This window comes from Methylosoma difficile (genome assembly GCF_054657615.1).
This window is the reverse complement of record NZ_BAAHYJ010000003.1, coordinates 57,672-115,342: the sequence shown is the minus strand read 5'-3', so window position 1 is coordinate 115,342 and position 57,671 is coordinate 57,672. Positions and strand designations below refer to the sequence as shown.

Annotated in this window: 52 protein-coding genes and 1 CRISPR repeat array (2 of these 53 cut by a window edge); of the genes, 30 read left to right on the top strand and 22 right to left on the bottom strand. The window is 49.9% G+C overall.

Annotated features, from left to right (window positions below; all coding sequences use genetic code 11):
- The 8 genes from cas3 to cas2e all read left to right on the top strand — a co-directional run.
- Positions 1-2,504: the 3' portion of a CRISPR-associated helicase Cas3' gene (gene cas3, locus ACYQ1O_RS10120; RefSeq protein WP_459991562.1), read on the top strand. It extends 58 nt beyond the left edge of the window; the window shows 2,504 of its 2,562 coding nt (coding positions 59-2,562); the start codon falls outside the window, past its left edge; its stop codon occupies positions 2,502-2,504.
- Positions 2,505-2,534: 30 nt separating this feature from the next.
- Positions 2,535-4,031 (top strand): type I-E CRISPR-associated protein Cse1/CasA, encoded by a 1,497-nt coding sequence (gene casA, locus ACYQ1O_RS10115; RefSeq protein ID WP_459991561.1) that lies wholly within the window; start codon positions 2,535-2,537, stop codon positions 4,029-4,031.
- Entirely contained in the window at positions 4,028-4,678 is a 651-nt protein-coding gene (gene casB, locus ACYQ1O_RS10110) for a type I-E CRISPR-associated protein Cse2/CasB (protein WP_459991560.1), read from the top strand. Before casA ends, casB begins: the two co-directional genes overlap by 4 nt.
- The gene (gene cas6e, locus ACYQ1O_RS10105) at positions 4,675-5,352 is read left to right on the top strand and encodes a type I-E CRISPR-associated protein Cas6/Cse3/CasE (protein WP_459991559.1); all 678 of its coding nucleotides are present in this window, start codon (positions 4,675-4,677) and stop codon (positions 5,350-5,352) included. Before casB ends, cas6e begins: the two co-directional genes overlap by 4 nt.
- A 123-nt stretch (positions 5,353-5,475) precedes the next feature.
- Positions 5,476-6,666, top strand: coding sequence for a type I-E CRISPR-associated protein Cas7/Cse4/CasC (gene cas7e, locus ACYQ1O_RS10100; RefSeq protein WP_459991558.1), 1,191 nt, complete (start codon positions 5,476-5,478; stop codon positions 6,664-6,666).
- Between the two features lie 2 nt (positions 6,667-6,668).
- Positions 6,669-7,388, top strand: coding sequence for a type I-E CRISPR-associated protein Cas5/CasD (gene cas5e, locus ACYQ1O_RS10095; protein WP_459991557.1), 720 nt, complete (start codon positions 6,669-6,671; stop codon positions 7,386-7,388).
- Between the two features lie 212 nt (positions 7,389-7,600).
- A complete protein-coding gene (gene cas1e / locus ACYQ1O_RS10090) occupies positions 7,601-8,491 on the top strand; it encodes a type I-E CRISPR-associated endonuclease Cas1e (protein WP_459991556.1) in 891 nt (296 codons plus the stop codon).
- Positions 8,469-8,834, top strand: a complete 366-nt coding sequence (gene cas2e / locus ACYQ1O_RS10085) for a type I-E CRISPR-associated endoribonuclease Cas2e (protein ID WP_459991555.1) — start codon at positions 8,469-8,471, stop codon at positions 8,832-8,834. The genes cas1e and cas2e overlap by 23 nt, the downstream gene beginning before the upstream one ends.
- Positions 8,835-8,909: 75 nt before the next feature.
- Positions 8,910-10,464: a CRISPR direct-repeat array (repeat unit 29 nt; unit sequence GTCTTCCCCACGCCCGTGGGGGTGTTTCT).
- Between the two features lie 614 nt (positions 10,465-11,078).
- Here cas2e and ACYQ1O_RS10080 read toward each other — a convergent pair.
- Positions 11,079-13,763, bottom strand: coding sequence for an ImpA family metalloprotease (locus tag ACYQ1O_RS10080; protein WP_459991554.1), 2,685 nt, complete (start codon positions 13,761-13,763; stop codon positions 11,079-11,081).
- A 346-nt stretch (positions 13,764-14,109) separates the two neighbouring features.
- On the opposite strand from ACYQ1O_RS10080, the gene dusA reads away from it, so the two are divergent.
- From dusA to ACYQ1O_RS10050, 6 genes are all read left to right on the top strand, one after another.
- The gene (gene dusA, locus ACYQ1O_RS10075) at positions 14,110-15,087 is read left to right on the top strand and encodes a tRNA dihydrouridine(20/20a) synthase DusA (RefSeq protein ID WP_459991553.1); all 978 of its coding nucleotides are present in this window, start codon (positions 14,110-14,112) and stop codon (positions 15,085-15,087) included.
- A 43-nt stretch (positions 15,088-15,130) separates the two neighbouring features.
- The gene (gene folE / locus ACYQ1O_RS10070; RefSeq protein ID WP_459991552.1) at positions 15,131-15,679 is read left to right on the top strand and encodes a GTP cyclohydrolase I FolE; all 549 of its coding nucleotides are present in this window, start codon (positions 15,131-15,133) and stop codon (positions 15,677-15,679) included.
- Positions 15,679-16,647: a ferrochelatase gene (hemH, locus tag ACYQ1O_RS10065; RefSeq protein WP_459991550.1), complete on the top strand. Its 969-nt coding sequence runs from the start codon at positions 15,679-15,681 to the stop codon at positions 16,645-16,647. The genes folE and hemH overlap by 1 nt, the downstream gene beginning before the upstream one ends.
- 59 nt (positions 16,648-16,706) lie before the next feature.
- Positions 16,707-18,290, top strand: a complete 1,584-nt coding sequence (locus ACYQ1O_RS10060) for a MutS-related protein (RefSeq protein WP_459991549.1) — start codon at positions 16,707-16,709, stop codon at positions 18,288-18,290.
- Positions 18,290-19,492, top strand: coding sequence for a formate-dependent phosphoribosylglycinamide formyltransferase (gene purT, locus ACYQ1O_RS10055; RefSeq protein WP_459991548.1), 1,203 nt, complete (start codon positions 18,290-18,292; stop codon positions 19,490-19,492). The genes ACYQ1O_RS10060 and purT overlap by 1 nt, the downstream gene beginning before the upstream one ends.
- Before the next feature lie 146 nt (positions 19,493-19,638).
- A complete protein-coding gene (locus ACYQ1O_RS10050; RefSeq protein ID WP_459991851.1) occupies positions 19,639-20,259 on the top strand; it encodes a lytic transglycosylase domain-containing protein in 621 nt (206 codons plus the stop codon).
- A 435-nt stretch (positions 20,260-20,694) separates the two neighbouring features.
- On the opposite strand, the gene ACYQ1O_RS10045 is transcribed toward ACYQ1O_RS10050, so the two are convergent.
- On the bottom strand, positions 20,695-22,194 hold the full coding sequence (locus tag ACYQ1O_RS10045) for an OprO/OprP family phosphate-selective porin (protein ID WP_459991547.1): 1,500 nt from the start codon (positions 22,192-22,194) through the stop codon (positions 20,695-20,697).
- A gap of 285 nt (positions 22,195-22,479) precedes the next feature.
- On the opposite strand from ACYQ1O_RS10045, the gene modA reads away from it, so the two are divergent.
- From modA to ACYQ1O_RS10025, 4 genes are read left to right on the top strand one after another with little or no spacing between them, the layout of a single operon-like run.
- Entirely contained in the window at positions 22,480-23,235 is a 756-nt protein-coding gene (gene modA / locus ACYQ1O_RS10040) for a molybdate ABC transporter substrate-binding protein (protein ID WP_459991546.1), read from the top strand.
- 8 nt (positions 23,236-23,243) lie between these two features.
- A complete protein-coding gene (gene modB, locus ACYQ1O_RS10035) occupies positions 23,244-23,936 on the top strand; it encodes a molybdate ABC transporter permease subunit (protein ID WP_459991545.1) in 693 nt (230 codons plus the stop codon).
- Between the two features lie 5 nt (positions 23,937-23,941).
- Positions 23,942-24,613, top strand: a complete 672-nt coding sequence (gene modC, locus ACYQ1O_RS10030; RefSeq protein ID WP_459991544.1) for a molybdenum ABC transporter ATP-binding protein — start codon at positions 23,942-23,944, stop codon at positions 24,611-24,613.
- Positions 24,613-25,434, top strand: a complete 822-nt coding sequence (locus ACYQ1O_RS10025) for a TOBE domain-containing protein (protein ID WP_459991543.1) — start codon at positions 24,613-24,615, stop codon at positions 25,432-25,434. The genes modC and ACYQ1O_RS10025 overlap by 1 nt, the downstream gene beginning before the upstream one ends.
- A 40-nt stretch (positions 25,435-25,474) precedes the next feature.
- Here ACYQ1O_RS10025 and ACYQ1O_RS10020 read toward each other — a convergent pair whose 3' ends face one another.
- From ACYQ1O_RS10020 to ACYQ1O_RS09990, 7 genes are all read right to left on the bottom strand, one after another.
- Entirely contained in the window at positions 25,475-26,293 is an 819-nt protein-coding gene (locus tag ACYQ1O_RS10020) for a sulfite exporter TauE/SafE family protein (protein WP_459991542.1), read from the bottom strand.
- 200 nt (positions 26,294-26,493) lie between these two features.
- Positions 26,494-27,567 carry a sulfate/molybdate ABC transporter ATP-binding protein gene (locus ACYQ1O_RS10015; protein ID WP_459991541.1) on the bottom strand — a complete coding sequence of 358 codons (1,074 nt, stop codon included), beginning with the start codon at positions 27,565-27,567 and terminating at the stop codon, positions 26,494-26,496.
- Positions 27,568-27,577: 10 nt separating this feature from the next.
- Positions 27,578-28,450, bottom strand: a complete 873-nt coding sequence (gene cysW / locus ACYQ1O_RS10010; protein WP_459991540.1) for a sulfate ABC transporter permease subunit CysW — start codon at positions 28,448-28,450, stop codon at positions 27,578-27,580.
- Positions 28,451-28,459: 9 nt separating this feature from the next.
- Entirely contained in the window at positions 28,460-29,314 is an 855-nt protein-coding gene (gene cysT / locus ACYQ1O_RS10005; RefSeq protein WP_459991539.1) for a sulfate ABC transporter permease subunit CysT, read from the bottom strand.
- 80 nt (positions 29,315-29,394) lie between these two features.
- Positions 29,395-30,393 (bottom strand): sulfate ABC transporter substrate-binding protein, encoded by a 999-nt coding sequence (locus ACYQ1O_RS10000; RefSeq protein WP_459991538.1) that lies wholly within the window; start codon positions 30,391-30,393, stop codon positions 29,395-29,397.
- A 21-nt stretch (positions 30,394-30,414) separates the two neighbouring features.
- Complete coding sequence (locus ACYQ1O_RS09995; protein WP_459991537.1) at positions 30,415-31,905, bottom strand: OprO/OprP family phosphate-selective porin; 1,491 nt, start codon at positions 31,903-31,905, stop codon at positions 30,415-30,417.
- Between the two features lie 129 nt (positions 31,906-32,034).
- Positions 32,035-32,211 carry a YezD family protein gene (locus ACYQ1O_RS09990; RefSeq protein WP_459991536.1) on the bottom strand — a complete coding sequence of 59 codons (177 nt, stop codon included), beginning with the start codon at positions 32,209-32,211 and terminating at the stop codon, positions 32,035-32,037.
- A 149-nt stretch (positions 32,212-32,360) separates the two neighbouring features.
- Between ACYQ1O_RS09990 and ACYQ1O_RS09985 the strand changes: the two genes are divergently transcribed.
- On the top strand, positions 32,361-33,314 hold the full coding sequence (locus ACYQ1O_RS09985; RefSeq protein WP_459991535.1) for a CysB family HTH-type transcriptional regulator: 954 nt from the start codon (positions 32,361-32,363) through the stop codon (positions 33,312-33,314).
- Here ACYQ1O_RS09985 and ACYQ1O_RS09980 read toward each other — a convergent pair.
- Genes ACYQ1O_RS09980 through trxB form a run of 3 tightly spaced genes read right to left on the bottom strand, consistent with a single transcriptional unit; the run spans position 33,311 to position 35,699 of the window.
- Entirely contained in the window at positions 33,311-34,012 is a 702-nt protein-coding gene (locus ACYQ1O_RS09980; RefSeq protein ID WP_459991534.1) for an arginyltransferase, read from the bottom strand. The genes ACYQ1O_RS09985 and ACYQ1O_RS09980 overlap by 4 nt on opposite strands.
- On the bottom strand, positions 33,997-34,692 hold the full coding sequence (gene aat / locus ACYQ1O_RS09975; RefSeq protein ID WP_459991533.1) for a leucyl/phenylalanyl-tRNA--protein transferase: 696 nt from the start codon (positions 34,690-34,692) through the stop codon (positions 33,997-33,999). The genes ACYQ1O_RS09980 and aat overlap by 16 nt, the downstream gene beginning before the upstream one ends.
- A gap of 50 nt (positions 34,693-34,742) precedes the next feature.
- The gene (trxB, locus tag ACYQ1O_RS09970; RefSeq protein WP_459991532.1) at positions 34,743-35,699 is read right to left on the bottom strand and encodes a thioredoxin-disulfide reductase; all 957 of its coding nucleotides are present in this window, start codon (positions 35,697-35,699) and stop codon (positions 34,743-34,745) included.
- 199 nt (positions 35,700-35,898) lie between these two features.
- Between trxB and ACYQ1O_RS09965 the strand changes: the two genes are divergently transcribed.
- Positions 35,899-38,196 carry a DNA translocase FtsK gene (locus tag ACYQ1O_RS09965; protein WP_459991531.1) on the top strand — a complete coding sequence of 766 codons (2,298 nt, stop codon included), beginning with the start codon at positions 35,899-35,901 and terminating at the stop codon, positions 38,194-38,196.
- Between the two features lie 227 nt (positions 38,197-38,423).
- Here the strand turns inward: ACYQ1O_RS09965 and ACYQ1O_RS09960 are convergent, their stop codons facing one another.
- On the bottom strand, positions 38,424-38,567 hold the full coding sequence (locus tag ACYQ1O_RS09960; RefSeq protein ID WP_459991530.1) for a hypothetical protein: 144 nt from the start codon (positions 38,565-38,567) through the stop codon (positions 38,424-38,426).
- A gap of 304 nt (positions 38,568-38,871) precedes the next feature.
- Here ACYQ1O_RS09960 and nadA point away from each other — a divergent pair, with 304 nt between their 5' ends.
- The 3 genes from nadA to ACYQ1O_RS09945 all read left to right on the top strand — a co-directional run bounded on the left by nadA (position 38,872) and on the right by ACYQ1O_RS09945 (position 41,736).
- Positions 38,872-39,960 (top strand): quinolinate synthase NadA, encoded by a 1,089-nt coding sequence (gene nadA / locus ACYQ1O_RS09955; RefSeq protein ID WP_459991529.1) that lies wholly within the window; start codon positions 38,872-38,874, stop codon positions 39,958-39,960.
- A 345-nt stretch (positions 39,961-40,305) separates the two neighbouring features.
- The gene (locus ACYQ1O_RS09950; RefSeq protein WP_459991528.1) at positions 40,306-40,866 is read left to right on the top strand and encodes a hypothetical protein; all 561 of its coding nucleotides are present in this window, start codon (positions 40,306-40,308) and stop codon (positions 40,864-40,866) included.
- 39 nt (positions 40,867-40,905) lie between these two features.
- On the top strand, positions 40,906-41,736 hold the full coding sequence (locus ACYQ1O_RS09945; protein WP_459991527.1) for a quinoprotein dehydrogenase-associated SoxYZ-like carrier: 831 nt from the start codon (positions 40,906-40,908) through the stop codon (positions 41,734-41,736).
- Positions 41,737-41,770: 34 nt separating this feature from the next.
- Here the strand turns inward: ACYQ1O_RS09945 and ACYQ1O_RS09940 are convergent, their stop codons facing one another.
- The 7 genes from ACYQ1O_RS09940 to ACYQ1O_RS09910 form a co-directional block, all read right to left on the bottom strand.
- Positions 41,771-42,262: a M48 metallopeptidase family protein gene (locus ACYQ1O_RS09940; protein WP_459991526.1), complete on the bottom strand. Its 492-nt coding sequence runs from the start codon at positions 42,260-42,262 to the stop codon at positions 41,771-41,773.
- Positions 42,263-42,268: 6 nt separating this feature from the next.
- Positions 42,269-42,538 carry a DUF5710 domain-containing protein gene (locus ACYQ1O_RS09935; RefSeq protein WP_459991525.1) on the bottom strand — a complete coding sequence of 90 codons (270 nt, stop codon included), beginning with the start codon at positions 42,536-42,538 and terminating at the stop codon, positions 42,269-42,271.
- Between the two features lie 36 nt (positions 42,539-42,574).
- Positions 42,575-43,348, bottom strand: a complete 774-nt coding sequence (gene lpxA / locus ACYQ1O_RS09930; protein WP_459991524.1) for an acyl-ACP--UDP-N-acetylglucosamine O-acyltransferase — start codon at positions 43,346-43,348, stop codon at positions 42,575-42,577.
- A gap of 2 nt (positions 43,349-43,350) precedes the next feature.
- Entirely contained in the window at positions 43,351-44,235 is an 885-nt protein-coding gene (gene xerD, locus ACYQ1O_RS09925; protein WP_459991523.1) for a site-specific tyrosine recombinase XerD, read from the bottom strand.
- Positions 44,232-44,726, bottom strand: coding sequence for a methylated-DNA--[protein]-cysteine S-methyltransferase (locus ACYQ1O_RS09920; protein WP_459991522.1), 495 nt, complete (start codon positions 44,724-44,726; stop codon positions 44,232-44,234). Before ACYQ1O_RS09920 ends, xerD begins: the two co-directional genes overlap by 4 nt.
- Before the next feature lie 62 nt (positions 44,727-44,788).
- Entirely contained in the window at positions 44,789-45,100 is a 312-nt protein-coding gene (locus ACYQ1O_RS09915; protein ID WP_459991521.1) for a hypothetical protein, read from the bottom strand.
- 97 nt (positions 45,101-45,197) lie between these two features.
- Positions 45,198-46,517 carry a UDP-glucose dehydrogenase family protein gene (locus ACYQ1O_RS09910; protein WP_459991520.1) on the bottom strand — a complete coding sequence of 440 codons (1,320 nt, stop codon included), beginning with the start codon at positions 46,515-46,517 and terminating at the stop codon, positions 45,198-45,200.
- A gap of 296 nt (positions 46,518-46,813) precedes the next feature.
- On the opposite strand from ACYQ1O_RS09910, the gene ACYQ1O_RS09905 reads away from it, so the two are divergent.
- On the top strand, positions 46,814-47,710 hold the full coding sequence (locus tag ACYQ1O_RS09905) for a carbon-nitrogen hydrolase (protein ID WP_459991519.1): 897 nt from the start codon (positions 46,814-46,816) through the stop codon (positions 47,708-47,710).
- A gap of 255 nt (positions 47,711-47,965) precedes the next feature.
- Here ACYQ1O_RS09905 and ACYQ1O_RS09900 read toward each other — a convergent pair whose 3' ends face one another.
- On the bottom strand, positions 47,966-48,295 hold the full coding sequence (locus ACYQ1O_RS09900; protein WP_459991518.1) for an H-NS histone family protein: 330 nt from the start codon (positions 48,293-48,295) through the stop codon (positions 47,966-47,968).
- Positions 48,296-48,701: 406 nt separating this feature from the next.
- On the opposite strand from ACYQ1O_RS09900, the gene ACYQ1O_RS09895 reads away from it, so the two are divergent.
- The 4 genes from ACYQ1O_RS09895 to ACYQ1O_RS09880 all read left to right on the top strand — a co-directional run bounded on the left by ACYQ1O_RS09895 (position 48,702) and on the right by ACYQ1O_RS09880 (position 51,096).
- Positions 48,702-49,133, top strand: a complete 432-nt coding sequence (locus tag ACYQ1O_RS09895) for a pilin (RefSeq protein WP_459991517.1) — start codon at positions 48,702-48,704, stop codon at positions 49,131-49,133.
- 195 nt (positions 49,134-49,328) lie between these two features.
- Positions 49,329-49,763: a pilin gene (locus tag ACYQ1O_RS09890; RefSeq protein WP_459991516.1), complete on the top strand. Its 435-nt coding sequence runs from the start codon at positions 49,329-49,331 to the stop codon at positions 49,761-49,763.
- Between the two features lie 94 nt (positions 49,764-49,857).
- The gene (locus ACYQ1O_RS09885) at positions 49,858-50,601 is read left to right on the top strand and encodes a hypothetical protein (RefSeq protein WP_459991515.1); all 744 of its coding nucleotides are present in this window, start codon (positions 49,858-49,860) and stop codon (positions 50,599-50,601) included.
- Between the two features lie 135 nt (positions 50,602-50,736).
- Entirely contained in the window at positions 50,737-51,096 is a 360-nt protein-coding gene (locus tag ACYQ1O_RS09880; protein ID WP_459991514.1) for a VanZ family protein, read from the top strand.
- A 191-nt stretch (positions 51,097-51,287) separates the two neighbouring features.
- On the opposite strand, the gene ACYQ1O_RS09875 is transcribed toward ACYQ1O_RS09880, so the two are convergent.
- A complete protein-coding gene (locus ACYQ1O_RS09875; RefSeq protein ID WP_459991513.1) occupies positions 51,288-53,108 on the bottom strand; it encodes a coiled-coil domain-containing protein in 1,821 nt (606 codons plus the stop codon).
- A 584-nt stretch (positions 53,109-53,692) separates the two neighbouring features.
- On the opposite strand from ACYQ1O_RS09875, the gene ACYQ1O_RS09870 reads away from it, so the two are divergent.
- Positions 53,693-56,890: a phosphorylase b kinase regulatory subunit alpha/beta gene (locus ACYQ1O_RS09870; protein WP_459991512.1), complete on the top strand. Its 3,198-nt coding sequence runs from the start codon at positions 53,693-53,695 to the stop codon at positions 56,888-56,890.
- Between the two features lie 26 nt (positions 56,891-56,916).
- Positions 56,917-57,671: the 5' portion of a glucokinase gene (gene glk, locus ACYQ1O_RS09865; protein ID WP_459991511.1), read on the top strand. The gene runs 217 nt beyond the window's last position; only the first 755 of its 972 coding nucleotides appear in the window; its start codon is at positions 56,917-56,919; its stop codon lies off the right edge, out of view.

Sequence of the window (57,671 nt, the reverse complement as noted above, 5' to 3'; positions counted from 1 at the left end):
TTGACGAGTGCTTAGCCAAGTCCTACGGACAAAAACAACCCGGCAGAAAAATCTTGAACCACTGCCATATTGTTGGCGAGGTGGCAAAAGCATTGCTTTATAGAATGCCTAACTGGTTAATATTAGAGCTTTTTCCGTCTGGTTCGGAGCTGATCGCCGCTTGCCATGATCTTGGCAAAGTCAGCCCCACGTTCCAAGAAAAAATTTACCGTGGCACCGAGCATTATCAAAATAATTCAAAGCCAGAATTATCGAATGCCAATCCTGAAATTGAAAAATTATGGGGAGGCCATGCGGGGGTCAGCCAAGCGACTGCCCAAGCATTAAACGCAGGGCGGTATATTCCCGAAATTTTGGGCCAGCACCACGGCTATTCACCCGATTTAGGCATACGGAAAGCCGATTATGACGAGTTTGGCGGCAAAGCCTGGCAAGAGCGGCGCAGTGAATTGCTGGCTGGGCTTAAACACCTGCTTAATTGCGACTTCCCCATTGTCAGCAGCGAACTGCAAGCCAAAGCCTTGGCGGGTTTGACGACCGTTTCCGACTGGATTGGCTCAGGTTCATTATTTGATGACCCCAGCCACGACTGGCAGCCTAACATCGACAAAGCCCTAGATAATGCCGGTTTTGTACAACCTAGCTTAAAACCTGATTTAAGTTTTTTTGACCTGTTCGGATTTGAGCCACGTGCCATCCAGCAACAACTGATAAGCAGCACTAAAACCCCCGGCGTTTATGTGTTGGAAGCACCGATGGGCATAGGCAAAACCGAAGCCGCCCTTTATGCCGCTTACCAATTGATGGTAAGCCAACAAGCCACAGGGCTTTACTTCGCATTACCCACGCAACTGACTTCCGACAAAATCCACGAACGGGTCACGCAGTTTTTAACAAAAATCCTCACCGCCGACAGCCCGCATCAAAAAGCCCTATTGCTGCACGGAAATGCCTGGCTAAAACAAACCGAACTGGGCGTGGAAGGCAACCCCAACGGCTCATGGTTTGAAAGCGGCAAACGCGGCATTCTTGCGCCCTTTGCGGTGGGTACCATCGACCAAGCCTTAATGGCGGTAATGAATGTCAAACACGGCTTTGTCCGCGCTTTTGGTTTGGCGGGCAAAGTGGTGATTTTGGATGAAGTGCACAGTTATGACGCTTACACAGGAACGCTGCTGGATGAACTGGTCACGGCTTTGCAAAGTTTGCAATGCACCGTGATTATTTTGAGCGCCACCCTGACCCAAGCGCGGCGCAGCGCCTTATTGGGGCAGGCGGTAAGCGCTAACGCCTATCCGTTAATTTCTGCCCGCGCCAAACAGGGCGAATTGCTTGAGCTTCCGGTTTCCAGACCGTCCAGCCGCCAAGTTGCCATCCATTGTTGCCAAGCGGATGAATTGGCTTTCGAAGCCGCGTTAAGCCGCGCCGAACAAGGCCAGCAAATTTTGTGGATTGAAAACACGGTGGCTGAAGCGCAAGAAGTTTATCGGCGCTTGTCTGCACTGGACATGCCGATTGAATGCGGCCTGTTGCACTCGCGGTTTTTAAAAACCGACCGTGCCGACAAAGAAAAAAAATGGGTCTATTTATACGGCAAGGGCGAGAAAAATCATCAAGCCCGCCAAACCCAAGGCCGTATTTTGGTCGGCACGCAACTATTGGAACAATCGCTCGACATTGATGCCGACTTTCTCATCAGCCGCTTCGCCCCCACCGATATGCTGTTGCAACGCCTGGGGCGCTTATGGCGGCATCACGACACCCCGCGCCCTGAATCGGCACAATGTGAAGCGTGGTTGCTAACACCAGAATTCAATGCCGCCGTTGCCGATGCCAAAACTCAATTTGGCAAAACGGCACACGTCTACAGCCCTTACGTGCTGTGCCGTAGCTTGGAAGTCTGGCAAGCACAGACCAGCATTACACTGCCCGACGACATTCGCCGTCTGATTGAAGCCACGTATGCCGAACGGCAAGAACAAGGCCCGATGCGGGCTTATCTAGCCGAGCTGGAAAAAGTCCGCGACAAATTAAAACAACTCGCCTTAGTCGGCTTATCCAAAGCAGGCAAAACCTTATCGGAAAATAAAGCCAGCACCCGCTACAGCGACCAAGACAGCGTACAAGTGCTATTGTTGAAAAATTACCGCCACACCGCCGACAAATCAGCAACAGAAATTACCTTATTGGATGGCGAAAAACACTGGCTGCCGCGCAACCTTAAAATCTATGACAAACCGAAATGGCGTGAATTGGCGGCGACCTTGCTGCAAAACACCGTGCAAGTTGCCGAATACCTGGCCCCCCTACCTACGAATAAAGATAATTTGAAGTGGTTGGAAGACTATATCTATCTTGGCAAGCAAGATAATGGCGAAAGTTTGTTGCGGATTGCCTTAGTGGATGAAGCCGACCACCTTAAAAGCTTATCCGGTGGGCAGGCTTTGCCAAATTACCAACTGACTTACAACCTTGATTTTGGCTATCATGCAGAAAAAACCTAACCAATTAACCCATTCACAACGAGAAAATAAATGACAGAATCCCGCTTTTCTTTAATTAATGAACCCTGGATACCCATTGCCGACATCGGACGGGCCAGCCTAAAACAGCTCTTTACCAACCCAAGTTACCGCGCTTTGGGCGGCAATCCCGTGCAAAAAATTGCCCTGACCAAATTGCTGCTTGCCATTGCCCAAGCCGCTTACACGCCGGAAGATGAAGAAGACTGGGCGGCCTTAGGCGCGGCGGGCATGGCGGAAAAATGCATGGCTTACTTAGAGCAATGGCGAGATCGTTTTGATTTGTATGGCGACCAGCCGTTTTTGCAAATGCCTGCCATAAAAGCCGCTAGTGTCCAATCGTATGGCGCGGTATTTGCCGAAGTGTCCACGGGCAACACCACTGTCCTGACCCAATCGCAAATGGAAAAACCCTTAACCGATGCCGAAAAAGCCATGCTGATCGTGGTATTGATGGGCTTTGGCTTGGGCGGCAAAAAAACCGACAACAGCGTCGTTTTATCCGCAGGCTACCCAAGAAAAACCAACGACAAAGGCAAACCCGCCACCGGCAAACCGGGAAGTTCGCTGGGCTTTATGGGATTGATGCACAATTTTTTGCTCGGCGACAACCTGTGGCAAACCTTATGGCTCAACCTGTTTAGCCTAGATCAAATTAAAAGCCTGCCGTATGCCAACGGCTTAGGGATTGCCCCTTGGCAAAACATGCCCGAAGGCGAAAGCTGCGAAGCCGCGAAAAACTTGCAGAATAGCCTAATGGGGCGGTTATTGCCGCTATCGCGCTTTTGTTTGCTGGGCGAAACAGGCTTGCACTATTCCGAAGGCATCACCCATTTGGGTTATAAGGAAGGCTTGGTTGACCCCAGCGTATCAGCGGATTTTTCCGGCAAAGACCCGAAAGCCCTTTGGGTTGATCCTGAACGCAGGCCTTGGCGGTTTTTAACCGCACTATTAAGTTTCTTAAACAAGCAAAATTATGACTGTTACCAGTTACGCCTAGGATTGGGCCGCGCCAACCGGCACGCCGACACCTTCGGCATTTGGTCGGGCGGCCTACGGGTCAGCAGCAATGCCGGCGAACAATACGTATCGGGCAGTGACGATTTCGTCGAATCGGTACTGATGTTGCCGCAAACGGTATTGGGCGAATTATGGTTCAGCCATTTGCAGACAGAAATGACAGAGCTGGAACAGCTTTCCAAAATTATCTACAGCGCCACCCTCAACTATTTCAAAAGCCAAAATGCCGACGGCAAAAAGCAAGCGGCGCTGGCTGGCAATTTATATTGGCAGCTATGCGAGCGGGAATTCCAAACCTTGGTGAATGCTTGTGTTGACTTCAACCAAGCCCAAGCCCTGCGTAAAACCTTCGCGCAGTTTGCCCAAACCGCCTATGACAGCGTCTGCCCCCATGACACGGCACGGCAATTGACGGCCTGGGCGCAGAACATGCCCAATTTTGGCAAATATTTAAAAGATACAAACCAACCCGAGCAGGCCACAGCATGAAAGCAGAATTGCAAAAAATAGGTGATGCCGATGCCGTTATTCTTCCAAAAGAATTTTTAGCGGCACTAGGCGCAACAAACGAAATCAATCTACGGTTAGAAAATCGACGCATCGTCATTGAAGCCGCAGAAACAAAACGCCATTGGCTAGATGAACACGAGTTTGTGGAACACGTTTTAAAATTTCGCAAAGACGATAATAAAGCAGCAATGGCGGCACTGAAATGTGCCGACAATCCGGTAAAAGCTGACAGAAGCTGGGAATATTTAGCGCGGTTTATTTACAACGGATATGAGCCGCAACTTAGCTTTACTATTGCCGCTGCCATCATCAAAGCCGAAATAAAAACAGATGGCTATGTCGGTATCGGCAAAGCACTTGCATTGCGTTATGAAGACGATGGCGGCAAAGACAGCAGCCAAGCTAAAGCCAAATTACGCCGTCTCTTGGCCTGTGATTCTATTGAAGAGCTTTGCAACGTATTGCGCCCATTATTAAGCCTGATTAACTCCAAAGGCTCAATATCACTGGATTATGCAAAATTGTTAAAACAGTTGCGTAAATTCAATACCGACAACCAATCCATTAAAACGGCATGGGCTAAAGATTTTTACCGTTACCAAGCCACCGACGAGGCCAACGCATGATGATTGCCAGCGCCTTGCACCTGACCCGCGCCGACCTGAAAGCCCTGAAAGTCACCGATGCTTATTCCTTGCATCGTGTGGTTTATGATTTGTTTGATGATGTGCGTAGCATGGAAGAAAAACAAACCAGTGTTCCCAGCGGGATTCTATACGCCGACAAAGGCGGTGATTTTAACGGAAGAAAAATTTTGATGCTCTCCAACCGCCAACCAAAAATTCCAGAACATGGCGAATTGAACATGAAAAAAATCACCGATAGTTTTTTAGATTACAAAAACTATCGTTTTGAAGTGGTAGTTAATCCAACTAAATACGATGGCATACCTCGCAAGCATCCTTTAAAAGAAGGTAAAACAATAAAAGGCAAAACAATTCCTTTGAAAACTAGAGAAGAAATTGCCGCTTGGTTTATTGAAAAATCAGCTAGAAAAGCGGTTAAAGAAGGTGATTTTAACGGCTGGGGTTTTGAAGTCAGCCGTGAACATTTGGAAGTGCGCGATATTGAAGTTAAGCGTTTTATAGCGAAAGATGCGCGTGAAATTACCTTAGCGTGTGCCAAAATCGTGGGTATTTTAACCGTGACGGATAAAGCGCAATTTATTAAAAGTTTTCAAGAAGGAATTGGACGCGGTAGGGCGTTTGGCTGTGGTCTTTTGCAGATTATCCCTCTTTAAATCTTTATTTTTCCCACGACTGTGGGAGTGTTTCTTCCGCAACTTATTACCGTTACATAAGCTTAATTTTTCCCCACGCCCGTGGGGGGTGTTCTTACTTTAAATTTAATTCACGGATAAATTATGACAAACCCATTCAAAGGCAAAATTATTGAATTCCACATTTTGCAATCTTTCCCCGTCACTTGCTTGAACCGCGATGATGTTGGCAGCCCCAAATCCGCCGTGGTCGGCGGCACAACCCGCGCCCGCGTCAGCTCGCAATGTTGGAAACGGCAAGTGCGTTTGGCAATGAATGCAATGGGGGTTTCTCATGGTATTCGAACCCGTTCAGTTGCTGAACTAATCGCTATTGCCTGCAAAAAATTAACCGCAACCGATGAACAAGCTGAATTATGTGGTCAAAAAATTGACCAGATATTTGTTGGCGACAAAAAAGCCAAGGCAAACGAAAAAACAGCCAAAAAAGGCAAAAATACCGATGAAACATCAGAAGCCGAAGTAGGGGAAGCGACGGCGGATAAAGGTAATGAAACATTAATTTTTATCAGTCCAACAGAAGTTGAGATCATTGCCCAAGCCTTTTCAGAAGCTGGGTTTAACCCTGAACTTGTTATCAAACAGAAAGATACCAAAAAACAGGCAAAAGAATTAGAAGACTTACTGGGTAAAGCCTTAATTGGTGACAACAAAGAACGGAAAAGTATTAATGCCGTTGATATTGCTTTATTTGGTCGCATGGTTGCCAAAGCACCCACCATGAACATTGAAGCCGCTTCATCATTTGGTCACGCAATTTCCACGCACAAAGTGAGCAGCGAAATTGAGTTTTTTACCGCCGTAGCCGATCCAATTTCTGAGGATGAGGAACCAATTCAGGGTTCCGCGCACATGGGCAGCCTTGAATTTTCCTCAGCCACCTATTACCGCTACATCAGCCTAAACCTAGGCCAGCTTTACCAATCGCTAGCTGGGCAAAGCCTGCCCGAAGCCGTCGAAGCCTTCACCAAAGCCTTGTTTATCGCCGTACCCAACGCGCGGCAAACCACCATGTCGGGCGGTTCAGCGTGGGAATTTGCCAAAGTGATGGTCCGTAAAGGCCAACGCCTGCAAGTACCGTTTGAAACCGCTGTAAAAGCGAAAGACGGCGGCTATTTGCAACCCAGCATTGAAACCTTAAGCGACTATCTGGCAAAAAAAGAAAAACTCTATGGCTCGTTATTTGGCAAACACGCCGAATACACCTTTGGCGAAGACGAGGCTTTCAGCATTGACGATTTGGCAGCCGCCTTAAAAAGCCACGTCGAGGCTTAAACATGTCAACCCGATATTTACTGCTGTGGCTACAAGCCCCGCTGCAAGCCTGGGGGCATGATTCCAAATTCGGGCGGCGCGACACCCTCAATTTCCCGACCAAATCCGGTATTTTAGGACTGGTGTGTTGTGCCTTGGGCGCGGGCGGCGAACAAACCGAGCTGTTGGCAGAATTCGCCCCGCTAAAACAGACCGTTTTGTCATTTGCCAGAAACCGCAACCCAAACGGCAAACCGGAAAAAACAGCCCGCGAACCCTTGCTGCGCGATTTCCACATGGTCGGCAGTGGCTATGACGACAGCGACCCGTGGCAAACCCTGCTCATCCCCAAAACAGCCGACGGCAAAAAAGCCGTCGGTGGCGGTACCAAAATGACCTACCGCTATTACCTGCAAGATGCCTATTTTGCCGTCGTTTTGGAAGTGCCGGACGACCAGGCGGAAGCGCTTGCCCAAGCCCTGCAACAACCGGTGTGGGATTTATGTCTGGGGCGGAAAACCTGCGTGCCGACCGACGTCATTTATCGCGGCACGTTTAACGATGAAGCCGAAGCGGAAACACACGCCCTCAGCATTGCCAAAGAAAAAAACCTGCTGCTGGATTTTCAGGTACGGGAAGGCGAGCAGGACGGTGACGAAGTGCTGACCTTAACCGACGTGCCGTTGCAATTTGGCGAACGCAAAGTTTATCGGGACCGCCGCGTAACCGTCGTCAAGGCATAACTAAGCGCGGGTTAAGTCCGCAGACAAGTTCAGCACGCACGGCAACAAAAAGCCTCCGTTCGTGCTGAGCCTCGTCGAAGCCTGTCATGAGCTTGACGAATGACATGGACGGAAGCGACTTATTCACCGCTTCTTTAGGGCAAACACTCTTTAACAAACTGGTTTTTCGCCGCCCGTGGGCGTGTTTTCAGACAACAACAATTGGAAAGGTCATGGCAGAAGAAAATAGCAACACCACAAGGCTTATCGTCAAAGTCACCCGCGACACCCTGCCGCAAATAAAAGACAAATACCCTTTTATTTACCTAGAACGCGGACGCTTGGAAATTGACGACAGCTCGGTGAAATGGATAGACAGCGAACGCAATGTGGTACGCCTACCCATAGCCACCATCAACTGCCTGCTGCTAGGGCCAGGCACCAGCGTCACCCACGAAGCGGTCAAAGTCATGGGCGCGGCGAATTGCAGCGTGTGCTGGGTAGGCGAAGACAGCCTCTTGTTTTACGCCGCCGGCATATCGCCCACCAGCAACACCCGCAACCTGAAAAAGCAAATGCAAATCGCCTGTGATGACAAAAAAGCACTGGAAGTGGCGCGGCGCATGTATGCCAAACGCTTCCCCAAAGCCGAATTGGCAGGCAAAACCCTGAAAGAAATGATGGGCATGGAAGGCTACCGTGTCCGCGAGCTGTACGAACAAAAAGCCCAGCACTACAAAGTGGGCTGGAAAGGCCGCAGCTACCAGCCGGGCAAATTTGAAATGGGCGACATCACCAACCAGATACTCACCTCCACCAATGCCGCCTTGTACGGCATATTAACCTCGGCAGTCCACGCGCTGGGCTATTCGCCCCACATAGGCTTCATTCACTCAGGCAGCCCGCTGCCGTTCATTTACGACTTAGCGGACTTGTACAAAGAAACCTTATGTATCGACTTGGCGTTTGCCTTAACCTTGGAAATGGGCGGACGCTACAACAAGTACAAAGTGGCCAATGCCTTTAAAGGCAGAGTCATTGACATGGACTTGTTAACCCTCATCGCCAAAGACATTGAAGACATCTTAGGAGTAAAAAGCCATGCTAGTCGTGATAGCGAATGATTTGCCGCCAGCAGTAAGGGGCAGGATGAAACTGTGGTTTGTTGAACCGCGCCCCAATATCTTTGTATCGGGCGTGAAAGATGCCGTTGCCAAAAAAGTGGTCGAATACCTTTACCAACATTGCCCGCCCGACAGCGGCGTGATGATTTTTCGGCGCACCAACCAAACGCCAGGCTATGAAATTCAGGGGATTGGCGACACGCGGCGCAGCATGATAGAAATATCGGGGCTGCAACTGGTGCTGGAAAAAGATGATATATACTTTGCCGGCAAAGCCGAAACCGCCCCACCGGAAACCCAAACGGAAGCCCCCACCCCCGCCCATGAAAAACCGCCATTTTGATCCGCGATTGTTAAGCGCCCCTGTCCATCACAGCATATCTTGTGATTAAATAAACTTTCACCACAAAATGTTGGTGTCTTCCCCACGCCCGTGGGGGTGTTTCTATTACTGGCGGCTCTACACCTTTGGGCAACCTGTCTTCCCCACGCCCGTGGGGGTGTTTCTGTTAGGAAGCTCGGCGCGAAGATTAGTGACAAGTCTTCCCCACGCCCGTGGGGGTGTTTCTCGCCACGGTTTTTCGAAGGGTTTCACAGAGCAGTCTTCCCCACGCCCGTGGGGGTGTTTCCTCAGTACCGACACACTTGGATGCTACTCCAAAGTCTTCCCCACGCCCGTGGGGGTGTTTCTGGTTGGATCGGACATGCTATCGCCAGTGGCGCGGTCTTCCCCACGCCCGTGGGGGTGTTTCTGTAATTAAAACCTTTTTTTGTTTTTCCGATTTGTCTTCCCCACGCCCGTGGGGGTGTTTCTCTAACCGAAGCGACAAGCTCTGTTTTAACCATGTCTTCCCCACGCCCGTGGGGGTGTTTCCAGTTGGGCGATTTAATGCCGCGCTTGATGAGGGTCTTCCCCACGCCCGTGGGGGTGTTTCTATAGCCGTTGCGGACGACCCTTACGGGATGGCGTCTTCCCCACGCCCGTGGGGGTGTTTCTTGCCTCTGCATTTTCGGATCAGCCTCCGAATTGTCTTCCCCACGCCCGTGGGGGTGTTTCTTTAAAGGATTTTGATGGCAGCCTGCCAACTCAGTCTTCCCCACGCCCGTGGGGGTGTTTCCAAGCTGGATTGGCGTTTAATGCCGTCGTCTTTGTCTTCCCCACGCCCGTGGGGGTGTTTCTCATTTACTTGCTCTGTCATGCCTACGCCAAAAGTCTTCCCCACGCCCGTGGGGGTGTTTCTTCCAAGGCCAAGGCTTCATGGGCTACTCGATTGTCTTCCCCACGCCCGTGGGGGTGTTTCTTTTGCTAGATTTGAGGATGGGGATATTTTTTGGTCTTCCCCACGCCCGTGGGGGTGTTTCTCGCTTGGGTGGCTAGGTCGTTAGTCATCTTTCGTCTTCCCCACGCCCGTGGGGGTGTTTCTGGTTGATGTGCATTGGTGGGAGAATATCCCTGGTCTTCCCCACGCCCGTGGGGGTGTTTCTCACCACGCCATCGCTTGATGGCTTACGGCTAAGTCTTCCCCACGCCCGTGGGGGTGTTTCTTGTTTTGTTACTCTCACTTATGATGACGCTCAGTCTTCCCCACGCCCGTGGGGGTGTTTCCTTGCGCAGCTGTCAATTGCTCGACGACACCCTGTCTTCCCCACGCCCGTGGTGGTGTTTCTCAGATAACCCGTAAGATAATCCGCCCCATTCCGTCTTCCCCACGCCCGTGGGGGTGTTTCTTCTTTATGCTGCGTTGCCACAACTTACCGTTTGTCTTCCCCACGCCCGTGGGGGTGTTTCCCGCGTTAAAGCCGGATTTGTCCTGCGCGGTGAGTCTTCCCCACGCCCGTGGGGGTGTTTCCTGATAAAAAGGATGATTAACCGCCAAATCAGTGTCTTCCCCACGCTCGTGGAGGTGTTTCTCGTAAACATGACCGAAGACGAACGTACGGAAGGTCTTCCCCACGCCCGTGGGGATGTTTCCATGAGCAAGCGTTATCATTTCATCGTCGCCACGTCTTTTGTCACTGATTTTTTCAGGTCACCAAACGATTTGACGGCATCCACCGATGTTGATAGCTTTTACTTAAACTCTAAATCATTCATATGCGTAGATTTACTATTAACTTATCACTGTTCAGTATTGCGCTGACCTTCATTTCCTCAGTGTTCCCACCAGCAGCCGTGCTGATACCTGTTTGCGCGTTGGTTCTTGGCCTTTTATTGGTCGGCGGCTTGGTGTTTTTTGTCGCAGGACTACTAGGGCAATTAGCTGCGCCGCGTCGCCCATAGCCTTCCCCACTTGCCGTGGATCCCGCCAGCCCGCTAAAAACTCAACACCTATTGGTCGCCAAATTCAATGGGTTTGTGATGGCAACGCTATGTTTTTTCTTCTGCGTTGCCTTAAGGCGTTTTTTTATCGGCTACTTTGAAATAGCTTTCGGTTTCTGGAAACATCTTAAAAAACTCACCCGCAGAAAGCCCCTGGCTGTTGTAGCTGTATAGGTTTTAGCCGATTGGATTTGATGGGGCTGCACATCGTCAATTGGCGTGCAGCCCGTTGGTATGAAAAAGCTGGGGGAAAGGGAATCCGGTTGGCTACAAGGGCCAAGGGTTGGTGCCGTTAACCAATACGGGGGTCGGTAAGGGGTCTTTGAATTCCAGGGTTTCGTCGGCAACGACCCAGAAATTCTTTTTCACCGCCGTCAATCCGTAGCTGGCGACTTGGGCGCTGGCTTCGGTGCTGTATTTTACCCCCCACATATCAAAGAACGGGCGTTGGTCGCGGTTGGTGATGTAGGACATGGACACCAGCATAAAATCGTTGCCGGTGATGGCGGTCGGGCGGCTTGGGTATTGGCTAAAACCCAGGGCGGTTCGCTGTGCGGCCCAATTAGTGTCGTTGCCTATGGCGTTGGTGAACAAGCGTTCGTGGATGTACATCAAGCGGAACAAGTCCCAGCCGCTATCGCCCAATCTGATTAAGTTGCTGCTACCCATTGCCATTTGCCAGTAGAACACCAAGCGTTGGAAAACGCCGCCGTTTACCCAAATGGCGGTGCGTGCGCTTTCAACCGGATCAGCCGTTAAGGCGGCTTGTTGCAAGGCGTTAAAGGTGTCGAGGAAGCCTAAATCGCGCCCGTATTTGGTGGTTTCGGTCGCCTCTTTATTGAACCGCCACCATTTGTGTACCGGAAAAATATTGTTGGAGACTTCGGTGGACGCGCCGTCGTAAATTTTTAGGCGTCCGCGTTGCAAGTTGTGGCCTATCTCGTGCGATTCGCCCCAGCCTAACGGTGTATACGCCCAGTATTGGTCGTAAGGATTGCCGGAACAGCCGTAGCCGCAGTTGGCGCGGTCGGCGTTGACGTGTTGGATGTTGCTCATGCCGTGCAGCGTTGAGCTAGTGCAATCCCAGCCGTGGCTGGTACAAAATGCCAAGACTTTGGCGGGTTGCGTCAGGCCTGTGCCGACAAATCCGGCCAAACCGTAAATATCTTTATAAAGGTAGGTCTGGGTTAAATCCAGCAATCTGGACAGATTGCCGCCAATCAGCGGGTCGGCAATGGATTCTTGCAATAAATCCAAACGCGAGTGGATTTCTATGCCCGGAAATTTAAGCTCTGCCCAATTCAACGGCGTGCTTGCCAATTCGCTGGTGAATTCCGCCGCATTGGTGCCCGTAAAACTGGGGAAAACGGCTAACCCCGCACCGGCAACTTGAATTTTTTGCGCGGCGCTGTCGCTATCGGCGTTTAAAAAGATAATGCCGCCATAGGGTGAGTTGATCTTGACGGCTTTGCCTTTTTCTAGCGGGATGCGCGTGCTCCACAAAAACAGCGGGCGGTCATAGGTATCGAAAACATGGGCCGCGCCACTGCGTAACATGTTGATGTGTGCATAGGCTTTTGCGGGATTGCTGTCTTTGCGGGTTAAGGTAATGGTCTGGCCCGCTAGCGCGTAATAGCCCGTGGAAGAGCTGGCTGCACTGGTGCGGGTGGTTAACGTGAGGGTTTTGCTGATGGTGGGCAAAACTTCTGGGATTTTGCCGCTAAAACTGCCTAAATCGGCTTGGCGGGGATTAATTTTGCGGGTGATGTAAGCGGCATGGTCGGCATAAAGGGCTTTTAGGAAGGTGGTGTCATCGGTGCTGCCTTTGTGCATGGGGTAGTTGATGCCCGCACGGTATTTGTCGCCCAGCAAGACCAGCAGTTTGCCCAGTTTGCGCCCGGTTTTGGCGAACACGTCGAGATTTTTTTGTTCCCACGCCGCCACTTGTTGTTTGACAGCTTCCGCGCCGTTATAAAATTCGCTGACCAAATCGGGCATATTTTTGCAGGAGCGGTCATCGTTGCAGATGCTCCAATCGAAATGGAAATCTTGGTTTTTAAAATGCGTTAATAAGCGTTGGATGCCAGCAAAGCTATCTTGTCCGGCTTGCATGTCGCTCAGCTGGGTAAAATTGGCAGCATCGTTATCCCAGTAATTGCCGCCGTAAGGCAGGCTAAAACCCAGAAATGCGGAGACAATATCGCTAAAGTTTGAAGTGCCTTCGTACCACGTATGCACATACAGCACCGGTTTTTTCAAAGCCATATGGGCTTTGATGGCTGCCAAAACGCTGGCGTTATCCGCCGTAGAAGCATTGCTTTCCCAGCTGACGATGAGTAAGTCTTGGTTTTGGTAGCAGATCGAAATAGTCGCAGGGTCATTACAGATTTTCGTCGCCCACGGCGCTGCTTTTTGGCCTAGCCACTTGGTGATGCCGGTGTTTGCACCGCCTGTAAACGTTAACGCCACTTTTTGCGCTTGCGCCAAACGGCTGGTATCGCCTGCTGTTCCGGTCAGCAACCAACCCAAAATGCGTTTGAAGCTTTCTTCGTAAGCCAGATTTTTCCCTGCCAAAAAATAACCGGTGGGTTCGCTACCCAAAGCCGCAAAACGCCCACCGCCAGCTGAACCGCGCACCGCCAGTACCTTGCCTTTATTGCCGGATAGCAACGGAAAAACGGTTTCGTTTTCTTGAATCAACAGCAATTGGGTGCGGTTGCCGGGTACATAACTGATCGCACCGCTGCCATAAATGCCATCCAGCAATTTATTTTGGTTGGTTTGGTAGGTTTTTATTTGCGATAAGGCGGCATCGACAATTTCGCTTTCCAAAGCCGGCAATAGGCTGGGGTCGCCAGTGCTTACGGCATCATTAAGGGTTGCTTGGACGGGTGCCGCCATTAACAAACAAAAAGGCAGCCACGCTATGGCTTTGGGTTTCGATACAAACATCGTGTTACTCTCCGTGATTGACTCAGACCAAATACAGCCTGTTATTGGAGGCACAACTATAGTCCATTTTTAAAAAGCTACATTTGCAGCCATTATTGTTGACGGTAATCCTTACCAAGGCGCTCGGCTTTGTTATCGCCCTGATAATTGCCATAATAGCCCTATCAACTATTGATGGGCCACCTTGTGTTCCAAAGCCTTTTTGGTGGAGGTAAACATCAACGTGATGTTGTTTTTCAAAGAGGACAGAAAAAAACCTGTTTTTTGACTCCACTTCCGTGTCATCCATTAATTTTTTACCACGACCACCTTTTTTAAACGTACTTTAAATCTGCTGTAAACCATAATGAACCCTAACACCCCTCCCAGAAAATTCTCCGTCGCGCCGATGATGGACTGGACCGACCGCCACTGCCGTTATTTTCACCGTCTGCTCTCTCAAAATGCTTGGCTGTATACCGAAATGGTCACCACCGGCGCGCTTATCCACGGCGACCATCACCGTTTTTTGCATTACAACGCCGAAGAACACCCACTGGCTTTGCAATTGGGCGGCAGCAATCCGCGTGAATTGGGTTTGTGCGCGAAAATGGCGGAAGACTACGGTTATGATGAAGTGAATTTAAATGTTGGTTGTCCCAGCGACCGCGTACAAAATGGTCGTTTTGGCGCATGCCTGATGGCGGAACCGGAATTGGTTGCCGATTGCGTTGCCGCGATGAACAACGCCGTGAAGCTGCCGGTCACCGTCAAATCACGCATCGGCATCGACGATAAAGATTCTTACGAAGAATTAGTGCATTTTATCGGCACGGTTGCCAATGCCGGTTGCAAGACGTTTATCGTCCATGCTCGCAAAGCTTGGCTGAGCGGCCTGTCGCCCAAACAGAACCGTGAAGTGCCACCGTTGCGTTATGACGTGGTTTACCAGTTAAAAATTGACTTTCCACACTTGGAAATTATATTAAACGGCGGTGTGACTTCGCTGGAGCAAGCCGAAACCGTGCTGCAACATGTTGACGGCGTGATGGTCGGGCGCGAAGCCTACCAAAACCCTTACCTGCTGGCAGAGGTCGACCGGCGTATTTTCAGCATCGACAAAACCGCGCCAAGCCGCGCCCAAATAATGGAACAGCTGTTGCCTTATGTCCGCGAACAGCTGACCACCCAGGCACGGCTAAACAGTGTGACCCGCCATATTTTGGGTCTGTATCACGGCGAAGTGGGCGCACGCGGTTGGCGCAGACATTTAAGTGAAAACGTCGGCAAAGCCGGTGCAGACGAAAATGTCATTTTGGAAGCATTAAAGTTCACCCTTCAATGATGTATACTCACCCGCTATTTTTCATCAAAGAGAACCCAAAAACGTGGAAGAACAATTCGCTAAGATTATCGAAGCCGTCGGTGAAGACCTCACCCGCGAAGGCTTGATCGACACCCCTAAACGCGCAGCCAAAGCCTTCAAATTCCTGAACAATGGCTACGAAAAAAATCTGGAAGAAGTGCTGAACGGGGCGATTTTTAGCGCCGAAACCGAAGACATGGTGATTGTTAAGGACATCGAACTGTTCTCTTTATGCGAACACCATTTATTGCCGTTTATTGGCAAATGCCACGTGGGTTATTTGCCACAAGGCAAAGTGTTGGGTTTGTCTAAAGTGGCGCGCATTGTCGATATGTACGCGCGCCGCCTGCAAATCCAAGAAAAGCTCACCAAACAAATTGCTGATGCCATTGAAGTCTCCATCGGCGCGCGCGGTGTGGCGGTGGTCATTGAAGCCAAACACATGTGCATGATGATGCGCGGTGTGGAAAAACAAAATTCGGTGATGACCACCTCCGTGATGACCGGCATTTTCCGCAACCATATCAGTACGCGCTCAGAATTCTTAAATCTCATCAACAGACAACACTAATGAGCCAAAAAACTGGAATCCTGTTGGCGAACCTCGGCTCGCCTTCCGCCCCTACGACTGCCGCCGTCCGTCAGTTCCTGAAAGACTTCCTTTGGGATCCGCGCGTGGTCAATATTCCCCGCCCTATTTGGTGGCTGATTTTGCATGGCGCGGTGCTGCCGTTCCGCCCCGCCAAATCGGCACATGCTTACCAGCAAGTATGGGATGCGGAAAAAGGATCTCCGCTTACCTTCTTGACGCGCCAGCTGTCTGAAAATGTCGCAGCAGCACTTAACAGCGACAGTGTCGTGGTCGATTACGCCATGCGTTATGGCGAACCGTCGATTGCCACGCGCCTAAAGCAGTTTAAAGAACAAGGCGTGACCAACGTTGTCGTGCTGCCCTTGTATCCGCAATACTCATCTACGACCACCGCGTCGATTTACGATGATTTGGTTAAAGAACTTAACCAATGGCGGCATTTGCCCAGTTTCCATTTCATCAGCGATTATCACGACAACTCGCTTTACATTGCCGCCATTGCCGATTCCATTGAACAAGCGTGGCGCGAGCAAGGCAAAAACGAATTGCTGGTGATGTCGTTCCATGGCTTGCCCGAACAGCTGACAAAATGGGGCGACCCGTATTTCCACCAATGCCACCGTACCGCCAAGCTGCTGGCAGAGCAGTTGGGCCTTAACGAACAACAATGGATGATTGTCTTCCAGTCGCGTTTTGGCAAAGCTGAATGGCTAAAGCCTTATTGTGCCGACACCTTGGCAGCCTTGCCCGGTCAAGGCGTCAAATCGGTCGATTTGGTCTGCCCAGGTTTTGCCGTCGATTGTTTGGAAACTTTGGAAGAAATTGCCCAAGAAAACAAAGCCATATTTATGGAAGCAGGTGGCACCGATTACCGCTACCTGCCCTGCCTGAATGATACCGATGCCCATGTGAAGGTGATGGCGCATTTACTTGAACAATACCGGTAAGCGACTATAGTTAAGGCCACTCGACTGTCGTTTTTGGTGCAACCAACCACAGCAAGCCCATGAAACAACTACTCTTACAAATCTGGGAAAACCACTGGCCCACCGCCAAAGCCTGCCAACCCTTGCCAACCGGCGAAGGTGTCATTGATGCCGGTGCGTTCAATACCATTGAAGTCGACAAACTGTTCGATGCCGTCAACCACACCACTACCACGATTGGTCAAGCGGTTTTGTTCCGCTCGTTAAGCCAGCCTTGTTATGACACTGCAGCAATCCGCGCCAAGCAGGACGCGGTTCGGGAATTACAAAGCAACCCTGAACTGATGGCAACGCTGACACAAATCCTGCAAAACGCTGCCGAACAAGAGAAATATTTCTACCTGTTGTTATATGGCAAATTTGGCAACTCGCTCAGCACCGCCACCAACGACCACCCCATGATCGAAGGCTACGGCTACAGCCAGTACAAACGCGGTGTGCGCCTGATGACCGATTTGGTCGATAGCATCCAATCCACTGCAACACCCAGCAGCCCTTATCTGTGCAGTTTGTTCGATGCCATCAAAAACTTTGCCGACACCCGCGCTTATTCTTTAATGCAAGGCCCAGCGTACATTACCGAATACGGCATCCAAAGCAAAAAAGAACGTCAAGGCTCGCTCAGCCCCGCCGTGCTGTTTGTTCCGCGCCTGATAAAACCCCTGATTTTCGGCTTGGCGGCTGCGGCCTATTGGTCGGTCAAGCATTTTGCGCCGCCTGACTTGTTTAGCGGCATTCCTGACGAAGCCATTTTTTTAAGCCCGTTGCTGTTGCTTTACATTCCGATTGTAGGTGGTTTTGACCGCGACAAATGCATCACCCCTTTGCGCGATGAATACCGGCAGTCGCCAGAAGTCGGAGCCGCCTTGGAAGCTTTGGGGCAAATGGATGAGCTTTTATCATTTATCCGTTATGCAGAAAACACCGCACACCCCACCGTTTTGCCGACATTGATTGATGCCGACCACCACCGCATCAACCTCAGCGATGCCGTCAATCCGGTATTGGGCAAACAAAATCCCGCCTATGTCGGCAATGATTTTGTGATGGAAGATGAAAAACTGGTGCTGGTCACCGGCCCCAACAGCGGCGGCAAAACCGCCTTCTGCAAAACCGTGACGCAAATCCAACTGCTGGCGCAAACCGGCTGTTTTGTGCCTGCACAAGCCGCTACGTTATCAGTAGCGGATCACGTCTTTTATCAAGCCCCCGAACTCAGCCGTCTTGATGATGGCGAAGGCCGTTTTGGCGCAGAATTAAAACGTACCAAAGACATCTTCCTTGCCAGCACGGCAAAAAGCTTGGTGGTACTGGACGAGATGTCTGAAGGCACCACCTTTGAAGAAAAAATGGAATCCTCCACCAATATCCTGGAAGGCTTCTACCGCAAAGGCAACAGCACTTTGCTGATTACCCACAACCACAAACTGGTTGACCGCTTTGTCAAAAAACGCATGGGTATCGCCAAACAGGTGGAATTCGCTTACGATGCTCCCACTTACAAACTCATCCCCGGCATTTCCCGCGTCAGCCACGCCGACCGTGTTGCCAAAAAAATCGGCTTCTCCAAAGAAGACATCGAAAACTATCTGACAGGTAAATAATGACTATCGGCACGGCATACTCCGGCAACGCCACCAAAGCCCTGCTGCTCGGCAGCGGCGAACTAGGCAAAGAACTGGCCATTTGCCTGCAACGCTATGGCGTTGAAGTGATCGCCGTTGACCGCTATGACCACGCCCCCGCGCAACACGTCGCCCAGCGCAGCCACGTCATTGACATGACCGATGCCGCCGCCGTCAAACAACTCATCTTGGCGGAACAACCCGATTTCATCATCCCCGAAATTGAAGCCATTGCCACCGCAGCACTCATCGAAATCGAAGCGCAAGGCTTGTGTACGGTTGTACCCAATGCCCGCGCCATCCAATTGACCATGAACCGCGAGGGCATCCGCACCTTGGCGGCTGAACAACTCGGCATCCCGACATCCCAATACGCGTTTGCCGAATCGTTTGAACAATTGCAAGCCGCCGTCGATAACGGCATCGGCTATCCTTGCTTTATCAAACCCACCATGTCTTCATCGGGCAAAGGCCAGTCGATGGTAAAAACGCCGGATGCGCTGCAAGCTGCGTGGGATTATGCCAAAGCCAGCGGACGCGTGGACACCGGCAAAGTCATCGTCGAAGCTAAAATTGACTTTGACTTTGAAATCACCTTACTGACCGTGCGCGCCCTCGATAGCAATGGCGAAGTTGCCACGCATTTTTGCGAACCCATCGGTCATGTACAAGAAAATGGCGATTACCGACAAAGCTGGCAACCGCAAGCCATGACCGCCAACGCCTTAAGCCGCGCCCAAGACATTGCCGAAAAAATCACCTCAGAAATGGGCGGGCTGGGTTTGTTTGGGGTAGAGCTGTTCGTTAATGGTGATGAAGTTTGGTTTAGCGAAGTCAGCCCTAGACCGCATGACACCGGCATGGTAACCATGGCAACACAAAAACAAAGTGAATTTGAACTGCATGCCCGCGCCATTTTAGGCTTGCCGGTCGATACCCGTTTGCAACAAAAGGGTGCCAGTTCGGTTATTTTAGGTGGCGTGAATGCCCAAGCCGTCAGCTATCATGGCCTCGCCCAAGCCCTTTGCGTACCCGACAGCGAAATCCGCCTGTTTGGCAAACCCGAAGCGTTTGTGCACCGCCGCATGGGCGTTGCCTTGGCAACCGCCGATACGGTTGAAACCGCCATTGCAAACGCTATCGAGGCAGCCAGTCATATTGAGATTCAACCCGCAAAATAGGTAACATCATGTTAAAAATTGCTTTTACCCTAATTGCTGCCAGCTTATCTTGCTTTTCGCAAGTGACTTTAGCGCAAATCTACAAGACCAACATCAGCGGTCAAACTTATTACGGTAACAAGCCTTTTGGTAGTTTTAACAAGAGCATGACCAACAGTGCCAGCCCCAAAGCTGGAGCCGTCAAAAAAATTGCCTATCTGTACAAATACTTAGACCCAGACGGTGGCTACCATTACACCGACGAACCAAAAGGCAATTACCGCCTTATCAGCAAAACCAAAGTTGAAGTCCATTACGATAAAGAGGAAACCAAAACGGCCTCCACTTTCCATAAATTTAGCGGTACACCGGTATTCCCCTCCTACAACTTTGACTACACCGCCGGCAAATCCAAATTCAACGACCTCATCGCCGATGCTGCCGCGCGTTACCAATTGGACGAAAAGCTCTTGCATGCTGTCATCCAAACGGAATCGGCCTATAACGCCGGTGCGGTCTCGCCCGCTGGTGCAGTGGGGTTGATGCAGCTGATGCCCGGCACCGCCGAACGTTATGGCGTGGCAGACCGCAAAGACCCGGTACAAAATATCCACGGCGGCGCGCATTATTTGCGTGATCTGCTGGACATGTTCAGCCCGAATATCGACCTCGCCATCGCCGCTTACAACGCCGGTGAAAACGCGGTGCTGAAATACAATTACACGATCCCGCCTTATTCCGAAACGCAAAACTATGTCCGCCAAGTGCTGGCGCGCTACAACCACTAAACCCAACACATCTCGTACCAAATTCCGCCCTTTAACTGACCTGCTTAGCCCATAAAAATGGCTAGGCTTGCGTGGGTGAAGCGGGTTTGCTCCCTCCCGAAAAACCTCTGGCTTGACCATCCGCCAATCGCAGGTACATTGATAGCGCTATTGGTTTAAATAGCGTATTGAAATTTTCCCGTCACCCATACCATTAAAACTAGAGAGGACGAGCGATGAATATAGAGTTTCCAGACAGCAAACTTGTAACGTATATCGTGTTTGGCGCGATGACACTGGGCTTTTTTGTGATGTTGTTCATGTTCTAAAAACCACAAAAAGCCTTACCCGAAGACCTAAAAACACCCGCCATTTTTTAGTGACCGAAGCCAATGCAAAAAAGCCTTTCAGACATCACGCCTGAAAGGCTTTTTTTATGCCAACAACTGTTTTACTTTAAAAGGCAATCTGGAAACGCGACAAGAAGACGTTCTCGGTCGGGCGGTTGGCAAGCCCGGCAAAGCCGCCGCCGACATAATAGGTCTGTTCAAAATTGTTCATGATTTTGAAGTTTTCGTTGAGAATCCAATTAAGGCCAATCGCCCAAGCTTGGGCGCGGGTAACGGAAGTGCCAAATTGTGAAGTGATCGGGTCAATATCCAATTCCGAATAACGGGTGGCAATCTGCCATGCGCCCCAATGACCGGTTTTGGGATCAAACACGTGTTCGGGCTTGATGCCAAAAAATGAATTGTTTTCGCCGGTGAGCATATACGAAAAATTGATATGCCACGCTTCGTTGTCTTGGCGGCCTCGGAGAGTGCCCGCCGTATTTTGCAGTGTTTGGGTAGACAGCAGATATTCGCCCATCATGCCGAAGGATTTCCAATACCAATACATTTGCGGGTAAATGCGGTAGCTTTCGCCGATGGCTCTCGTCGTGGGATTGTACGAGACAATGGTTTGTTGCCCATTACTGGTCAAACTAGGCAATGCCGTATTGCCGTTGGGCTGGCCCCAAGTTCCAGAAACCCCAATCCCTAAGCCTTCCAAAACCGAACCGCTGTGCATGAACGGATGCGCGAACAAGCGTCCGGCAATTTCTTTATTGTTATCACCCTCGCCGTCAGCATTTTGGGCGGCCTGGTTATCACGTATGCCATTGAACACACCCAACTCATAACTGAAAAACTCTTTAAAAACCGGTTGCGGCGTGTACTGCACCTTATAGCCAGGATAAGCAAACGCGCCATGCAGCATCACACCCAGGTCGCGGTTGGGAGCGAGTTGGGCAGGAAAAGAGCGCTCAATAAAGGTTAAATTGGGCGCACTTTGCATGCGCTCTAAACTGACCGGTTGACGGAACTTACCCACCATCAGGCTCGCCGCCGAAAAATAATGCGCGTCGATAAAAGCATCGAACAACCGCGCTTGGCTACCGGCAAAGTCAGGAGCGATGCGGAAATCGACATTTTTAAACAACGTGCCATCAAAGCTTATACGCACGCGGCGGATGTTAAAATTGTCGTTGAAGTTTTGGTCGTTGTCGCCAAAATAAAACCGGGCGTCGCTTTGTGCATAGCCACGCAAGCTAAATTTGTAATTTTCATCGGCCGATTTGTAAGACATGCCTTTAGTGGACACCTCAATTTTCGGTGCTTTTTTGGCGGCTTCATCGGCGGTTTTTTTCTCGGTGTCCAAACGTTTTTCAAGCACGGCTATTTTGTCATCCATGTTTTTCAACGTGGGGGTAGCTGCCGTGACAGGTGCAGTATGGCTTGGCAACTGGCTTTTCAGCTGCCGGTTTTCGGATTCCGATTTTTCCAGCTTATCTTCCAATTGCGCCATGCGTTTTTCCATTAGCGCCATACGCTGCTCGACGCTCATGGCTTGGCTGGTGCCAGAAAAAGCCATTGCCGCGGCAAGGCTGGTCATTACTGCGAGTGGTCTGCTCATAAGATTCCCCTTTTTTGTTTTACGATAAATGTCTGTCATTTTTCCTACAGCCTGTCAGTTAAATGACAGGCTTTTCATGCTGTTTTGGCCTTACAACCCCTAATTTATATAGAAAAATAAATACCGATATATTTGGTACAAGCCTTGCTTGATGATTAAGACAAGATTTAGGCCAAGAAAGGCACATTACCTGCCCGCCCCCATACACTTGACAAGCGCGGCTCATAATCGCAGTATACTAAAGGTAATAACGATTTTGTCATTTTTTCCTTTACAGGAGGCTTTATGTTACTTAACACCATCCGCTATTTATTGATAGCATCGCTTATCTCTTTCTCTGCGTTTGCCAAAGCCGATTTTATGATTGTAGCCGCCGCTAGCCTGACCAACGCCCTTGGCGACATCAGCAAAGCTTACCAAGCCAAAACCGGCGTAAAAATCACCACCTCTTTTGCCGCTTCATCAGCCCTTGCCAAGCAAGTTGAAAACGGCCTGCCCGCCGACATTTTCATTTCCGCCGATAGCAAATGGATGGATTACTTGTACGACAAAGGTAAAGTTGACGGCACTTCCCGCAAAGAATTTCTCGGCAACACACTGGTACTGATTGCCCCCAAAGGCCAAAGCTTTAGGGCAAACTTGGTAAAAGGCGGTCAGCTGGCAAACGCTTTTGAAGGCAAACTCTGCACCGGCGAAACCGAAACCGTACCCGCCGGTAAATACGCCAAAGAAGCCCTACAAAAACTGGGTCTTTGGGATGGCATAAAATCGCGTGTGGTCGGTACGGAAGACGTCCGCGCCGCCCTCGCCTTTGTTGAACGCGGCGAATGTGCGGCAGGCATTGTTTATGAAACCGATGCCCGTATCAGCAAAAAAGTTGATGTGATCGGCACGTTCCCTGAAGACAGCCATGCGCCGATTGTCTACCCGATGGCAATGCTCAGCCAATCAGAAGAAGCCAAAGCTTTTTTGGAATATTTAAACCAAGCCGATGCGGCTAAAATCTTCGCCGAATACGGATTTAAACGCTTACAACCTTAAGGGATACCATGTTGGATTTGTCAGAAACCGAACTTGCCGCCTTGCTGCTGTCGTTAAAAATAGCCGCTTGGAGTACCCTGCTCAGCTGCCCGCCCGCCATCTTTGCCGGTTGGTTGCTCGCCCGTTTTCAGTTTACCGGCAAAGCCTTGGTCGATGGCCTGATTCACCTGCCTTTGGTGTTGCCACCGATTGTGCCGGGCTATTTGCTGCTACTGCTGTTCGGCAACAACGGCTGGATAGGCCATTGGCTGCACGAACAGTTTGGCATCAGCTTGGCATTCAATTGGAAAGGCGCGGTGCTGGCTTCCATGGTGATGGCCTTTCCGCTGATTGTCCGTTCCGTGCGCCTATCCGTTGCCGCCATTGACCTGCGACTGGAAAACGCCGCCCGCACCTTAGGCGCCAGTCCGCTCTGGGTGTTTTTATCCATAACCTTACCGCTCGCCGCCCCTGGCATTTTGGTGGGTTCATTACTAGGCTTTAGCCGCAGCTTGGGCGAATTTGGCGCGACCATTACCTTCGTCGGCAATATCGAAGGTGAAACCCGCACCTTGCCGTTGGCGATTTACACCGCCACACAAATGCCGGGGGGCGATGAGCAAGCCTCGCGCTTGGTACTGTTATCGCTGGCACTGGCTTTGTCGGCGTTGGCGGTCAGCGAATTCCTCAACCGAAAATTGCATTTAAAAACGGCGGAGTAGCCACCATGCTCGACATTAATATTCAGCTTAAACGGGGCGAATTTCAGCTGACCGCCCATCTGCAGAGCGACGCCTTGGTCACCGGTTTGTTCGGCCCGTCAGGTGCGGGAAAATCCAGCTTACTGCAAGGCATTGCCGGTTTGCTGAAGCCGCAAAGCGGACATATTGCCATTGCCGGTGAAACCTTATTTTGCTCGGCAAGCGGTATCAATATTGCCGCCCATCAACGACGGATCGGCTTTGTTTTTCAAGATGCGCTGCTGTTTCCACACTTGTCGGTACGCCAAAACTTGCTGTACGGCTTTCGCCAACTCGCCGAAAGCGAGCGGCGTTTATCGTTAGCAACGGTGGTCGACATTTTGGAAATCGGCGCATTGCTCGACAAAAGCCCGCAACGCTTATCCGGCGGCGAAAAACAACGCGTTGGCTTAGGACGCGCATTGTTAACCAGCCCTCGTTTGCTGCTGCTGGACGAACCCTTGGCTTCGTTGGACGGACGGCTTAAACAACAAATATTGCCGTTTTTGCTGCGCATCCGCGACGACCTACAAATGCCTATGCTCTACGTTAGCCATTCCTTGCCGGAAATTGAATATCTGACCAACCATGTGGTAGCTATCAAACCTGGCTTGCTGATGTCGTCAACCCAAACCAACACTTGCTCAGAGGCTTATTGATGACCGCCCCCAAACCGTTACCGGCACCTTATTCTGAACCTGTCTTCGTGCAAGGCGAACTCAAGCTGATCGGCGGCCTGAACGAAAAACTGTTCCGTTTGCTTGCTGCTGTTGAGCAGACCGGTTCAATTAACCAAGCCGCCAAAACGGTCGGCTTAACCTACAAAGGCGCGTGGGAGATGATCGAACGCGCGAATAATTTGTCGCCCAAATTGCTGGTTGCCACTGCCATTGGCGGCAAACAAGGCGGAGGTACTCGCTTAACCCCCGCAGGAAAAGCTTTTTTAAGTGTCTTTACCGAAATTCAGGAAGCCCACGGGCAATTCCTGATGCAACTCAACCAACGCTTGGCAAGCAGCCAAGACATTATCTTTTTACTTAAGAGGTTAATCATGAAAGCCAGCGCACGTAACCAGTTTTCCGGAAAAGTAACTGAACTTAAATTAGGTGCAGTTAACGCGACCGTCGCCATCGGGTTAAAAGGCGGAGAAACCATTGTCGCCAGCATTACACTGGAATCTGTCGAAGCTTTAGCCATCAAACAAGGTTCGGATGTCATCGCTTTGGTAAAAGCCCCGCAAGTCGTCCTAGTTACCGAATTCGGCGGCTACCGTCTGTCGGCCCGCAACCAATTGCCAGGCACCATCACCCGCATTCAAGCCGGCGCGGTGAACTCTGAAGTGGTGATTGAACTGAAAGGCGGCGATACCGTAGCAGCGACCGTCACTAATGAAAGCTTGGAAACCTTGGGCTTAGCCATTGGCAATCCGGCGACGGCGGTTTTTAAAGCGGGAGCGGTTATTTTAGGTGTTGCTGCTTAATGCCAACAAAGGGCAGGCATAACGCCTGCCCAAGACGCCCTTATTGGGTAACGAATTTAACGCCAATCAAGATCAGGATAGTTGCCAAGGTTGGGCGTAGATAACGCTCAGGAATTTTCGCGCTCAAGTGGCTACCCACCCAAATACCTGGGATAGAGCCTAGCAACAAGCTGCCCAGCAAGATGTAATCGACGTTACCCAACAACCAATGTCCAAAACCCGCCACCGCTGTTAATGGAATGGCGTGCGCCAAATCGGTACCGACAATTTTCAAGGTAGACATTTTTGGGAATAGGAAGATCAGCGCCACGGTACCTAAAGCACCCGCACCGACGGAAGACAGCGTGACCAAAACGCCCAATACGGCACCGGTCAGAATCGTGGCGGGGATTTGCCATTTATCGAAACGTCCGGTGTTGTTGAAATTGCTGATGTCGTCTGGCAAAGGTTTGGCTTCTTCCACTTTACGCATCAAAACACTACGGTAAATTAACGAAACCGCTGTCAGCAATAAGGCAATTCCCAGTGTAAAAGTAATTGCGCCGGTGGTTTCTTTGCCGACATCCATGAAGTATTTGATAACAAACAAGGTGGCAACAGCAAACGGCAAACTCCCAGCCGCCAACCATGCTACGGTTTTCCACTCCACTGAACCGTGTTTATTGTGGTGTACCCAAACACCGCTGGTTTTGGTAATCGCGGCAAACAGCAAATCCGTACCCACCGCCGTTGCCGGTTTAAATCCAAACAAGAAAACCAATAAAGGTGTCATTAGCGAGCCGCCGCCGACACCTGTCACGCCCACCAATAGGCCGACCAACAGGCCTGAAACGGTGTAGCCAATATTGAAAAATTCCATAATGCCATCCTTTTGTGTTGTTTTTAAGATGGCAAAAACTATAACAACAAAAAACTAGGACTTTTAATGATAAGTTACGCTATGGTTATTCCATTTGGTTATTTAGAAATGAGGAATTAGAGAAAAGACTTCAATATCAAGACCGTCAGACGCAAAAGCGTACAAGCATCCTTTTGTACGCCGTCTGACAAAAAGGCCAATCAACTCATTGCACGTGGTAAATGACCGCTGTCTTGGTGAAACCAATGTGCTTGGCGGATGGTCAGGTCAACCTTATCGCCCACCGCCAATTGCAATTGCTTAAACTGGTCGTTGGGCATTTCCGCATACAGCATTTCTGTGCCGCCGTTGGGTAAAGGCTTGGCGAGTTCAAGCCGGATCAACGCGCCCAAATGTTGCCAATCTTTTAAGGTAGCCGTCGCGGCACTGTCGCTGCTGGTCTTTTTCAGATCAATATCGTGCGGGCGCACATGCACACAATCTGGTTGTGGGGAAATATCCAAGCCCGACGATTTTAGCCAGTCGGTATGGTGAGGCTCCAAGGCAATAATGTTGGTGTCGCCAATAAAACGCGACACAAAGGCATTGGCGGGGTTGTCGTAAATTTCACTGGGCGAACCTTGTTGTTCCATATTGCCGTGATTGAACACCACGACTTGGCTGGCAACTTCCATTGCTTCTTCCTGATCGTGGGTGACGAAAATACTGGTGACATTCAGATCATCATGCAAATGCCGCAACCATTGCCGCAAATCTTTGCGCACGCTGGCATCCAACGCACCAAACGGCTCGTCCAACAACAACACCGAAGGCTCTACCGCCAAAGCGCGCGCCAAAGCGATACGCTGACGTTGCCCGCCCGACAATTGGTCGGGATAACGATCATGCAGCCAATCCAATTGCACCAAATCGAGCAAAGCATGAACTTTCTGACGGATTTGCGTTTCCGTTGGACGCAACTTGCGGGGTTTGACGCGCATACCGAAAGCGATATTTTCAAACACACTCATGTGCCGGAACAACGCATAATGCTGAAAGACAAAACCAATGCCGCGCTCGCGGATGTCGTGATGGGTTTTATCTTCGCCTTTCAACAGCACTTGTCCGCTGTCGGGGCGTTCCAGACCGGCGATAATCCGCAACAACGTGGTTTTGCCACAACCGGACGGCCCCAATAAGGCCACCAATTCGCCTTCGGGAATTTCCAAATTGATATTGTTCAGCGCCGAAAAGTTACCGAAACGCTTGGAAATGTTGCTTAAAATAATGCTCATAAAAATATCCTCAAGGTTTGGCGGCATGTGCCGCGTCGGTTGCTTCAGTACGTTTTCTGTTATTCTGCTGCTTCCATTCCAAAAATGACTTCACCACTAGGGTTACGACTGCCAACACCGTCAGCAACGATGCCCCTGCGAAAGCACCGACCGCGTTGTACTCGTTGTAAGTCGCTTCGACATGCAGCGGCAAGGTGTTGGTCAAGCCGGCGATATGCCCGGACACCACCGACACCGCGCCAAACTCGCCCATGGCCCGCGCATTGCACAGCACTACGCCGTACAGCAAACCCCATTTGATGTTTGGCAAAGTGATCTTAAAGAACATCGTCCAAGGTCCTGCGCCCATCGACAACGCCGCCTCTTCCTCTTCGCTGCCCATTTCTTGCATCAGCGGGATTAACTCCCGAGCAACGAACGGACAAGTGATGAACAAAGTGGCTAAAACAATGCCGGGTACGGCAAAAATGATTTTTACATCATGCGCTTGTAGCCATTCACCAAACCAACCGTTGGCACCGAACAGCAACACGAACAACAAACCCGCCGTCACGGGCGATACCGAAAAGGGCAAATCAATCAACGTGGTCAATAAGCCTTTGCCGGGAAACTCAAAACGAGCAATCGCCCAAGCCGCCGACACACCGAACACCACGCTGAGCGGCAAGGAAATCGCCGACACCAGCAACGTCAAACGGATCGCCGACACGGTATCGGGATTGCTGATTTGCTCGGCGTACGCTTGCCAACCTTTGGCAAGCGCTTGGAAAAAAATGCTGAACAACGGCAAACACAAGAACAAACCGATAATCAGCAAGGCGGCTGCGGTTAAACCATAACGCACCCAAACCGGGTCTTTCAAAGCTGCTTTCGTCATATGCATGGCAGTCTCCTAAGGTTTTGCTGTTTTCGGCGGCGCCGAACGTTTACGGATTAGCAATTGGAATAAATTGATCGCCAATAGCAACAAGAAAGAAATCACCAACATCGTCAAAGCCAACGCGGTTGCGCCTGCGTAATCGTATTGCTCCAATTTGGTGATAATCAAAAGCGGGACAATTTCGGACACATAGGGCAAGTTGCCGGCAATAAAAATGACTGACCCGTATTCACCGACACCACGGGCAAAAGCCATCGCAAAACCGGTGATGGCGGCAGGCAAGACATTGGGGAAGATGATTTTGCTGAAAATTTGCCAGCGTGATGCGCCCATCGACGAGGCCGCCTCTTCCATACTCGGGTCGATTTCTTGCAGAACCGGTTCGATGGTGCGGACGATGAACGGCAAGCCGATAAAAATCAGCGCCACCACAATACCTGCAGGTTTAAAGGCAATTTTGACACCTAGCAAGTCATTGATCGGCCCGCCTAGCCAGCCGTTCGGCGCGTACAAAGACGCCAAAACAATACCGGCAACGGCGGTCGGCAACGCGAAAGGCAAGTCGATAATGGCGTCGAAGAAACGCTTGGCAGGCAGCGGATAACGCACCAACACCCAAGCCAAGATAAAGCCAAAAACTAAGGCGATTAACGCAGCTATCAAAGCGCAAAAAAAACTGACTCGGAAAGACGCTTGCACCCGTTCATTACTGATAATATCCAGATAGCCAGACCAGGTCAGGTCGGAATCCGGTTGTAGGATTTTAAACACCAAAGTGCTTAGCGGAATCAACACCACCAAGCTTAAATACAATAAAGTAAAGCCCAAAGCCGGTCGAAAACCCGGCAAAATATTTGTTTTGCTCATTTAGGTTGTCCTGTTACGAGTTGTGGGTTTGCGGGCAATAAAGCCCGCAAGCAGCAGTCAAGATGACCGCGCCGTTTTGTTTATCGCCCATAAATCTGGTCAAACACCCCTTCATCGGCAAAATGGGTTTCTTGGGCTTTATCCCAACCGCCGAATTGTTGGATAGTCACCAATTCTAACTTTGGGAACTGTTGGGCATACTTGGCGGCAATATCTTTATCGGCAGGGCGATAGAAGTTTTTCGCAACCAATTCTTGACCTTCTTTGCTATAAAGGTATTTGAGATATTCCGTCGCCACTTCGGTCGTGCCATGTTTGCGGGCAACATCTTCCACCACTGCAACCGGTGGCTCCGCCAAAATGCTTAACGAAGGCACGACAATTTCATAGTTGTCCGCACCAAATTGCTGCTTGACCAAGAACGCTTCGTTTTCCCAAGTAATCAGCACATCGCCAATTTCGCGCTCGGCAAAACTGGTGGTTGATCCACGTGCGCCCGTATCTAAAACTGCCGTGTTTTTGAAGAGTTTGCCAACAAACTCTTTGGCAGCATCTTCGCTGCCGCCATTGGCTTTCAGCGCATACGCCCAAGCCGCCAGATAATTCCAACGCGCACCACCCGACGTTTTCGGATTGGGTGTCACCACGCTCACGCCCGATTTCACCAAATCACCCCAATCTTTAATCGCCAACGGATTGCCTTTACGCACCACAAAAACGATGGTTGAAGTGTACGGCGAACTGTTGTTCGGCAGCAGCGATTGCCAGTTTTCGGGAATCAGCTTGCGCTTGGCATATAGCTGGTTCACGTCATATCCCAAGGCCAGCGTCACGACATCGGCTTCCAGACCATCCAAAACAGCGCGGGCTTGCTTGCCGCTGCCGCCGTGCGATTGCCGGATATTGACCTTTTCGCCACCTTTAAGCGCTTGCCAATGTTTGGCAAACACTTCGTTGTAGGCTTTGTAAAGTTCGCGGGTCGGGTCATAAGAAACATTGAGCAGGTCAATGTCAGCTTGTGCTGCCGTGCCCGCTAAGGCCAAAGTTGCGGCGAAAATAATATTGCTGAATTTATTCATAATTTTTCCTTACTGATGCCATTAGAACGAAACTTGGAAACGGGTTGCGAAAACCCGCTCGGTAGGACGGTCACCACCATTGGCTGCGCCGCCGTCGAACGAAACTTGTTCATAATCGGCACGGACCAAGGCAAAATTGTTGAGATACCAGTTAGCTCCTAAAGTCCACGCGGTGGCTTGCCAGGCCGAACTGTTGGCGTTGACAATCACAAAGGTCGCGTCATCAACTTCCAACTGGCTCCAGCGGGCTGCCAATTGCAGTGCGCCCCAATGTCCGTGTAATGGATCAAAGCTTTGGATAGGCTTGATTGAACCAAAGCTGTTGTCTTCGCCTGTCACCACATACGAAGCCAATGCTTGCCAAGCCGTGTTGTCCTGCCTGACTGACGTTGTGCCACTTTTCAGGGTTTGTGAAGACACCACGTATTCCGCCATCAACCCAAACGGACCGGCATACCAATAGGCTTGCGGATACAAACGGTAGGCATCGCCATCGGAAACCGGTGCGACAAAACCAGTGTTGGTTTTGGTGTAATCCAGATAGGTATTTCTGCCGATAGGCGTACGTTGGTTAATCATGCCCAGTCCTGATGGCTTGGCCAATGAACCCGACACACCTAAGCCAAAGCCTTCAAACCAAGAAAAGCCTGAATGCTGGAATGGATGGGCAAACAAACGCGCAACCAATTCTTTGTTGTCATTGCTGTCTGGCGCATTGTTGTTAAAGTTGCAGTCATCGCCGCAACCGTTGAACAGGCCAATTTGATAGGTAAAGGCATTTTTGGCGTCGATAGCGCCTGGCACGTTTTCGGCTTTATAGCCCGGCATACCAAAACCGCCATGCAGCTGCACACCGACATCACGGTTACTAGCCAAATAGGTAGGAAAGGCGCGCTCTAAGAATGTGCCGTCGGCATCGCCTTGTAAGCGTTCAAGGCTGAGCGCTGGCTTAAATTTACCCACCAGCAAGCTGGCGGAAGGGTGATAGGCATAATCGATGTAAGCATCTGGCAATATATCGCCGCCAGCTGCAAAATCGGGCATCAGTTTGTAATAAATATCTTTAAAAACAAAACCCTCAATCCAAACACGACCTTGCTTCAGCTCCATGGAGTCCACGCCTTTATCGGTGGTGTCTTCCCAGAAAAAGCGACCATCAGCCTGCGCGGCACCACGGAAACGCACTTGATGGCGACCATCTGATGAAGTAATTCTAAAGCCGCTGTCGCCCGCATCGAATTTTGGGAGCTTTTTGAACGCACCTGTCGTCACCTCATCCTGCACTTCTAGCTTGCGCTCTAAGGTGTTGACTTTGCGGGTGAGTTTTTCAACCGCTGCATTGGCGGCTGGTGCGGGGGTTTTAGCGGCAGGCTCGAGTTTTTCCAGACGGCTTTCCAGCTCGCGGATACGCTGTTCCAAAGCCGAAACGTCGGGGGATTGGGCAAATCCAGGGATGGCGATAAACGCCGTGGAGATTCCGACCGCCAGCGCGGTTAATCGAAAGTGTGGCATATTTTTTCCTTAAAAAAAATAGCTAACTTCCGGTCGTCCGGTCGGTCTGCTTGCGGGGATAATACAGTTTTGACCTCAACCGCTCCGTTGTTACGGTAGCCGATGGGAAGGCCTAATCATTAAAATTTTTTACAGCTTGTTTTTGTCAAACCGCTGTTTTTCTTTACGCTCAATTTGCACGACTTTGCTCTCATGAACGGTAATTTCAACCGAACCGAAGCGTATGCCTTGCAAAGCCGCCACGATTTGCTCGGTTATTTCCGAAGGCAGCGGCGGCTCTTGTTGTTTTTTTGCATCTGTTGTCATCGTCTGATGCCTCTTAAAAGTTGAAATGTGAAATAGAAACTGGCTTCAGCAATCTGGTGGCTACTATACCAGCCACTATTTAGAACTTTTAATGATATGTTAAGATATGTTTATCTTTAATAATTATATAAGACCTACTGGCAAACCCCATGAAGCTGCACCAATTACGTTATATCCGCGAAGTAATGCGCCGTGATTTGAATGTTTCGCAGGCTGCCGAAGCCCTGCACACCTCGCAATCGGGCATCAGCAAACAAATCCAATTACTGGAAGAAGAGCTGAACCTGCATATTTTTAAGCGTAGCGGCAAACGTTTAACCGGCGTGACCGAATCGGGCAAACTCATTTTAAATTTATCCGAACGCATCTTGCGTGAGGTGGAAAACATCAAACAGGTGGGGGAGGAGTTCAGCAAAAAGGAAGCCGGTACGCTGTCGATAGCCGCCACGCATACCCAGGCGCGCTACCGCTTACCCGCGGTGGTGAAAGTATTTATGGATCGTTATCCTGAAGTGAAATTGAACATTCACCAAGGCAATCCCACGCAAGTCGCGGAACTGGTGGCCAACGGCGAGGCCGATATAGGCATTGCCACCGAATTTATCAGCACTTATGAAAAGCTACTGTGTTTTCCTTGCTATCAATGGAACCGTTGCGTGATTGCACCACATTCGCATCCTATCTTTGACGGACAGGCACTGACGCTGGAAAAAATCACCCGCTATCCGCTCATCACTTACGACTTCAGCATCACTGGCGGTTCGTTGGTGAACCGCGTGTTTGCCCAAGCAGGCTTGGAACCCAACGTGGTGCTGACGGCGATTGACGCCGACGTTATCAAAACTTACGTCACTTTGGGCTTAGGAATCGGTTTGCTAGCTAACTTGGCCTACGACCCCGAACGCGATACCGATTTGGCCCTGCTCGATGCCAGCCATTTGTTTCCGCCCAGCACCACCTATTTGGGCATCCGCCGTGAAGCGTTTTTACGGGGCTTTATGTACGATTTTATCCAATTGCTGGCACCGCAATTTGACCGTAAATCGGTCGATGCGGCGTTATCGGGCGTGTCGATCAACCGGCTGTTTTTAGGGTTTATCTAAACCCAACGCCCGTCAACCAACAACTGCATGGGCTGGAAGTTCTTTTTGTAAGACATCTTGGCGCTGTTTTCTATGTAAAAACCCAAGTAGACATACTCGCGCCGTTCGGCAAGCGCGTGTTGGATTTGCCATAAAACCGCATAAGTGCCTAGGCTATGGCTAGGGAAGTTAGGGTCAAAAAAAGTGTATACCGCAGACAAGGCGTTATCGAGACGATCAACGACGGCAACGGCCACCAGCTGCTGGTCAATCGAAAACTCCACAAACACCGTGTCGCACCAAGTGCTGCCTAAAAAAGCAATGTATTGTTCCGGCGAGCAAGTCGCCATATCGCCATCACAATGCCTGGCCTGCTGGTAACGCAGATACAAATCGTAATGGGCTTGCTCGAAGACAGGCGGCTTAATGACCACTTGGGTATTTTGATTGTTAGCTTGGCAACGTTTTTGGCTACGGTTGGGCTTGAAGTCCTTAACTGACAAGCGGCTGGAAAGGCAGGATGTACAATAGGGGCAACCAGGCCGATAAACGTCATCACCGCTACGCCTAAAACCATGTTCAATCAATTGCGCGTAGATGCTGGCCGTCATCGGAAAATCGGTGTTGACAAAGTGCGACTGGGCAGCCGCATTCTCAATATAGCTGCACGGATGCGGATAGGTTTTGACTAGCGGTATGGATATCAAGGTATTTGCCATGCTAATGGATCGGCAGGAAGCGGTACAAGGTGGTCAAGCAAAGCTTTAAAATCGGTGCGGCTAATTTCTTCCGCCCCCAAGCTTGCCAAATGCGGGTTATAGACTTGGCAATCGATCAGTTCATAATTCCAATCCAGCAACTGCTCAACTAATTTGGCAAATGCCACTTTAGAAGCGTCGGTACGGGTATGGAACATGGATTCGCCAAAAAATACCCGACCAATCGCCACGCCATACAAGCCGCCCACCAATTCGCCATCTTGCCAAGCTTCGGCAGAATGGGCGATGCCATTTTTGTGCATATAGTTGTAAGCACGTTTAATATCATTGCTGATCCACGTACCTGCCGCCTTGGCGCGCGGTTTGGAACACGCATCAATAACTCGGCTGAACGCTTGGTCAATGGTAACGGTGTACCCATTTTTGCGTAAGGTTTTCCGCAAACTCTGCGAAATATGCAAACGCTGGGGGAAAATCACCGTGCGCGGATCGGGTGACCACCACAGAATGGGTTCGTGTGGATCATACCAAGGAAAAATGCCGTGGCGATAGGCGTTAATCAGCCGCTGTTGCGACAAACAACCGCCAATCGCCAGCAGCCCGTCCGGCTCTTGTAGAGCTTGCTCTAAAGACGGAAATGCTTGGTTAGGATTTTTAGGGTTTAAGATAGGAACGCGCATAGTTATCGACTAAACGCGGAAGGCGCAATACCCCTCCCGCACCGGCATCATCAACCCACCAACTCGTCGAGGAACTTCTCTGCATCCAATGCCGCCATACAGCCTGCACCCGCCGAAGTAATCGCTTGTTTGTAAACCGAATCCATCACATCGCCCGCCGCAAACACGCCTTCTACGCTAGTTGCCGTGGCGTTGCCGTTGATGCCGCTACGCACTTTAATATAGCCATGCGCCATCTCAAGCTGGCCTTCAAAGATGCCGGTATTCGGTGTATGCCCAATGGCGATAAACACGCCATGCACATCAATATCTTGGGTTGAGCCATCGTTCACGTTTTTGACGCGCATACCGGTGACACCCATTTCGTCGCCCAGCACTTCATCCAAGGTATTGTGCCAGAGGATTTCGACATTACCGTTTTTGGCTTTTTCCAACAGCTTGTCGGACAAGATTTTCTCGGAACGGAATTTGTCGCGACGATGGATAACGGTCACTTTTGAAGCGATATTCGACAAATACAAAGCCTCTTCAACAGCCGTGTTGCCACCGCCAATCACAGCGACTGGTTTATTGCGGTAGAAAAAACCATCGCAAGTGGCACAAGCGGAAACACCTTTACCTTTGAAGGCTTCCTCCGAATCCAAGCCCAAATAACGTGCCGATGCGCCGGTGGCGATAATCAGTGCATCGCAAGTATAGACCCCCGAATCCCCAGTTAGGGTGAATGGTCGGGCGGACAAATCAGCAGTATGGATATGGTCGAAAACGATTTCAGTATCAAAACGTTCGGCGTGGCGGCGCATTCTGTCCATCAAATCAGGGCCTTGCAAACCTTCCACATCACCCGGCCAATTATCGACTTCGGTAGTGGTCGTCAATTGCCCGCCTTGCTGCATACCCGTGATGATAACGGGGTTTAAATTGGCACGGGCGGCATAAACGGCGGCGGTATAACCGGCAGGGCCGGAACCTAAAATCAGTAATCGACAATGCTTAACTTCGCTCATTACAAAATCTCAATAGAAACAAGTGGAAAATGCTGCAATTATGCAGGTGAAAGGCGATGCCGACAACGTTAATATTCACAAAGCCCTTGCCGGACGCAGGCTGGCAGCGAAAACCGATAATCGGCGTTATTAATGCGGAACCTGCACTCATTCAGCTATAATTTTGTTTTAATGATATTAATTTATCGAGCCATTGTTTATGTCTGCCGTGCTAGAAGAAAAAAAACCACGCGGGTTACGCGAAATTGTAGTTTTGGCCTTTATTGTCGTGGCCTTATTTTATTTAACGGCACTGGTTACGTTCAGCAACGAAGACGCTGGCTGGACACACAGCAGCAGCGTTTCATCAAAACCACTTAATGCGGGTGGTGTCATGGGGGCTTGGCTCGCAGATTTCAGCCTGAGTTTTTTTGGCTTGTGCGCCTACTATTTTCCGCTGCTGATGCTCTGGAGCGCCTATCTGCTTTTCGCGCAAAACATCAACCGCGAAAAACTGCTGTTCGCTGTCATGGGAAGCTTGGCAACGCTGGTTTCATCGGCGGCATTGCTCAGTTTGTATGTCTTTCGGATTGGTATTGAATTGCCGCACCGCACGGGTGGCATCCTTGGTCAGGAAGTGGGCGACAAACTCATGTTCCTGTTCGGCAACAGCGGCGCGTCGATGTTCTTGCTGGCCTTGCTGCTGGCAGGCATCAGCCTGATGACGGAAGTCAGCTGGATACGGCTGATTGATTGGGTCGGCAAACTGACTTTCGGCGCGTTCATGATGGTTGGGCAAGCTTTTGCCGGGCTGTTCCGCAAACCGGAAAAAAGCACCCGCTTTAGCCGCTTTGAGGATGAAGTAAGCGATGAGGGCGAAACCGATGACGAAAGCGCAGAACCCGCTGCCGAAACCGTCATCATCAAAGGCACCAAAAACCCGAAAGCAAAAACCACCAAGCCTAGCAAACCAAACAAACCGCAACCCGCGCCCGTTTATGATTTAAGCGAAGGCGTATTGCCCAGCCTCGAATTGCTGGACATCCGCGAAAACCACGTCAGCGGCTACAGCCAAGAAGATTTGGAAGCCATGTCTCGGCGCGTGGAAGAAATCCTTGCCGACTTTAACGTCACTGTCAGCGTGGTGGGCTTTCACCCTGGCCCGGTTATCACCCGCTTTGATTTGCAACCAGCTGCAGGCGTAAAAGTCAGCCGTATCAGTTCATTATCGAAAGATTTGGCGCGCGCCTTGTTGGTCACCAGCGTGCGGATTGTCGAAATTGTGCCAGGCAAATCGGTGGTTGGTCTGGAAATTCCTAACCGCGAGCGGGAAATGGTCAACCTGCGTGAACTGTTAGTATCCGCCAATTTCAGTAAAGCCAAATCCTTGCTTACCTTAGCGATGGGCAAAGACATTGCCGGTACGCCGATGGTGGCCGATTTGGGCAAAATGCCTCACGCGCTGGTGGCAGGTACCACCGGCTCAGGTAAATCGGTCGCCATCAACACCATGATCCTCAGCTTGCTGTACAAAGCCACACCCGAACAAGTGCGGATGATTATGATCGACCCGAAGATGCTGGAATTGTCGGTTTACGAAGGTATCCCGCATTTGCTCACGCCCGTGGTCACCGACATGAAAGAAGCCAGCAACGCCTTGCGCTGGGCGGTGGGCGAAATGGAGCGGCGTTATAAATTGATGTCAAAAATGGGCGTGCGCAATTTGGCAGGTTTCAACCAACTGATTGAAGACGCCACCGAACGCGGCGAAACCATCCGCGACCCGCTGTTCCAAATCATGAACCCGCTGGAAGAATTCGACAGCATCCCTACCCTGTCGACCTTGCCCAGCATCGTCATCGTCATCGACGAGCTAGCCGATATGATGATGATCGTCGGCAAAAAAGTGGAAGAGCTGATCGCCCGCTTGGCACAAAAAGCCCGCGCCGCCGGCATCCATTTAATCCTAGCCACGCAGCGGCCTTCGGTTGATGTATTGACAGGCTTGATTAAAGCCAACGTGCCGACGCGTATTTCCTTCCAAGTTTCCTCGCGCATCGACTCGCGTACCATCCTTGACCAAGGCGGTGCGGAAACCTTGTTGGGCAACGGCGACATGCTGTTTTTGCCCTCCGGGACCAGCATCCCCATCCGCGCCCATGGTGCGTTTGTTGATGATCACGAAGTGCATCGCGTGGTGGAGTTTTTAAAACAAACCGCACCCGCCAATTACTTGGACGAAATCACCCAAGACATCAGCGAAGGCGGCGACGGCTTTAGCATGGGCGGCGGTAGCGGCAACAATAACGGCAGTGAGAACGACGCGCTCTATGATGAAGCCGTGCTGTTCGTCACCGACAGCCGTAAAGCCTCCATTTCCAGTGTGCAACGGCGTTTTAAAATCGGCTACAACCGCGCCGCCAGCATTATCGAAAGCATGGAAGCGGCAGGCGTGGTCAGTGCGGCGGAATCTAACGGATCAAGAGTGGTGTTGGCACCTCCACCGGTTAGGGATTAAGCCGTCAACCCTGTCTTGAAGCGCCGTAGGGGCAAATGCATTCGCCTTATGCGGATAAATCCGCACCTACACAAAAATCATTAGCGAAATTCCAACATTGGCTGGGCAACCGCCACAGTCGCTACTGTCCAAGGAGTGAAAAATCATGATTTTTCACTCCGACTCTTTAAGCTTCTCTATCAGGCATAAGTTGGGTTGCCCGCTTTGGGCAACCCAACGCAGCCTAGTTAAGCAAAGGCAAAATCTGCCAAAGCCGTTTGTGCCGTGCCTTGCAATGTACCAATCAAAGTCAGTTCGGTATTGCTGACGGTTGCGTCTGCGGCAGCTGATTTAAAAAAATACATCGCGCTGTCAGCCCCGTTATCAACCACAAACACACGGATATCGCCCGCTGCATGCGATGCTGGCGGAACCCGTTGCCGTTGCGGGCTTGGATGCTGATATTGTAATTGTCCATTCTGTTTGCCTAGTTATTAGTAAACATTAAAAGACGTTTAGGTTGGCAGTATTATGGACAGTTTCTGACTGAAATGTCAGCCCGCCTTTACAACACTTTTTAGCGCATAAAAAGCCGCGCGCTTTATTCAACAATCCAAAACCAAAAAACCAGTTTTGTCGCCCGCCTGTTCGGTGTTTAATAGGCAAGTTATTTGACTCCTATCTATCAGCAAAACCATGACTTTACCTTTTGAAGATTACGCCTTACTCGATGACGAAGAATGTGATGCCCGCATTGTTGCCGCCAAAGCCCAGCTGGGTAGCCGATGTGTGGTGCTGGGGCATCATTACCAGCGCAATGAGGTGTTCAAACATGCCGACTTTACTGGCGATTCGCTAAAGCTTTCGCGCGACGCTGCCCAGTCTGAAGCCGAATATATTGTGTTCTGTGGCGTGCATTTTATGGCGGAGGTGGCGGATATTTTGTCGCGTCCTGAGCAAATTGCCATTTTGCCGGATTTGGCGGCGGGCTGTTCGATGGCGGATATGGCTAACCTGATGAAGGTGCAAAAATGCTGGCAGGAGCTGGCGGAAATTATTGATGTCGATAATGAAGTCACGCCGGTCACTTATATTAATTCCGCCGCCGATTTGAAGGCGTTTTGCGGCAAACACGACGGCATTGTCTGCACTTCGTCCAACGCCCGCAAAATTTTGGAGTGGAGCTTTGCCAAGCGCAGCAAGGTACTGTTTTTCCCTGACCAGCATTTAGGCCGCAATACCGGTCATCGCATGGGCATTCCTTTGGAGCAAATGGTTACGTGGGATTTCAACCAGCCGATGGGCGGTTTGACCGAACAGCAAATCCGCGACGCGAAAATAATTTTATGGAACGGGCATTGTTCGGTGCATCAGGTGTTTAAACCTGAACAAATCGACAATTTTTTGGAGAAGTTCCCTGAAACGAAAATCATCGCCCATCCTGAGGCGTGTTTTGAGGTGTGCGAGAAAGCGGAATATGTCGGCTCGACCGAGTACATTTTAAAAACCGTGCGCGAAGCCGAAGCCAACACCCGCTGGTTGGTGGCAACCGAGTTGAATTTGGTCAACCGCTTGCACGAAGAATGCAAAGGCGATGGCAAAAACGTGCATTTTATGTCGCCGATGTTGTGCATGTGTTCAACCATGTTCCGGACCGATCCGCAGCATTTGGCTTGGGTGTTGGAAAACTTGGCAGCAGGCCATGTCATTAACCGGATAAGCGTTGACGCCGAAGAAGCCCGCTTGGCGAAGACGACTTTGGATAACATGCTGTTGGTCAGTTAATGATTGCAAGGTTCCGGCGATATTAAGTTATCTGCCGGAACAAACCTTTCAATCCGTGCCGCCCGCGCCACCACCTTAAAGAACAACCTCTTCACCAACCTCATGAAAAATAGGGGATTTTCATAGGTTCGGCAAGCACTGCAATACCCGCCCAAACGTCAGTCCTTTTCCCGTTTTTATCCAAATCCAGCACTGACCGCGCTTGATGGGCATCTTTGGATAATCCAATAGGCAATCTTAAGCAGTAAAATCGAATAAGGCTTGCGGAAACCGCGAACTCGGATTTATAGTCTGGATATTTTCTTAAGGTGCTGGATTTATCAATACCAAACGTGGAGTTTGACTATGAACACTTTCTTAGCCTTTTTTTCGGGTAGGCAAAAAAATCGCCTGATGCTGTTAAGCCTGTTGTTGGGCTTGGCGTTGCTGTCAGGTTGTGACAATCACAAAGAAACCCGGAGCTCTGCCGAAGCGGCAATAGAAAAATTTGAACATACCACTATTTTGGAAGGGTATGTCAGCAACAACAAAAGGCGCTTAAAACTGGGGGCGATTAAAGCAACGGACAGCGACAACCGCTTGGTTGCCATCACCCACTTAAAAAACACCGCCCATTACGAAATAGAAATCCCCGCCGGTACGGTGCTGCCGATTGTGCTGACCTTTTATGCCGACATTCAGGAAGGTGCAGAAAAAATGACCGTCGCCGTGGTGGATGCCGACATCATCCAATATGACATCAATCCTTTAACCACCGCCATCGCCAAACGCGCCATGGCCTTGGGCGGCTACAGCCATGTCAACATGATGCGGGCGGCGGAAGAAAGCGTGCACGTCCCCGATGCCAACAAAACCACTGCCGGCTTTAAAGGCGACACCACCAAGCAATACGGTGGCTGGCATTAGAATCACACGCACAAGACAAAAACCTTTTTAGGATCAAAAATGTATCAATCAAAAATAATTGCAGCCCTGTTTTTGTTATCGGTTTCGGCTGTTGCCAGCGCAGCAGAAGACGAAAGCGAATGGAACCGCGTTTTAAAAGACCAGTATTTTGCAGGCAAAACCATTGCCGAATCGAACGACATTATCGAAATTGACGCGCCCTACCGTGCTGAAGACCCAGCTTTGGTGCCGTTAAAAATCACCAGCAAAATCCCGCAAACGGCGGAACGTTATGTGAAGAAAATTTTGGTGCTGGTCGACAAAAACCCGTTTCCGTTCGTGGGCGAATTCGAACTGACACCCGACAGCGGCAAAGCCGATTTGGCGATGCGCGTACGCGTGAACACCTACAGTTACATCCGGGCGATTGCTGAGATGAACGACGGCAAATTGGTGATGACGAAAAAATTTGTAAAAGCCAGTGGCGGCTGTTCTGCACCGGTGGGGGCAGATTTGGACGCGGCAATGGCGCGTTTGGGCAAGATGAAATTCCGTCTGGATGAAGGTGTAAAAACCGCTGAACCCAGCATGGTGCAATTGCTGATTAGCCACCCTAACCTGACTGGCATGCAAATGGACCAGGTCACGCGTTTTATTAAAAAATCGCATTTTATCGAGAACGTGCGGGTCACTTTTAATGATAAGCCAATCATGACCGCCAAAACCGATATTGCTATCAGTGCCGACCCTAACTTCCGCTTTTATTTTGTGCCGGAAGCCAATGGCGTTTTAAAAGCCGAAGTCACCGACATTTCTTGCGAAAGCCCAACGGCGCGGGATGTGTGCAGCAAAGTAAGCACCTATTCTGAAACCTATACCGTTAAACCTTAATCCGTTCTAAAAGAGGCGCGGGGCTATCCGCGCCTCACCGTCCCTCAAGGCTTGTCAAATACAAGCGCATATCAAACTCTAGCTGGTGATAGTTAGGCTCCATATACTGGCACAATTTATAAAAAGCCTTGTTATGGTCTTTTTCGCGTAAATGCGCGAGTTCATGGACAACAATCATTTTTAAAAACGGGGCGGGCGCTTGCTTGAACACCGCGCCAATGCGGATTTCATGTTTGGCTTTTAAATTGCCGCCTTGCACCCGCGACACAAAGGTGTGCAACCCTAAAGCATGATGCAGAACATCGAGCTTATCATCGTAAACCACTTTGCTGAGCGGGCTAGATTGGCGCAAATGCTCATTTTTTAAGGCAACTGTATAGTTGTATAAAGCCTTGTCGGTACGGATGTCGTTGGCTTGCGGGTATTTTTTGGCCAGCACATCCGCCAATTTGCCGTCATCCAACAATTGTTGCACTTGCGCCGTCACTTGGGCGGGATAACCGGCGAGGTATTTTAAGTGGGCCATTTTAAGTTATTGCCAAGGCGGCTCTGCACCGCTGTAAGCGACAAAGTTGGGGTCGCTGGGGTAGGTGGTCACGCCGCTGCTTAATGCCACCGACTTGCCTGCTGCGGCAGCGGGTTTACTGGCAACGGGCGGAGCGTCGGTTTGCCATTGGGCGAACAAGGCCACGTCTTTATCGGCAGGTACGTACCATTTTTTTTGGGTGGCATCCCATTTTGCACCGAGGGCTTTGGCGGCATCTTTTTGCGCATAAGGCACGTTTAAGTAAGTTTTTTGCATATTCGGAACGTTCAAAGCTGTTGGTTTTTGCGTGTATCAGTCCGCCAATTCAATAAATCCATGCAAACCGCGTTTAGATTTGACCGCCAACCATTCTTTCAATAATTTCAATTCTTCCGTTTCTTCCAAACCGTCCAGGCTTTTGCGCTTTCTTAGCAAGCGGAACGCTGCCGACAACACGTTATAACGTTCGCCGGTAATGCCCGCGCGGCGCAAACCCACGGTGTTCAGGCGGTAATGCTTGGCGGGGCGACCGCCAATCAAGGTAAAAGGAATGACATCCATGTTTAAACCGGTCGTGCCTTGTACGATGGCATAGGAACCAATGCGGCAAAATTGGTGGGCAACCACAGCACCGCCCAAAAAGACCTTATCGCCGACTTCAACATGCCCGCCAATGGCGACGTTGTTGGCAAAAATAGTGTGGTTGCCGACCACGCAGTCGTGGGCAACGTGGCTGTTGGCCATAAAAAAGCAACCGGAGCCAATGCGCGTTTCGGCATTTTCTTTACTGGCACGGTGTGCGGTGAAACCTTCCCGAAAAGTGTTGTTGTCACCGATCACCAACCAAGATTCGGTTTCCGGCTTAAAGCCCACATCCTGCGGCAAGCCGCCCAAAACGGCATGGGGATGCAAGATATTGCCGTCACCCATTTTTACATGCCCCTGCACCACCGCATGGGCGCCAACTTGGCAATCTGCGCCCAAAACGGCGCCGGATTCAATAACCGCAAACGGGCCAATGATGGCGTTATCGCCCAAGGTGACGCCAGGGGCAATGTAAGCGGTGGTGTGGATGTTTTGGGTCATGTTTAGCCTCGTGGATGAAATTTGGAATGTAAATCTTTTAAGCGTTCGCGGGCAATATGGGTGTAAATCTGTGTGGTGGACAGATCCGAATGCCCCAACAACAATTGCACCACACGCAAATCGGCGCCGTGGTTGAGCAAGTGCGTGGCGAAAGCGTGCCGCAAAGTGTGGGGCGACAGCGCTTTGTAGATGCCCGCCTTTTTGGCGTAGCGTTTGATGATATGCCAAAACGACTGCCGTGTCATCGCACCGCCGCGACGGGTGACAAACAAATAATCGCTTTGCCGCCCGCTTAAAATTGTGCTGCGGGCTTGGCTGATGTATTTCTCCAACCAGAGCATGGCTTCTTCGCCGACGGGTACCAAGCGTTCCTTATCGCCTTTGCCGGTCACACGGAGTACGCCTTGCCGGAAACTGACTTGTTCAAATTTTAGGTTGACCAGTTCGGAAACGCGCAAACCGGTGGCATAAAGCATTTCCAGCATGGTTTTGTCCCGGAAACCTAACGGCACGCTGACTTCCGGAGCATCCAGCAACAATTCCACATCGTGTTCGGATAAAGAAGTGGGCAGCGGCCTGCCCAATTGCGGCATATCAATCAGCACCGTAGGATCGCTGGCGATACGGTTTTCGCGCAGCTGATAGCCATAAAACCGCCGCAGGCATGACAAAATCCGCGCCGAAGAACGGCGGGTAATGCCGTCTTTTTGGCGGACACCCAGAAACTCGTTGAGCTTGGCGTTATCAACCGCCAGCAATGATTGCCCGCCTAGCCAAGCCGCAAAAATTTTTAAATCGCTGCCGTAAGCCGACAAGGTATTTTTGCTTAAGCCTTGTTCTACCCAAATGGCATCGAGGAATTGTTCGATGAGATCAGTATTGGTCATTGCTTGTATTGTTCTTCAAAGGCCAACAGGCGGGTTTTGATTGCCAGCATCGGGCCTTCGGTTTGCCCGCAATAACCTCCCAAGCCCGATGCAGAAACCACGCGGTGGCAAGGGATAAATAACGGATAGGGATTATCGCGGCAAGCGTTGCCCACGGCGCGCGCACCCGAACCCAATTGTTCAGCCAAGCCTTTGTAACTTAAGGTTTCACCCATAGGAATCTTAGCCATTTGCGCCCAAACTTTCTGGCGATAGGCGCTGCCTTGTTGAAGCAGTTTAATGGGAAGCGAAGTATGTGGATTTTGCCAGTAAGCCGCCAATTGCAGGGCGAGCGGATGACCGTGATTGTCTAAGTTGGACGGGGATTGCCAATCGACTTGGCAGATAACATCATCCATCAGCGTTAGCTGTAAATGGCCTGCCGGTGTGCGAATGCTAAGGCGTTGCGCTATACCCGAACAATTTTCAATCCATTGAATGGCAAATGGCATGGTTTTGACTTGAAGGCATTAAACGCCCACCAATTATTTTGGCGGGCTTAAAAACGGAGGGTTTATTCTTCCATCGTGTGTTTCATTTTATCCATACGATGACCCATCATATGCATACGGTGTTCTTTCATCATATCGCGTTGCTGGGCTTTGAGCTGTTCTTTTTTGGTCGGGTCTTGTTCGGCAAGAATTTGGTTGGACAATTCATGCATTTTTAGCATGTGATCTTGCATGCCGCGCAAATGCTGTTCATCGGACTTACCGTCTTGGGGCTGCTTGGCGGCGGGTACGGGCGTGGCGGTGTCAACAGCGTAAACGCTGGCACTGGCAATCGTCAGCATCAGAATAACAGAACTTTTATATAGCGTTTTCATAGCTTACCTTTAGGCTAGATGAGGGAAATGCAGCAATACTCTGCGGAACAATGAGGCCTTCCCGCCCCATAAAGTTCCCCCCACCTTTTACCGTCGGCTACCGACCAATGCCGTAATAAATAAGCCCTAGTTTTTTCAACACGCTGGGTTGATACAAATTTCTGCCGTCAAAAATCACACCATCTTTTAGGGTGTTTTTAATTAGATCGAAATCAGGACTCCAAAAGTTTTTCCATTCCGTGACCACACAGAGGGCATCCGCACCTTGCAAGGCCTCTTCAGCGGATTGCATTAACAGCAAGCTGGGATTGTCGCCGTAAATGCGCTTGGCTTCATCCATGGCTTCGGGGTCATAAGCTTGCACTTTAGCGCCAGCGGCAATCAGAGCTTCCAGCAGAACACGGCTGGGGGCTTCACGCATATCATCGGTTTTCGGTTTGAATGCCAGCCCCCACAAAGCAAACACTTTGCCTTGCAACCCGCCTTGGTAATGCGTGTTGATTTTGCTGAACAGCACCTGTTTTTGCCGACCGTTGACATTTTCCACCGCGCTCAGCAATTCGGCCTGATAGCCCATTTCCCTTGCGGTGCGTTCCAGTGCTTTAACATCTTTTGGAAAACAGGAGCCGCCATAGCCACAACCTGGGTAGATAAACGAATAGCCAATGCGCTTATCCGAGCCAATGCCATGCCTGACTTGCTCAATATCCGCACCCAACAAATCGGCAAGGTTAGCCAATTCGTTCATAAAGCTGATTTTGGTGGCCAACATGGCGTTGGCGGCGTATTTGGTCAGTTCGGCGGAACGCACGTCCATGCTGATGACGCGGTCATGGTTGCGGTTGAAAGGCGCGTACAGGGCTTTCAACAATTCTGCGGTGCGCGGGTTGTCCGTACCGATAATGATACGGTCCGGCTTCATGAAATCGTTGATGGCCTCGCCTTCTTTTAAAAACTCCGGATTGGAGACGACATCAAAATCGACATCCATTTCACGGCCTTTCATAACTGACAGCATGGTGGCCTTCACTTTGTCCGCCGTTCCAACCGGCACAGTGGATTTATCGACAACAATCCGGTAGGACGTCATGTTTTCGGCAATGCTTTTGGCGACCGCCAACACATATTGCAAATCCGCAGCACCATCTTCATCTGGCGGTGTACCAACGGCAATAAATTGAAAGATGCCGTGGCTGACAGCTTCTTGCACATCGGTGGTAAACTTCAAGCGCCCAGCCTGTTGGTTGGCATTGACCAAAGCATCCAGCCCCGGCTCAAAAATAGGGATAATGCCTTTTTTTAAGTCATCAATTTTTTTTTGGTTAATATCAACACACACCACATCATTGCCCACATCGGCAAGGCAAGCGCCCGTCACCAAACCCACATAACCCGAACCAAACACCGTTACTTTCATTGTTTTTTCCTAACCCCAATCATTTGCTTAAAGACCTTGCAGCCAAAGCCAAGACAGCCCCCAAGGCCTACCCTTGCGGAAATATAAACCGGCAAAAACGTCACGCGTAGCCACCCGCCAAACCCCATCATTAAAAAAAACCAATACCTTATTGATTTTTTTGCAGTTTGCTGAATAATATGCGCCCTTTTGCAATCATACCTACGCGGTGGCAATAGCGCGTCAAGCTTCTGCATTCACTGTTTTCCAACAGACCGGAAAGCCTGCCCCACTCCATTTAATTATATGACCGACTTATGACATCAACATTAAAAGTAAGCGCTGTGCAACAGCCTTGTAACAAAGACCGCCAAAGCAATCTTGACTACTCCATTGCCAAAATTGAAGAAGCGGCAGCGTCTGGTTCCGACTTGGTTGTCTTACCCGAACTGCATCTTGGGCCTTATTTCTGCCAAATTGAAGACACCAACCATTTTAACTTGGCACAAAGCATTCCGGGGCCGACCACTTACATGCTTTGCGAAATCGCCAAAAAAAGAAGGATTGTCATCGTCTCAACCATTTTCGAAAAACGCGCCCCAGGCCTATACCACAACACAGCGGTTGTCATCGACAAAGACGGCAGCATCGCCGGTAAATACCGCAAAATGCACATTCCTGATGATCCTGGATTTTCAGAAAACTATTACTTTACGCCAGGCGACTTGGGCTTTAAACCCATCCAAACCTCCATCGGCAAATTAGGTGTACTGATTTGTTGGGACCAATGGTTTCCAGAAGCGGCAAGATTGATGGCCTTAGCAGGCGCAGATTTGCTTATTTACCCCACAGCAATTGGCTGGGACATGGATGACACGCCCGAAGAACGGCAACGCCAGCTGGATGCTTGGGTGACTATCCAACGCGCACACGCGGTCGCCAACGGCATTCCGGTCATTTCTTGCAACCGCATTGGCTTTGAGTACGCGCCCGATGCGGAACCCGATTCAGGCAAAGGCATTAATTTTTGGGGCAATAGCTTTATTGCAGGCCCACAAGGCGAGATATTGACATCAGCCAACTGCAGCGAAGAAAAACTGCTACAAGGCACTATTGACAGGGTAAGGACGGAACAGGTCAGACAAGTATGGCCTTATTTGCGCGACCGGCGCATTGACCAATACGGCGATTTGACCAGACGTTTTATTGATTAAGAAAAAAAGATGTGGGGGTTAGGGCTTAGCCAGCCCTATTTAACTAAGCCGTTCGTGATGAACTTAAGCTAAACCGTTCGTGGTGAGCTTGTCGAACCACGAACGGCTCATCGAATTGGCATTCGTCCTGAAACTTTCGAAAGGCTAATCCTAAGCCCTTTAGGATGCTGTAATTCCATCCACGCTGACAGGATCAGGGCAAACGGAAAATCCTTTTGGCATTGGGTGTATAGCCCAATGCCCATTGAAGGCTATTTAAACTTCAAACTCAGACTTGTCGCGGCCTTGGTCTAACAAAGACTGCAACCATTTAGGCATGATGCCACGGCCTGTCCATGTCAATTCTGGCTGTTGTGGATGGCGATACTTGACAGGCACCTTGACGCCCACACGCGCTGACTTCGATTCTTGCGGCTTATCGGCAAGCTCATGGAACTCAACAGCCACATTAATAGAAGCCGCCAATTCCTTAATTTGCGCCAATACTTCTTTGCGCTTATTGGTTAATTTGTCTTTTAAAGCTTTCTCTGCTTGTTCAATAACAGCTTGTAATTCCAGCTCGGAAAGGTGGTTATAATCGGTCATTTTCTCCCTCAATAATATATAAATGGTTCGGCATTAATATACCATTTTTATTTGCCAATCAAAACAGCTATATATTGCTGATATAAAACCTCCGCGAGGAGTTTTAAATAATAACCCACCAATACAATACTCGTACTGACAAAAATCGTCACTTTTTGACAGCCCTTTACGACTATCCAGCAAAAAAACAGGCAAAAAATGTCCACTGCCTCAATACAGCACCAACCTGAAAAACAAATTTCTAAACAATTAACCCATTAAAAATCAAAAGGATAAAAATAATTTTATCCAAAAAGTGAAGTTTTTAACAAACCTGGCACAGCTCCTGCTTATTACTAATCGAGCTTAAACTATCGTTTGACCCAACTCGCTCACAACACACATAACATAACCAAAGGAAATTATCATGAACACTCAAATGCAAAAAGTTCAACAAGGTTTTACCTTAATCGAGTTAATGATCGTTGTTGCGATCATCGGTATTTTGGCAGCTATCGCATTGCCTGCTTATCAAGACTATACCATCCGCGCTCAAGTAGCTGAACCTATGTCTTGTGCTGATGGCGCTAAAGCAGCCGTTGCTGAAGGTTACTCTAACACTGGCACCATCCCAACTACTGACGCAGCTGCAGGTTATGCAGGTTGCACAGGTAAATATACTTCTGGCACAACAGTAACAGCCAACGGCATCGAGTCTACCTTAGGCCTAGACGCAAACAGCTTAGTTTCAGGCAAAATCATCACGTTGAAACCTACTGCCGACGGCACTACCCAACAGTTGGTTTGGGCATGTAGCTTTGATGGCGATGCTAAATACGTACCTGGTTCTTGCCGTTAATAGTAGTTTGGCTGGGTAAGGTGGCAACGATTTTTAGCCGCTAGCTTTACCGGCGAAAAACGACCATCCAACCCTTAAAAGGTTGGATGGTTTTTTTTTACCTATTTTTGAGAATTACGCCTTATTACCTAAGAAATCCCCTTCTCTTTAACCCAGAAATTATCTACAAAATTGCTAGCGAAGAAGGTAACAACCATGAAAAAACCATCACAAAAACTATTGCAAGGTTTTACATTAATTGAATTGATGATTGTGGTTGCCATCATCGGTATCCTTTCAGCGGTGGCGTTACCAGCTTATCAGGATTACGTTGTCCGCACCCAAGTTGGTGAAGCTGTGCATTGTGTTGACAGCGCAAGAACCGCTGTAGCAGAAACCTACAGTAATGATGGTTTTTTGCCTACCACCAATCAGGAAGCCCGTTTTGCCGGCTGCACTGGCAAATACACCGCCAGTACATCAGTGGGTGCCAACGGCGTCATTACTGCCACCTTGGGTAACGATATTGGCACGTTAGTATCGGGTGAGTTTATCATGCTTGCCCCAACAGAAAGTCCAACAACCCAACAATTACTGTGGGCTTGTTCATTTTCGGGCAATCCTAAATACGTACCGAGCGCCTGTCGTTAATAGATACGTTTTTTTTAACAGATAGTATTTATCTTTGTTATTTTTCCTTTAAAAACCTTCCGAATAGCCTTACCTTATTTATCAGGATTTGCTTATGTCATTACGTTTAAAAGCTTTTTGGCTGCATTTGCTGGTCAGTGCCTTATTGTTATCCAGCTTTGCAGGTTTAGTATTATCGGTTTGGTATGCACCCTGGCCTTTGTTAAATTTGCAAGGCGGTACAAAAGTGCTGGGCATGATGGTTGCCGTAGATGTTATCCTTGGCCCCAGCCTAACCTTATTAGTCTTCAAGCCAGAAAAAAACCCTCGGATGCTGGTGTTTGACATGACCGTCGTGTTCGCATTGCAATTAGCTGCGTTTGGCTATGGTGCGTGGACATTGCAAAGCGAGCGCCCCTTATTTTTAGCTTTTGCCGAAGACAGAATTGAAATCATACGCGCACCCGATGCCGATTTAACAAAGCTGCCCAATACAATAAAAGCACCAGGCTTTTTCCAGCCCGCCGAGTTAATCAATGTCAACATACCTAATTCACAAAAGATGGACGCCTTGTTATATCGGTTAAATAACGATGCAGGTTATGCCATGCATACCGATTATTATCAGACCTTCCCAGGCGCATCCACTCCCGAACAATTCAATAAAAATGCCCTGCCGTTTAATGATGTCATGAAAAATCCAGAAACCGCCGACAAAATAAATGGGTTTTTGACAAAAAACACGTTAAACAAAGAACAAGTTTTGCTATTTGTTATTAATGGCAGAAACGACCAAGCCATTGCCGTATTTGCCAAAGACGGAATGAAGTTTTTAGGTTTGGTTGACGCCAAAATATAATCCTATATTACAGCCTCCATTATTTGGTGCAAGCCTTAATGGCATTAAGTTAAAGCCATTAAGGCCAAACATAAATGGTTTAAAAAAATATCTTAACCGTGTCGGCGTAAACTTACGCCACAAAATGTCCTTCCCATGCCCACATTCATTAACGGCCTAGCCCTTGGCCTGTATTGCGCGCTTATCTTTTGGTTATCCAGCAAAACACAACTGCCCGCCCCCAGCCTGTTTGAGCATCAAGACAAACTGCAGCATTTTTTGGCTTATGCGGTGATGGCGGTTTTGGCTTGGCGGACGTTCGGAGGCTTCAATCTTTCCCGATTAGACTTGCTGATTGCCAGTGTGGTTTTTTGTAGTGTTTACGGCATTTCCGATGAATGGCATCAGTCGTTTGTACCGGGGCGTGATGTCAGCGGATGGGATTGGCTGGCGGATAATACGGGCAGTCTTTTTGCTGGCCTTTGCCTTTACCGTTTCAGCAAAAAGAAGATATAAATACGCAACGCTTTTGGCGTTTGAAAAAATGGCAGCGTAGCGACATCCTTGTCATTACTTTTTGGGTGATGGTAAAAATCAACGTGATGTTATTTTTCTAAGATGCCATCAAAAAACATGTTTTTTGACTCCTCTTCCATGTCATCAGTTAATTTTTTACCACTACCACTTTTTTAATGCACTTGACCGGATTAGTCTTTTTTGGCGGTCAATTTGCTATAAAACCCCTTTAATTGCCCAGCAAGATTGGCTGATTTTTCCTCTTCGACCACAACAGGCTCTGGCTCAATAAGCTCAGGGGTTGCTTCGGTTTTACCCAACCATTGCTTTACGAATCCAAACGGCTTATTTTCTATCGGTTCATCAGGCACTGAGAGCTCGACAACAGGCGGCTCTCGCTCTGCTGGCGAGGTATTTTTCGCAAAGATATTTTTCATGAACGCCATACCTGTGGGTTCGGTTTGCTCTACAACAGGTTCAGGTTCAGGCAACGCTTGTGGCTCAACTTCGGCAACCGGTTTGGCAAACAGATTTTTCATAAAACCGAACGGTTCTGATTTTACTGCCGGCGCGTCAACAACAGGTTCTGGCGCAGCAACAACTGGCGTTTCGTTGACTTCCGATTCCATTACCGATTTGGCAGGTTTGGCAGGTTTGGCAAAAACATTTTTCATAAACCCTAAAGCATTGGCTTTAGCGGCTGGCTCGACCACTTCTTCCTCGACTACCTGCTCCGGTTCTGGTGCTACATGGGCCTCTTCTGCAGGCTCCGCTGTTTTAGCAAAGATATTTTTAACAAATCCAAATGCGCTTTCTTTAACGGGCGCTTCGGCCTGTTCAGGTTCTGGCGCTTCTTCTTTAACTGGCTCTGGAATGGGATCAGCCACCACATCAACGGGAACTATTTCCTGCTCCGGTAATTCAGGCGTTTGCGATGTTTTCGAAAACAATCCTTTCAATAAACCAAGTGATGTTTGACGCGGACTTTCTTCACTGAGCGGCTCTACCGGTTGCTCAACTGGCGTTATGGTTTCGGGTGCAGACATCACTACTTTTTCGACAGGCGTATCAATAACCTCTGGCACAACAGGTACAGGTGCAACAACGGACACTGGTTTTGCCGCCGTTGCTTCCTCCAATTGCACCCTTAAGCGGGCGATAAGCGCGTCTTTATCAGCCAAGGCTGCCTGCGATTGCTGAAGCTGTTCTGCACTGGCCGCCGATTCATTAGCCTGTTGCTCCAATGCTTGCAAACGCTGCACATCGGCTTGGTGATCGGCAATCAATTGGGCAAAAGCCGCTTCCGATTGTTGCTGTTGGCTTTGGTGTAAAGCTTCTTGCTCGGCGGATTGTTGTTGCAAAGCCAAATAAGCAGACGTTTGCTGGTCAAGTTTTGCCGCCAAAGCTTCGATTTGCTGGGCTTGCTCAGCCATCGTGGCCTGTAAAGGCAACACTTGCGCCTCTAAGGCTGCGCGCTTGGCTGATTCGTTTTGGCTATTACTCTGCCATTCATTTTTAGCGGCAATTTCTGTTTGCAAGGCGGTGACAATTTGCTCGATAACCCGACTGTGTTGTTGCCAAACGGCTTCAGCCTGAATATCTTCAGTGACCGGCGCGGGGCGCTCGCCAATATCCAGACCCATAGCAAGCGCTTGGATGCTGCCCGCCAGCTGTTGGTTACGTTGCACAAGCTGGGCGTGCAATTGATCGGCGCGCTGTTGCTCCTGATCTTTTGCGGCATTTGCTTGCGCTGCTGCATCAACGCTCTGCGCCAAATCGGCTTGCAGTTGTTGTAATGATTGGTTAGCTTCCACCAAACTGGCTTGGCTTTGCTGGAGGCTGCGCTCATTTTTGCCCAGCAATCTTTTTAAACCGCCAATCCGAATGCTGTACAAAATAGAAGTCAGCATCCACACCGTTCCGGCAACGGCTGCAACAAATAAGGTATTGGCTTGGGCAAGCACCAACCAGTCGGCTAGCTGGTTCTGCAAGATCGGCAATAAATTTTCCATGCGGGAATCCTCTGATGGCTGCAAACAGCCATAAAACGTAAGAACGTTGTATTGTGGTTTAAGTAACACCTTTTAGACCCACTGACGCAGGCCCAATTGGCAAGTTCGGATTATCTTATCGGAACAATATACCCGATTGCCTAAGGCAAGTCTTTAAGCAACTCCGCCACAAGAACGGCTTGCAACTACCCAAGCAATCGCTTATTGCACAAATGTTGTGCAAAAAATACCGGACATTTTCAATACCGTGCAAAACAACAATAATTTTTTGAATATCACTGGCACCCTGCACTAAACTGTCCATTAGCTAGCACCGCGCTTTGCTTGGCTTTAAACAAAATTCTTATCGACCAGATACAACTGGCACACTACCTGCTTTATTAATATTGAACTTAGGTTTGTGTCGTGTAATCCCTCATTTTGTTTGTTGCCGTAAGTTAAGGTGGTAGCGCTTTATTCTCTCCCGGATAAGGCGCTTTTTTTTGATTAAGAAAACAGTGCTGCGGCAGTTGGCACTTCGCCATTTTGACTCCCCAGCTTTACCTCTTTTTTGCCAGTCAGTCTACGGAAGGAAACCTCCACACATGAAAGCCAAAGGCGATCTTGACCCGTTAAACCACTACTATCAACAAGTGCAGGGCATCATCCTGAACCGTCAGGATTGGGTCAGCGGCTTGCTGCCCGCCAGCACCGCCATCAACGCGCACGGCAATTACACCGACGCGTGGGTGCGCGACAACGTCTACAGCATTTTGGCGGCATGGGGCTTAGGCTTGGCTTATCGCCGTGCCGGTGGCGACCAAGGCCGGACGTATTTGCTGGAACAAAGCACCGTCAAATTAATGCGCGGCCTGTTGACAGCGATGATGCGCCAAGCGCCTAAAGTCGAAAAGTTTAAGCACACGCAAAACCCGCTGGATGCCTTGCACGCCAAATACGACACCAAATCCGGTGCTATCGTGGTCGGCGACAGCGAATGGGGGCATCTGCAATTGGATGCCACATCCTTGTTTTTGCTGATGTTGGCGCAGATGACGGCATCGGGGTTGCGGATTATTTTCAGCATTGATGAAGTCAATTTCGTGCAAAATTTGGTGCATTACATCAGCCGCACCTATCGCACGCCCGACTACGGCATTTGGGAGCGCGGCAACAAGATCAACCACGGCATTGCCGAATTGAATGCCAGCTCCATCGGTATGGCGAAGGCCGCATTGGAAGCTTTGTCAGGCTTCAATTTGTTCGGACAAGATGGCGGGCAAGCGTCCGTTATCCACGTCATCAGCGACGACATTGCCCGCACTCGCATCACTTTAGAATCGTTATTGCCGAGGGAATCGCTCTCTAAAGAAACCGATTCCGCCATGTTGTCAATTACCGGCTTTCCGGCCTTCGCCATCGACAACCCCGCCATACGCCTACAAACCGAAAACAATATTTGCGAAAAGCTGCAAGGTCGTTATGGTTGCAAACGTTTCTTGCTGGACGGTCATCAAACCGTGATTGAAGATCACAAACGCCTGCATTACGACCCGCAAGAACTCAAACAATTTATGCACATCGAGTGCGAATGGCCGTTATTTTTTACCTATCTGCTGCTCAACAAGCTGTTTGCTGGTGACACGGATGCCGCCAACGACTATCGGGCCAAACTGGAAAGCCTATTGGTTGAACAAAACGGGCAACTGTTGTTACCCGAGCTGTATATTGTCCCTAAAACACTGATCGATGCCGAAAAAGCCAATCCTAACAGCCAAGAACGTGTCGCGAATGAAAACGTTCCCTTAGTTTGGGCGCAAAGCTTATTCATATTAGGCAGCCTCATTCAAGACGAACTGCTATCGATTGACGACATTGACCCCTTAGGCCGTTATAAAGCCGTCAAACCCAAAGCCGATAAACTGCAAGTGGCCTTATTGGCTCAAGATGAGTCGGTGCAATCTGACTTGCTAAGCGACGGCATCCAAACCCAAACTTTAGCGGAAATTGCGCCGATTCAAGTGCGTGAAGCCATGGAGCTTGCCGAAGCCTATACCCAAGTCGGCCGTAACGACCGCATCGGCTTAACAGGCAGGCCACTGCGGCAGTTGCGGACACAGGCGACTTCCAAGCTGTACATTCTGTCCGGCGAGCATTTGGTGTTTTTGCCGCAATGCTTGAGCCAAAAAGGCTTTTATCTGGCGATGGACAACCGCTTGTTGATCCAACGTTTGCGCTTGGAATTCTCATATATTGCTAAGCACTGGGATCGCTCAGGTACGCCACTGGTAGTGATGAATATCCGCCAAAACATGCTCGACAGCCAAAACCGCGCTGTTTTAGTTAGCTTTATCAAAGAACTGCAAAATGGCAGCAGCCAAGGCATTAGTATTGAATTGGGCGTATTGGCAGACTTTATTGCCAGCTCCAGTTATGAAAAGATCAATTACCTGCACGATTTCCAATTTTCAACCGCTACATGGGAAGAATCAGAACGGCCTTGCCAAAACGTCTTGCCTTATAGCCATGAAACACCTGCACCACTCGCTTCCAGCCTCATCACCGCTTGGGAAATTGGCGATGATGCCCATTTATTGGCGCAGCTATCCAGCAACGGCAGCCTCTACGCACAAATGGAAGCCTTAAACTTGCTGGCAATCCGGCAGGGTTTGGAATTTGTCACGCCCTTTAAAACAGCAGACGGCATCGCCTGTACGGTGCAAGATTTGTTGGAAGAAATTTACGAACGTGCCGGCGACCAGCACATTTGGTATGTGGTGCGGCGTTGTGCGGGTTTGCTGGGCAAATACGACATAAACTTGGAACAAGCCGCCACCGAAATTTTGGTTCGCCAGCATAATCTGACCTTAGGCCGCGTCTACAGCGGCAAAGCGACCATGAAACGTCCGGCGGACTCTTCGGAGATTTTACAAATCATCCGCACCTTTAATACCGATGCCAGCGAACGGATCATTATCCAAGAACTGATTTTGTACTTGGGCATGCTAATCAAATCCAACCCAGAGCTGTTCGCCGATATGTACACAGTGCGGGTCGGGCATATCCTACAACTGATTATCGTCCGCCAAAAACGTGAAAGCCAATGTCACTCTTTGGGGCATGCCTTCAATGAAATTTTGTCGTTGCCACCTTACCTGCTGTCATTAAAAGTTAAGGAGACCCTGGAAGATTACAGCAACACCGAAGACCAATTAGGGGCGGCGGAATCTTTACATGTCGAAGCCGATTGCCATGAACTCGGCAGCGCCCGCTTCCCTGCCAGTGCCGACCCCAAAGACCGTGGCGAAGGTGACGGTTGGTACGAATGGCGTGAACAAAAAGGCAGCGTTGGGCGCGAAAGCAAAAACTTCTACACCAGTGTTTGGGAAATTTTGCAGCACAGCAAAGGTTTGGTGATTGGCGACAAGCTGAACAGCAAAAACCGCCTCGATAGCGAGATCATCCTCTCGCAAAACACCCCTGGCGAACAGAGCTTTAAACTGCACATCAACCATTTGCTCAACAAAATCCAATCACCGGTGTACAGGCAACTGAATGTCGAAGCCTTGGCTGCTATTGCTTCCATTATCCGCGACAGCCAATTGCAGATTGATGACACTTTGGTGCTGGATATTGTCATTGGTCACGCGGTCAGAATCAGCTGGTTGCAGGCGCATCCCAGCCATAAAGACCAATACGATGCCGACAAAACCTTGGCTTGGCAGGCGTTCTACCAATTGCCGCCCCATCAAGTCGCTAACGCCGTGCTCGATGCTTTGGTACACTTGCTCAGCCATCATTAAAATAAAAAACCATCAAGGAGGCTTTTATGATTTTAGCCGGAGACATCGGCGGAACCAAAACGGTATTGGCGTTGTTCAGCAAACAGGCTGATGGTTCGCTACTGAATGAAAATGAACAAACTTTTGCCAGCAACGAATTCCCACGTTTTGACGACATACTGGATGCCTTCTTGCCCACCGACACTCACTTGTCTTCGGTTTGTTTAGGGGTAGCCGGACCGGTGGTCAATGGACGTTGCCAGACCACCAACCTGCCTTGGCTGTTGGATACCGGTGCGTTGCAAGCGAAGCTAGGAACAGAAAAGGTTAAATTACTGAACGATTTGGAAGCGATGGCCTTAGGCATGTTGCACTTGCCCGCCAGCGACCTGATTGAACTCAACCCCTTGGCGCGGGTGCAAACCGGTAATATCGCCGTAATTGCCGCCGGCACAGGTTTGGGTGAAGCCATTTTGTATTGGGATGGTGAAAAACACCACCCAATGGCAACTGAAGGCGGTCATTGCGATTTAGCCGCACAATCGCCGGAACAAGACCGCTTGCTCGCTTACCTGCGCCAGGTTTTTCCTGAACATGTCAGCTGCGAACGTGTCATTTCTGGCATTGGTTTTAGCCACTTGTATGATTTTTTCTGCCAAGAAGGCATTGCCCCACCCTGCCCTGCCGTCCCTGCCAACAGCCATGATAGCGACCGCAATGCCATTATTTCCCGCCTGGGCGTACAAGGTGAAGACGTTTTGTGCAGTGCAGCCGTGCGCTTGTTTGTGCAACTGTATGCCGC

Bases quoted from the DNA above. Each gene is read 5' to 3' on its own strand.
- modB (WP_459991545.1), top strand. From the start codon at position 23,244: ATGTTGGATTTGTCAGAAACCGAACTTGCCGCCTTGCTGCTGTCGTTA.
- ACYQ1O_RS09880 (WP_459991514.1), top strand. From the start codon at position 50,737: ATGCCCACATTCATTAACGGCCTAGCCCTTGGCCTGTATTGCGCGCTT.
- cas7e (WP_459991558.1), top strand. From the start codon at position 5,476: ATGACAAACCCATTCAAAGGCAAAATTATTGAATTCCACATTTTGCAA.
- ACYQ1O_RS10015 (WP_459991541.1), bottom strand. From the start codon at position 27,567: ATGAGCATTATTTTAAGCAACATTTCCAAGCGTTTCGGTAACTTTTCG.
- ACYQ1O_RS10045 (WP_459991547.1), bottom strand. From the start codon at position 22,194: ATGAGCAGACCACTCGCAGTAATGACCAGCCTTGCCGCGGCAATGGCT.
- ACYQ1O_RS09985 (WP_459991535.1), top strand. From the start codon at position 32,361: ATGAAGCTGCACCAATTACGTTATATCCGCGAAGTAATGCGCCGTGAT.
- cas6e (WP_459991559.1), top strand. From the start codon at position 4,675: ATGATGATTGCCAGCGCCTTGCACCTGACCCGCGCCGACCTGAAAGCC.
- ACYQ1O_RS09875 (WP_459991513.1), bottom strand. From the start codon at position 53,108: ATGGAAAATTTATTGCCGATCTTGCAGAACCAGCTAGCCGACTGGTTG.
- ACYQ1O_RS09950 (WP_459991528.1), top strand. From the start codon at position 40,306: ATGAACACTTTCTTAGCCTTTTTTTCGGGTAGGCAAAAAAATCGCCTG.
- ACYQ1O_RS10025 (WP_459991543.1), top strand. From the start codon at position 24,613: ATGACCGCCCCCAAACCGTTACCGGCACCTTATTCTGAACCTGTCTTC.
- aat (WP_459991533.1), bottom strand. From the start codon at position 34,692: ATGCGCGTTCCTATCTTAAACCCTAAAAATCCTAACCAAGCATTTCCG.
- cysT (WP_459991539.1), bottom strand. From the start codon at position 29,314: ATGAGCAAAACAAATATTTTGCCGGGTTTTCGACCGGCTTTGGGCTTT.
- nadA (WP_459991529.1), top strand. From the start codon at position 38,872: ATGACTTTACCTTTTGAAGATTACGCCTTACTCGATGACGAAGAATGT.
- ACYQ1O_RS10050 (WP_459991851.1), top strand. From the start codon at position 19,639: ATGACCAACAGTGCCAGCCCCAAAGCTGGAGCCGTCAAAAAAATTGCC.
- casA (WP_459991561.1), top strand. From the start codon at position 2,535: ATGACAGAATCCCGCTTTTCTTTAATTAATGAACCCTGGATACCCATT.
- ACYQ1O_RS09885 (WP_459991515.1), top strand. From the start codon at position 49,858: ATGTCATTACGTTTAAAAGCTTTTTGGCTGCATTTGCTGGTCAGTGCC.
- cysW (WP_459991540.1), bottom strand. From the start codon at position 28,450: ATGCATATGACGAAAGCAGCTTTGAAAGACCCGGTTTGGGTGCGTTAT.
- cas2e (WP_459991555.1), top strand. From the start codon at position 8,469: ATGCTAGTCGTGATAGCGAATGATTTGCCGCCAGCAGTAAGGGGCAGG.
- dusA (WP_459991553.1), top strand. From the start codon at position 14,110: ATGAACCCTAACACCCCTCCCAGAAAATTCTCCGTCGCGCCGATGATG.
- ACYQ1O_RS09910 (WP_459991520.1), bottom strand. From the start codon at position 46,517: ATGAAAGTAACGGTGTTTGGTTCGGGTTATGTGGGTTTGGTGACGGGC.
- casB (WP_459991560.1), top strand. From the start codon at position 4,028: ATGAAAGCAGAATTGCAAAAAATAGGTGATGCCGATGCCGTTATTCTT.
- ACYQ1O_RS09995 (WP_459991537.1), bottom strand. From the start codon at position 31,905: ATGCCACACTTTCGATTAACCGCGCTGGCGGTCGGAATCTCCACGGCG.
- ACYQ1O_RS09900 (WP_459991518.1), bottom strand. From the start codon at position 48,295: ATGACCGATTATAACCACCTTTCCGAGCTGGAATTACAAGCTGTTATT.
- ACYQ1O_RS09940 (WP_459991526.1), bottom strand. From the start codon at position 42,262: ATGGCCCACTTAAAATACCTCGCCGGTTATCCCGCCCAAGTGACGGCG.
- ACYQ1O_RS10060 (WP_459991549.1), top strand. From the start codon at position 16,707: ATGAAACAACTACTCTTACAAATCTGGGAAAACCACTGGCCCACCGCC.
- ACYQ1O_RS09945 (WP_459991527.1), top strand. From the start codon at position 40,906: ATGTATCAATCAAAAATAATTGCAGCCCTGTTTTTGTTATCGGTTTCG.
- ACYQ1O_RS09905 (WP_459991519.1), top strand. From the start codon at position 46,814: ATGACATCAACATTAAAAGTAAGCGCTGTGCAACAGCCTTGTAACAAA.
- xerD (WP_459991523.1), bottom strand. From the start codon at position 44,235: ATGACCAATACTGATCTCATCGAACAATTCCTCGATGCCATTTGGGTA.
- cas1e (WP_459991556.1), top strand. From the start codon at position 7,601: ATGGCAGAAGAAAATAGCAACACCACAAGGCTTATCGTCAAAGTCACC.
- ACYQ1O_RS10020 (WP_459991542.1), bottom strand. From the start codon at position 26,293: ATGGAATTTTTCAATATTGGCTACACCGTTTCAGGCCTGTTGGTCGGC.
- cas5e (WP_459991557.1), top strand. From the start codon at position 6,669: ATGTCAACCCGATATTTACTGCTGTGGCTACAAGCCCCGCTGCAAGCC.
- lpxA (WP_459991524.1), bottom strand. From the start codon at position 43,348: ATGACCCAAAACATCCACACCACCGCTTACATTGCCCCTGGCGTCACC.
- ACYQ1O_RS09915 (WP_459991521.1), bottom strand. From the start codon at position 45,100: ATGAAAACGCTATATAAAAGTTCTGTTATTCTGATGCTGACGATTGCC.
- modC (WP_459991544.1), top strand. From the start codon at position 23,942: ATGCTCGACATTAATATTCAGCTTAAACGGGGCGAATTTCAGCTGACC.
- ACYQ1O_RS09870 (WP_459991512.1), top strand. From the start codon at position 53,693: ATGAAAGCCAAAGGCGATCTTGACCCGTTAAACCACTACTATCAACAA.
- ACYQ1O_RS10000 (WP_459991538.1), bottom strand. From the start codon at position 30,393: ATGAATAAATTCAGCAATATTATTTTCGCCGCAACTTTGGCCTTAGCG.
- ACYQ1O_RS09965 (WP_459991531.1), top strand. From the start codon at position 35,899: ATGTCTGCCGTGCTAGAAGAAAAAAAACCACGCGGGTTACGCGAAATT.
- ACYQ1O_RS09935 (WP_459991525.1), bottom strand. From the start codon at position 42,538: ATGCAAAAAACTTACTTAAACGTGCCTTATGCGCAAAAAGATGCCGCC.
- ACYQ1O_RS09980 (WP_459991534.1), bottom strand. From the start codon at position 34,012: ATGGCAAATACCTTGATATCCATACCGCTAGTCAAAACCTATCCGCAT.
- ACYQ1O_RS10080 (WP_459991554.1), bottom strand. From the start codon at position 13,763: ATGTTTGTATCGAAACCCAAAGCCATAGCGTGGCTGCCTTTTTGTTTG.
- trxB (WP_459991532.1), bottom strand. From the start codon at position 35,699: ATGAGCGAAGTTAAGCATTGTCGATTACTGATTTTAGGTTCCGGCCCT.
- ACYQ1O_RS09990 (WP_459991536.1), bottom strand. From the start codon at position 32,211: ATGACAACAGATGCAAAAAAACAACAAGAGCCGCCGCTGCCTTCGGAA.
- ACYQ1O_RS09890 (WP_459991516.1), top strand. From the start codon at position 49,329: ATGAAAAAACCATCACAAAAACTATTGCAAGGTTTTACATTAATTGAA.
- hemH (WP_459991550.1), top strand. From the start codon at position 15,679: ATGAGCCAAAAAACTGGAATCCTGTTGGCGAACCTCGGCTCGCCTTCC.
- ACYQ1O_RS09895 (WP_459991517.1), top strand. From the start codon at position 48,702: ATGAACACTCAAATGCAAAAAGTTCAACAAGGTTTTACCTTAATCGAG.
- purT (WP_459991548.1), top strand. From the start codon at position 18,290: ATGACTATCGGCACGGCATACTCCGGCAACGCCACCAAAGCCCTGCTG.
- ACYQ1O_RS09920 (WP_459991522.1), bottom strand. From the start codon at position 44,726: ATGCCATTTGCCATTCAATGGATTGAAAATTGTTCGGGTATAGCGCAA.
- modA (WP_459991546.1), top strand. From the start codon at position 22,480: ATGTTACTTAACACCATCCGCTATTTATTGATAGCATCGCTTATCTCT.